Annotated in this window: 55 protein-coding genes, 4 tRNA genes and 1 riboswitch (1 of these 60 only partly in view); of the genes, 17 read left to right on the top strand and 42 right to left on the bottom strand. The window is 48.1% G+C overall.

The genetic code is table 11. The features are described 5' to 3' along the window. Nucleotides 1-311: the 5' portion of a hypothetical protein gene (locus ACOMG9_RS02045; RefSeq protein WP_448215581.1), read on the bottom strand. It extends 226 nt beyond the left edge of the window; 311 of the gene's 537 nt are visible here — the first part of the coding sequence; its start codon is at nucleotides 309-311; its stop codon lies off the left edge, out of view. A 207-nt stretch (nucleotides 312-518) separates the two neighbouring features. On the opposite strand from ACOMG9_RS02045, the gene tnpA reads away from it, so the two are divergent. From tnpA to tnpC, 3 genes are read left to right on the top strand one after another with little or no spacing between them, the layout of a single operon-like run. Then, nucleotides 519-827 (top strand): IS66 family insertion sequence element accessory protein TnpA, encoded by a 309-nt coding sequence (gene tnpA / locus ACOMG9_RS02040; RefSeq protein WP_448215511.1) that lies wholly within the window; start codon nucleotides 519-521, stop codon nucleotides 825-827. Nucleotides 828-829: 2 nt separating this feature from the next. Further along, entirely contained in the window at nucleotides 830-1,213 is a 384-nt protein-coding gene (gene tnpB / locus ACOMG9_RS02035; protein ID WP_422452200.1) for an IS66 family insertion sequence element accessory protein TnpB, read from the top strand. Between the two features lie 5 nt (nucleotides 1,214-1,218). Next, the gene (gene tnpC, locus ACOMG9_RS02030) at nucleotides 1,219-2,769 is read left to right on the top strand and encodes an IS66 family transposase (RefSeq protein WP_448215580.1); all 1,551 of its coding nucleotides are present in this window, start codon (nucleotides 1,219-1,221) and stop codon (nucleotides 2,767-2,769) included. A 243-nt stretch (nucleotides 2,770-3,012) separates the two neighbouring features. Here the strand turns inward: tnpC and ACOMG9_RS02025 are convergent, their stop codons facing one another. From ACOMG9_RS02025 to rpsL, 9 genes are all read right to left on the bottom strand, one after another. Continuing rightward, nucleotides 3,013-3,549 (bottom strand): hypothetical protein, encoded by a 537-nt coding sequence (locus ACOMG9_RS02025; RefSeq protein WP_448215579.1) that lies wholly within the window; start codon nucleotides 3,547-3,549, stop codon nucleotides 3,013-3,015. A gap of 592 nt (nucleotides 3,550-4,141) precedes the next feature. Then, complete coding sequence (locus ACOMG9_RS02020; RefSeq protein WP_448215578.1) at nucleotides 4,142-4,720, bottom strand: HD domain-containing protein; 579 nt, start codon at nucleotides 4,718-4,720, stop codon at nucleotides 4,142-4,144. Nucleotides 4,721-4,742: 22 nt separating this feature from the next. Beyond that, nucleotides 4,743-5,060 carry a Fe(II)-2OG oxygenase family protein gene (locus tag ACOMG9_RS02015; RefSeq protein ID WP_448215577.1) on the bottom strand — a complete coding sequence of 106 codons (318 nt, stop codon included), beginning with the start codon at nucleotides 5,058-5,060 and terminating at the stop codon, nucleotides 4,743-4,745. A gap of 250 nt (nucleotides 5,061-5,310) precedes the next feature. Continuing rightward, nucleotides 5,311-5,601 carry a helix-turn-helix domain-containing protein gene (locus ACOMG9_RS02010; RefSeq protein ID WP_448215576.1) on the bottom strand — a complete coding sequence of 97 codons (291 nt, stop codon included), beginning with the start codon at nucleotides 5,599-5,601 and terminating at the stop codon, nucleotides 5,311-5,313. Next, nucleotides 5,582-5,929, bottom strand: coding sequence for a type II toxin-antitoxin system RelE/ParE family toxin (locus ACOMG9_RS02005; protein WP_448215575.1), 348 nt, complete (start codon nucleotides 5,927-5,929; stop codon nucleotides 5,582-5,584). The genes ACOMG9_RS02010 and ACOMG9_RS02005 overlap by 20 nt, the downstream gene beginning before the upstream one ends. A gap of 241 nt (nucleotides 5,930-6,170) precedes the next feature. After that, nucleotides 6,171-7,364, bottom strand: coding sequence for an elongation factor Tu (gene tuf, locus ACOMG9_RS02000; protein WP_257254328.1), 1,194 nt, complete (start codon nucleotides 7,362-7,364; stop codon nucleotides 6,171-6,173). A 95-nt stretch (nucleotides 7,365-7,459) separates the two neighbouring features. Next, nucleotides 7,460-9,562 carry an elongation factor G gene (fusA, locus tag ACOMG9_RS01995; RefSeq protein WP_422136678.1) on the bottom strand — a complete coding sequence of 701 codons (2,103 nt, stop codon included), beginning with the start codon at nucleotides 9,560-9,562 and terminating at the stop codon, nucleotides 7,460-7,462. A gap of 18 nt (nucleotides 9,563-9,580) precedes the next feature. After that, on the bottom strand, nucleotides 9,581-10,051 hold the full coding sequence (gene rpsG / locus ACOMG9_RS01990; RefSeq protein WP_252177337.1) for a 30S ribosomal protein S7: 471 nt from the start codon (nucleotides 10,049-10,051) through the stop codon (nucleotides 9,581-9,583). A gap of 136 nt (nucleotides 10,052-10,187) precedes the next feature. Beyond that, complete coding sequence (gene rpsL / locus ACOMG9_RS01985; protein ID WP_034841716.1) at nucleotides 10,188-10,562, bottom strand: 30S ribosomal protein S12; 375 nt, start codon at nucleotides 10,560-10,562, stop codon at nucleotides 10,188-10,190. A 308-nt stretch (nucleotides 10,563-10,870) separates the two neighbouring features. Between rpsL and glpX the strand changes: the two genes are divergently transcribed. Beyond that, entirely contained in the window at nucleotides 10,871-11,881 is a 1,011-nt protein-coding gene (gene glpX, locus ACOMG9_RS01980; protein WP_448215574.1) for a class II fructose-bisphosphatase, read from the top strand. A 146-nt stretch (nucleotides 11,882-12,027) separates the two neighbouring features. Here glpX and ACOMG9_RS01975 read toward each other — a convergent pair whose 3' ends face one another. Continuing rightward, nucleotides 12,028-12,582 (bottom strand): RING finger domain-containing protein, encoded by a 555-nt coding sequence (locus tag ACOMG9_RS01975; RefSeq protein WP_448215573.1) that lies wholly within the window; start codon nucleotides 12,580-12,582, stop codon nucleotides 12,028-12,030. A 184-nt stretch (nucleotides 12,583-12,766) separates the two neighbouring features. Between ACOMG9_RS01975 and ACOMG9_RS01970 the strand changes: the two genes are divergently transcribed. Beyond that, nucleotides 12,767-12,952 (top strand): fructose-bisphosphatase class II, encoded by a 186-nt coding sequence (locus ACOMG9_RS01970; protein ID WP_448218602.1) that lies wholly within the window; start codon nucleotides 12,767-12,769, stop codon nucleotides 12,950-12,952. A gap of 146 nt (nucleotides 12,953-13,098) precedes the next feature. Here the strand turns inward: ACOMG9_RS01970 and ACOMG9_RS01965 are convergent, their stop codons facing one another. Next, complete coding sequence (locus ACOMG9_RS01965) at nucleotides 13,099-13,677, bottom strand: RING finger domain-containing protein (RefSeq protein WP_448215572.1); 579 nt, start codon at nucleotides 13,675-13,677, stop codon at nucleotides 13,099-13,101. A 183-nt stretch (nucleotides 13,678-13,860) separates the two neighbouring features. Between ACOMG9_RS01965 and ACOMG9_RS01960 the strand changes: the two genes are divergently transcribed. Beyond that, the gene (locus tag ACOMG9_RS01960; RefSeq protein WP_448218601.1) at nucleotides 13,861-14,046 is read left to right on the top strand and encodes a fructose-bisphosphatase class II; all 186 of its coding nucleotides are present in this window, start codon (nucleotides 13,861-13,863) and stop codon (nucleotides 14,044-14,046) included. 145 nt (nucleotides 14,047-14,191) lie between these two features. Here ACOMG9_RS01960 and ACOMG9_RS01955 read toward each other — a convergent pair whose 3' ends face one another. Next, nucleotides 14,192-14,758, bottom strand: coding sequence for an RING finger domain-containing protein (locus ACOMG9_RS01955; RefSeq protein WP_448215571.1), 567 nt, complete (start codon nucleotides 14,756-14,758; stop codon nucleotides 14,192-14,194). 100 nt (nucleotides 14,759-14,858) lie between these two features. Then, nucleotides 14,859-14,987, bottom strand: coding sequence for a hypothetical protein (locus ACOMG9_RS01950; RefSeq protein WP_448215570.1), 129 nt, complete (start codon nucleotides 14,985-14,987; stop codon nucleotides 14,859-14,861). Here ACOMG9_RS01950 and ACOMG9_RS01945 point away from each other — a divergent pair. Both ACOMG9_RS01945 and ACOMG9_RS01940 read left to right on the top strand, forming a co-directional pair. Continuing rightward, entirely contained in the window at nucleotides 14,975-15,346 is a 372-nt protein-coding gene (locus ACOMG9_RS01945) for a hypothetical protein (protein ID WP_448215569.1), read from the top strand. The genes ACOMG9_RS01950 and ACOMG9_RS01945 overlap by 13 nt on opposite strands. A gap of 129 nt (nucleotides 15,347-15,475) precedes the next feature. Beyond that, nucleotides 15,476-15,832 carry a YgiW/YdeI family stress tolerance OB fold protein gene (locus ACOMG9_RS01940; RefSeq protein WP_448215568.1) on the top strand — a complete coding sequence of 119 codons (357 nt, stop codon included), beginning with the start codon at nucleotides 15,476-15,478 and terminating at the stop codon, nucleotides 15,830-15,832. Between the two features lie 99 nt (nucleotides 15,833-15,931). Here the strand turns inward: ACOMG9_RS01940 and ACOMG9_RS01935 are convergent, their stop codons facing one another. After that, nucleotides 15,932-17,644, bottom strand: coding sequence for a choice-of-anchor I family protein (locus ACOMG9_RS01935; RefSeq protein WP_494529703.1), 1,713 nt, complete (start codon nucleotides 17,642-17,644; stop codon nucleotides 15,932-15,934). Between the two features lie 208 nt (nucleotides 17,645-17,852). On the opposite strand from ACOMG9_RS01935, the gene ACOMG9_RS01930 reads away from it, so the two are divergent. Then, entirely contained in the window at nucleotides 17,853-18,413 is a 561-nt protein-coding gene (locus ACOMG9_RS01930; RefSeq protein ID WP_494529702.1) for a hypothetical protein, read from the top strand. Between the two features lie 138 nt (nucleotides 18,414-18,551). On the opposite strand, the gene nhaA is transcribed toward ACOMG9_RS01930, so the two are convergent. After that, nucleotides 18,552-19,955, bottom strand: coding sequence for a Na+/H+ antiporter NhaA (gene nhaA / locus ACOMG9_RS01925; protein ID WP_448215565.1), 1,404 nt, complete (start codon nucleotides 19,953-19,955; stop codon nucleotides 18,552-18,554). Between the two features lie 423 nt (nucleotides 19,956-20,378). Here nhaA and ACOMG9_RS01920 point away from each other — a divergent pair, with 423 nt between their 5' ends. Next, nucleotides 20,379-20,906: a hypothetical protein gene (locus ACOMG9_RS01920; protein WP_448215564.1), complete on the top strand. Its 528-nt coding sequence runs from the start codon at nucleotides 20,379-20,381 to the stop codon at nucleotides 20,904-20,906. Nucleotides 20,907-21,019: 113 nt separating this feature from the next. Then, complete coding sequence (locus tag ACOMG9_RS01915; protein WP_494529701.1) at nucleotides 21,020-22,390, top strand: Fic family protein; 1,371 nt, start codon at nucleotides 21,020-21,022, stop codon at nucleotides 22,388-22,390. 228 nt (nucleotides 22,391-22,618) lie between these two features. Here ACOMG9_RS01915 and rpoC read toward each other — a convergent pair whose 3' ends face one another. The 16 genes from rpoC to birA all read right to left on the bottom strand — a co-directional run bounded on the left by rpoC (nucleotide 22,619) and on the right by birA (nucleotide 38,280). Further along, on the bottom strand, nucleotides 22,619-26,830 hold the full coding sequence (rpoC, locus tag ACOMG9_RS01910; protein WP_422136666.1) for a DNA-directed RNA polymerase subunit beta': 4,212 nt from the start codon (nucleotides 26,828-26,830) through the stop codon (nucleotides 22,619-22,621). A 64-nt stretch (nucleotides 26,831-26,894) separates the two neighbouring features. Further along, nucleotides 26,895-30,971: a DNA-directed RNA polymerase subunit beta gene (gene rpoB / locus ACOMG9_RS01905; protein WP_422136665.1), complete on the bottom strand. Its 4,077-nt coding sequence runs from the start codon at nucleotides 30,969-30,971 to the stop codon at nucleotides 26,895-26,897. A gap of 120 nt (nucleotides 30,972-31,091) precedes the next feature. Next, nucleotides 31,092-31,364, bottom strand: coding sequence for a hypothetical protein (locus ACOMG9_RS01900; protein WP_494529700.1), 273 nt, complete (start codon nucleotides 31,362-31,364; stop codon nucleotides 31,092-31,094). A gap of 84 nt (nucleotides 31,365-31,448) precedes the next feature. Continuing rightward, the gene (gene rplL, locus ACOMG9_RS01895) at nucleotides 31,449-31,826 is read right to left on the bottom strand and encodes a 50S ribosomal protein L7/L12 (RefSeq protein WP_422136664.1); all 378 of its coding nucleotides are present in this window, start codon (nucleotides 31,824-31,826) and stop codon (nucleotides 31,449-31,451) included. Nucleotides 31,827-31,958: 132 nt separating this feature from the next. Further along, nucleotides 31,959-32,489, bottom strand: coding sequence for a 50S ribosomal protein L10 (rplJ, locus tag ACOMG9_RS01890; RefSeq protein WP_317143700.1), 531 nt, complete (start codon nucleotides 32,487-32,489; stop codon nucleotides 31,959-31,961). Nucleotides 32,490-32,834: 345 nt separating this feature from the next. Beyond that, complete coding sequence (gene rplA / locus ACOMG9_RS01885; protein ID WP_422136663.1) at nucleotides 32,835-33,530, bottom strand: 50S ribosomal protein L1; 696 nt, start codon at nucleotides 33,528-33,530, stop codon at nucleotides 32,835-32,837. Continuing rightward, nucleotides 33,530-33,964, bottom strand: coding sequence for a 50S ribosomal protein L11 (rplK, locus tag ACOMG9_RS01880; RefSeq protein WP_252177357.1), 435 nt, complete (start codon nucleotides 33,962-33,964; stop codon nucleotides 33,530-33,532). The genes rplA and rplK overlap by 1 nt, the downstream gene beginning before the upstream one ends. 173 nt (nucleotides 33,965-34,137) lie before the next feature. Further along, on the bottom strand, nucleotides 34,138-34,671 hold the full coding sequence (gene nusG, locus ACOMG9_RS01875; protein ID WP_317143703.1) for a transcription termination/antitermination protein NusG: 534 nt from the start codon (nucleotides 34,669-34,671) through the stop codon (nucleotides 34,138-34,140). Between the two features lie 9 nt (nucleotides 34,672-34,680). Next, on the bottom strand, nucleotides 34,681-35,052 hold the full coding sequence (gene secE, locus ACOMG9_RS01870; RefSeq protein ID WP_448215561.1) for a preprotein translocase subunit SecE: 372 nt from the start codon (nucleotides 35,050-35,052) through the stop codon (nucleotides 34,681-34,683). A 60-nt stretch (nucleotides 35,053-35,112) separates the two neighbouring features. Then, nucleotides 35,113-35,188 (bottom strand) — tRNA-Trp (locus tag ACOMG9_RS01865). A 148-nt stretch (nucleotides 35,189-35,336) separates the two neighbouring features. Further along, a tRNA-Thr gene (locus tag ACOMG9_RS01860) sits at nucleotides 35,337-35,412 on the bottom strand. Between the two features lie 17 nt (nucleotides 35,413-35,429). Continuing rightward, a tRNA-Gly gene (locus tag ACOMG9_RS01855) sits at nucleotides 35,430-35,503 on the bottom strand. A 70-nt stretch (nucleotides 35,504-35,573) separates the two neighbouring features. Then, a tRNA-Tyr gene (locus tag ACOMG9_RS01850) sits at nucleotides 35,574-35,657 on the bottom strand. Between the two features lie 105 nt (nucleotides 35,658-35,762). Next, nucleotides 35,763-36,461 carry an SPOR domain-containing protein gene (locus ACOMG9_RS01845; RefSeq protein ID WP_448215560.1) on the bottom strand — a complete coding sequence of 233 codons (699 nt, stop codon included), beginning with the start codon at nucleotides 36,459-36,461 and terminating at the stop codon, nucleotides 35,763-35,765. Between the two features lie 107 nt (nucleotides 36,462-36,568). After that, nucleotides 36,569-37,321 (bottom strand): type III pantothenate kinase, encoded by a 753-nt coding sequence (locus ACOMG9_RS01840; RefSeq protein ID WP_494529699.1) that lies wholly within the window; start codon nucleotides 37,319-37,321, stop codon nucleotides 36,569-36,571. Beyond that, nucleotides 37,318-38,280, bottom strand: a complete 963-nt coding sequence (birA, locus tag ACOMG9_RS01835) for a bifunctional biotin--[acetyl-CoA-carboxylase] ligase/biotin operon repressor BirA (RefSeq protein WP_448215558.1) — start codon at nucleotides 38,278-38,280, stop codon at nucleotides 37,318-37,320. The genes ACOMG9_RS01840 and birA overlap by 4 nt, the downstream gene beginning before the upstream one ends. 531 nt (nucleotides 38,281-38,811) lie before the next feature. Between birA and ACOMG9_RS01830 the strand changes: the two genes are divergently transcribed. After that, nucleotides 38,812-39,909, top strand: coding sequence for a WD40 repeat domain-containing protein (locus tag ACOMG9_RS01830; protein WP_494529698.1), 1,098 nt, complete (start codon nucleotides 38,812-38,814; stop codon nucleotides 39,907-39,909). Nucleotides 39,910-40,102: 193 nt separating this feature from the next. Then, nucleotides 40,103-41,155, top strand: a complete 1,053-nt coding sequence (locus ACOMG9_RS01825; RefSeq protein ID WP_494529697.1) for a pyridoxal phosphate-dependent aminotransferase — start codon at nucleotides 40,103-40,105, stop codon at nucleotides 41,153-41,155. Here ACOMG9_RS01825 and ACOMG9_RS01820 read toward each other — a convergent pair whose 3' ends face one another. The 5 genes from ACOMG9_RS01820 to ACOMG9_RS01800 all read right to left on the bottom strand — a co-directional run bounded on the left by ACOMG9_RS01820 (nucleotide 41,156) and on the right by ACOMG9_RS01800 (nucleotide 49,856). Continuing rightward, nucleotides 41,156-45,679, bottom strand: a complete 4,524-nt coding sequence (locus ACOMG9_RS01820; protein ID WP_494529696.1) for an HAD family hydrolase — start codon at nucleotides 45,677-45,679, stop codon at nucleotides 41,156-41,158. It abuts the gene before it with no gap. Nucleotides 45,680-45,799: 120 nt separating this feature from the next. Continuing rightward, nucleotides 45,800-47,527 carry a phosphomethylpyrimidine synthase ThiC gene (gene thiC / locus ACOMG9_RS01815; protein ID WP_494529695.1) on the bottom strand — a complete coding sequence of 576 codons (1,728 nt, stop codon included), beginning with the start codon at nucleotides 47,525-47,527 and terminating at the stop codon, nucleotides 45,800-45,802. Nucleotides 47,528-47,577: 50 nt separating this feature from the next. Continuing rightward, nucleotides 47,578-47,682, bottom strand: a riboswitch (TPP riboswitch). Nucleotides 47,683-47,747: 65 nt separating this feature from the next. Further along, nucleotides 47,748-48,416: a phosphohydrolase gene (locus ACOMG9_RS01810; protein WP_422411806.1), complete on the bottom strand. Its 669-nt coding sequence runs from the start codon at nucleotides 48,414-48,416 to the stop codon at nucleotides 47,748-47,750. After that, entirely contained in the window at nucleotides 48,413-49,243 is an 831-nt protein-coding gene (locus ACOMG9_RS01805) for a phosphodiesterase (RefSeq protein WP_422136652.1), read from the bottom strand. Before ACOMG9_RS01805 ends, ACOMG9_RS01810 begins: the two co-directional genes overlap by 4 nt. A gap of 97 nt (nucleotides 49,244-49,340) precedes the next feature. Further along, nucleotides 49,341-49,856, bottom strand: a complete 516-nt coding sequence (locus ACOMG9_RS01800; RefSeq protein ID WP_448215553.1) for a GNAT family N-acetyltransferase — start codon at nucleotides 49,854-49,856, stop codon at nucleotides 49,341-49,343. 250 nt (nucleotides 49,857-50,106) lie between these two features. Between ACOMG9_RS01800 and ACOMG9_RS01795 the strand changes: the two genes are divergently transcribed. Continuing rightward, complete coding sequence (locus tag ACOMG9_RS01795) at nucleotides 50,107-51,453, top strand: PhoPQ-activated protein PqaA family protein (protein WP_494529694.1); 1,347 nt, start codon at nucleotides 50,107-50,109, stop codon at nucleotides 51,451-51,453. A 95-nt stretch (nucleotides 51,454-51,548) separates the two neighbouring features. Here ACOMG9_RS01795 and ACOMG9_RS01790 read toward each other — a convergent pair whose 3' ends face one another. Beyond that, on the bottom strand, nucleotides 51,549-51,974 hold the full coding sequence (locus ACOMG9_RS01790; protein WP_448215551.1) for a hypothetical protein: 426 nt from the start codon (nucleotides 51,972-51,974) through the stop codon (nucleotides 51,549-51,551). An 84-nt stretch (nucleotides 51,975-52,058) separates the two neighbouring features. Here ACOMG9_RS01790 and ACOMG9_RS01785 point away from each other — a divergent pair, with 84 nt between their 5' ends. Then, entirely contained in the window at nucleotides 52,059-52,478 is a 420-nt protein-coding gene (locus ACOMG9_RS01785) for a hotdog fold thioesterase (RefSeq protein ID WP_448215550.1), read from the top strand. Between the two features lie 78 nt (nucleotides 52,479-52,556). On the opposite strand, the gene tal is transcribed toward ACOMG9_RS01785, so the two are convergent. The 4 genes from tal to ACOMG9_RS01765 form a co-directional block, all read right to left on the bottom strand. Beyond that, nucleotides 52,557-53,507, bottom strand: coding sequence for a transaldolase (gene tal, locus ACOMG9_RS01780; protein ID WP_448215549.1), 951 nt, complete (start codon nucleotides 53,505-53,507; stop codon nucleotides 52,557-52,559). A gap of 221 nt (nucleotides 53,508-53,728) precedes the next feature. Then, nucleotides 53,729-54,301, bottom strand: coding sequence for a hypothetical protein (locus tag ACOMG9_RS01775; RefSeq protein ID WP_494529693.1), 573 nt, complete (start codon nucleotides 54,299-54,301; stop codon nucleotides 53,729-53,731). Nucleotides 54,302-54,423: 122 nt separating this feature from the next. Further along, nucleotides 54,424-54,867 (bottom strand): YbaN family protein, encoded by a 444-nt coding sequence (locus ACOMG9_RS01770; RefSeq protein WP_494529692.1) that lies wholly within the window; start codon nucleotides 54,865-54,867, stop codon nucleotides 54,424-54,426. Continuing rightward, complete coding sequence (locus ACOMG9_RS01765) at nucleotides 54,860-55,240, bottom strand: hypothetical protein (RefSeq protein ID WP_494529691.1); 381 nt, start codon at nucleotides 55,238-55,240, stop codon at nucleotides 54,860-54,862. The genes ACOMG9_RS01770 and ACOMG9_RS01765 overlap by 8 nt, the downstream gene beginning before the upstream one ends. A 172-nt stretch (nucleotides 55,241-55,412) precedes the next feature. Between ACOMG9_RS01765 and ACOMG9_RS01760 the strand changes: the two genes are divergently transcribed. Both ACOMG9_RS01760 and ACOMG9_RS01755 read left to right on the top strand, forming a co-directional pair. Beyond that, nucleotides 55,413-57,071 (top strand): hypothetical protein, encoded by a 1,659-nt coding sequence (locus ACOMG9_RS01760; protein ID WP_448215545.1) that lies wholly within the window; start codon nucleotides 55,413-55,415, stop codon nucleotides 57,069-57,071. Between the two features lie 60 nt (nucleotides 57,072-57,131). Continuing rightward, a complete protein-coding gene (locus ACOMG9_RS01755; protein WP_494529690.1) occupies nucleotides 57,132-57,653 on the top strand; it encodes a hypothetical protein in 522 nt (173 codons plus the stop codon). Nucleotides 57,654-57,671: the final 18 nt, after the last annotated feature.

The raw sequence follows: 57,671 nt of genomic DNA, 5'->3' as shown, positions 1-57,671 counted from the left end.
AGCCCGGCACCAATGCTACCCAAAGTGAAAGCCCCAACGGAAGCGGCAGTCGGCATTTTGTATAACACTGATGCAACGCCCATCGCGATCGCTGATAATGCGGCCAGAGCTCGATTGGTTTTTCTGGCTTGCAATGGCTGACCCTCATATCCCTTACCCCCTAAAGGCATATGTGAGCCCTCATTAGACGGTGCAGCGACAGCTACTTTTTTACCAGAAAGACTTGCTTCATTTTTTTCTGTTAAAGTGGCTTGAAATGGCGCTTGATACTGCCCCGCTACATCAGAATAATCGATTGTACCTAAATGCATATACACCTCCATTTGTACAGATTTATGAGTATTTATTCCGTAATAGTTCTTTCCTCAATGAACTTGTACTGAATGATATTGATCTATAACAATCTACTCAATTACACAAATGTTAGAATTAATGTAACCGCTCATTTGAGGACGTCTTCAAAAATCACAACCTGACTGCCAGCCTTTCCCCTGCAAACAACGCAGGAGATACCTAACGTGAAGCAACTGACAAAACCCTTTACCCGTCTCAACCCTGAGCAGTGGCAACAGATCATTGATCAGCAAATAGCCAGTGGCTTGAGCCAGAAAGCTTTTTGCCAAACTCAAAACATAAGCCTGGCAACATTCACAAACTGGAAACGCAAACTCAGGAATTACAACAACACTGACTCCTTTGATATCGCTCAGGCTTCTGCCCCGGAATGGGTTGAAGTCCCAAACGGGCTGACTGAGCCTCCAGCCAGCTTAAACTGGCAGTTGGAACTTGAGCTGCCCGGTGGCGTTATTCTTCGTATGCGTCGCTGATCATGTTTTTTCCAGAATCTCAGGTTCGGATCTGGCTCTACAACCGGCCCACCGACATGCGTAAATCCTACGACGGCCTGTCTGCCCTGGTGAGAAACAAACTTGAAGAAGACCCACTCAGCGGCCAGCTGTTTGTCTTCATCAACCGCAAACAAACCCAGTGCAAGGTGCTGTATTTTGATCGCAGTGGATACTGTATCTGGAGCAAACGACTGGAACAGGGTCAGTTTCATACTCATGCAGGCAAATCCATCAAGCAAACAATGGCGTGGACAGATCTGAAGCTCATCCTTGAAGGCATTGATACCCGCTGCGTTCAGCAATATAAACGCTACAAACATCAACCGTCCCGTTACACAAAAGGAGAGTCAAAGGTCTATCTTTAACCGCCATGAAATTACCTGTTTCGACCCCCGGCACCACTGACCAGGACCTGCTCCAGCAGATCCTGGTCTTGCTGTCGGAGCGTGATCAGGAAATAGCTTCTCTTAAACATCAGCTGGCCTGGTTTAAACAACAGCTATTTGGTGAAAAATCCGAAAAGCGCCTGATTGAGAATCCGGACCAGCTGGCGCTGGGAGAAATCCTTCAGGACAAGCCTGAAGAGCAGGAAACTCCCACAGAAACCATCACTTACGAACGGCGGAAAAAGAATCGCCCTGAAGACTGTGTGACCGATCAGGGACTGCGCTTTACTGAAGATGTACCGATTGAACTCATCCCGATGCCTGCTGCAGAAATGAAGGGTGAAGACGCAGACCAGTACGAAATCATTGACTACAAGTACACCTATCGGCTGGCGCAGCGCCCTGCCAGCTATGTCATCCTGAAATATCAGCGCGAAGTCGTTCGCCATAAGCCCAGCCAGACGCTAACAACGGTAGCCGCACCATCAGGATTATTTGATCGCAGCTTTGCCGATGTCAGCTTTATCGCAGGTCTGCTGGTAGAGAAGTACCGCTTTCACGCACCGCTTTACCGCCAGCATCAGAAACTTGAGTCCAGTGGTATTACCATCAGCCGTGGAACCCTGACACATCTTGAGCAGCGTGCCGGGCACTTACTCAAACCCATCGCTGACGAAGTGCTCAACAGCTGTCTGGAAAGTCGTGTCCTCACTCTGGATGAAACGCCCGGAAAAGCGGGCCGTAAAAGCAAGGGCAAGATGCAAAGAGGCTACTTCTGGTGTTTTTACGGAGACCAGAATGAGATAGCTTTTACCTTCTCCACCAATCGTTCTGGCAGGGTCGTAGAACCTTATCTGAAAGAGTATAAGGGGGTCTTGCTGACCGATGGTTATTCGGAATACGACCGCCTGTGCATGAAATATCCCAAAATCATCCATGCCCAGTGCTGGACACATAGCAGGAGGTACTTCGTCAAGTCACAAGAGGTCGAGCCAGAAGCCGCAAAAGAGGCGCTGGACTGCATAGGTGCGATCTATCAAGTCGAAGACGAAATCCGCAAAGCTGGGCTGCAAGGCGAAGCAAAGCAGGAATACCGCCAACAGAATGCCAAGCCACTGGTTGATCAGTTCTTTAACTGGCATAAAGAACAACTTCGTCGCCTGAATCTGGTGAAAAGCAACCCATTGAGCAAGGCTCTTGGCTACGTGAACAAACGGGAAAAAGAGCTACGGCTTTATCTGGATAATCCGGATGTCGCCATTGATACGAATCACCTGGAGCGAAGTCTCAGGTGTATCCCGATGGGGAGAAAGAACTGGCTTTTTTGCTGGACAGAAGAAGGGGCAGTCAATGTAGCCGTGTTTCAGACGTTAATCGTCAGTTGTCTTCTTGCAGGCATTGATCCATACAAGTACTTCGTCGATGTGCTTCAGCGCATCAGTTACCATCCGGCTCGAGATATCCGGGAGCTAATCCCACGAATCTGGAAAGAGAAATTCGGGGCCAATCCGTTAAAATCCGATCTCGATAAGTAGGGGGAGTCTATACCCTGCTTGAACGCTTACGAATTAATAACATCTCAAGGGTGCAATATGGAATCCAGCAAGATTCCTTTGCAGTCTGGGTTCAACCCATCAGTGTTTCGGAATCAGACTAAAACTAATCTGCTTCAGTTAATTGAGTGTGCCCGACAAAAGAAAACTGGAAAAACGGCAGACAAAAAAAATCACTGCGGTGATCACAGTGATTTTTGGTTTATGGTTTAGGTCGCATCAGGCTTATGCCTTTGATGTTGAAGCTTCCCCCTCATAATAAGCCACAACCCTGTCAGCAAGCTTTGATCGTTCAAAGCCATTGCCATTCGTTACATCCAGGACCGCATTGTAAACCTTTGCCATCAAATAGGGGGTAAAGTAGGCTGTAACGCTTAATCCTATAAAAGATCCAACAGTGACACCAGCAACAGCACCAGCAAACAGACCTTGTGGCCCCGCTAACGCTCCAACCGCCGCACCAATGGAACCCGCTGTGAAAGCCCCAACGGACGTGGCGGTTGGCATAACGTATAACACTGATGCAACGCCCAGCGCGAGCGCTGACAATGCGGCCAGAGCACGATTGGTTTTTCTGGCTTGCAATGGCTGACCCTCATATCCCTTATCCCCTACAGGCACATGAGAACCCTCATTAAAGGGTGCTACGATAGCTACTTTTTTACCAGAAAGACTTGCTTCATTTTTGTCTGTTAAAGTGGCTTGATATGGCGCTTGATACTGACCCGCTACATCAGAATAATCGATTTTATCTAAATGCATATTACACCTCCATTTGTATAGATTTATGAGTATTTATTCTGTAATAGTTCTTTCCTCAATGAACTTGTACTGAATCATATTGATCTATAGCAATCTACTCAATTACATAAATGTTAGGATTACTAACATCTTAAGGGTGCAATATGGAATTAGGCTGAAACAAAACCGCTTTAGTTAATAAAGAGTACCAAGTAAAAGAGAATCAGAAGAATGAGGCAAAAAAAGCAACCGTTAAAGCCAAGAGCATTCACCCCAACTTGTCGAGATCGAATTTTAACGGACTCAACTCGAATTTCTCTTTCCAAAATCACGGGATCAGCTCTCGAATATCTCGAGCTGATTGAAAACTGATGCGCTGAAGCACATCGATGAAGTACTGAGATGAATCTATACCTGCAAGAAGAAAACTGACAATTACGTCTAGAACACAGTGACATTATCCCCTTCCCTCTTCTATCCAGCAAAAAAACCAGTTCTTTCTCCCCGCTGGTACACAGCGAAGGCTACACGCCAGATGTTTGGCCTTCCGTTGGCGGTATTCCTTTTTTCTTCACCTTGCAGCTCGGCTTTACGAATTTCGTCTTCGACTTTATTATACGGTCAATGTGTTATCGGGAGCAGGCATCTCAGTCATCATCAAACACTCTTCAGTCAGCTTCAGGTAGTAATCCAGATCAGGATGCTCCAGCTCGGCTTGCTTGCCCATATCATCATAAACCCGAACTCGCATAGCTTCCTTGTAATAAGGCTCCGCTTCAAAAGCCGCAACTTCCTGATCGCTCATCAAACCACCTTGTATTGCAAGAGACTCCCGCGAAGCCTCGGTAAGTTTGTCGTAATAGGCAGGCTTAAGTGTGCACATGTATCGCTTCGCCTGAACATGAAGACGAATACAATCTGTGACCAGTGTTGGCAGATAACCTTTCAAACAACGCTCACCAATATCTTCATGAAAACCATCAATGCCATGATCGGAAATATCTTCCGGGAGACCATGCAACAAATGACCAATATCATGAAGGAAAGCAGCAACGACTACTTCCTTTGAGCTGCCACTCTGTTCAGCGTAAAAGGCTGACTGCAACATATGATTGGTCATTGAGATATGCTCACCATAAGCAACATGACCATTCTCGATATATTGTGTGCGGATAAAGTCAATAACTCTCATTTCAATAATCTTTTCTTCTGGATCAATTCATTCGCTTAAGTTCACTGCGTAGGGAATCAATATCCGCATAGGCCCCCTGAAGATGTCGTTTACCCCGGGCTGGCATTGGCAGGCGCATCGGCTGGACCGAACGGTTGTTAATACGAATACCGATGATTTCACCCTCGCAGCCCAACTCAATCACCGGGCCAGTGCTCGACAAACTGGCGCTATCACTACTGAAGTTGTATTGCAGGGTGGTTGTCGAAAGCAGAGCGAAGTATTCAGGATGCTGCTGTCTAAGCAACTGTGCCGCATAAAAACCATCCGCCAGAGCCAGACCAGTCATCCATTTTTTCATAAGGTCATCTCCAAATAGAATCGACCTGAACCAACGACATATACTGGCATCACCTTACTCCGGCTATGTTTCAACCAAATGAAACCTTTTTATCCATGCCTTAGTTATTGCTCTCGGGGCTGGAAAAGCGCAAGAAAGGAAGATCACAAGGAATACCTGCGACTGAAGACGGCAAAAAACCAAATAAATGGACACTTGAAAACCAGTTGGCTGTCATTATTAAAACGGCAGCATTAAATCAAGGGAAGTGTCACACAGGAGAAAAAGTGATGTTGAGCTTATGCCCGGTGGCTTCCGCATATTTTTTCAACATACCCAGACTCGGGAGCGTTTTACTGTTGGCACTCTCAAGTCGGCAGATACTGGTTTTCTGTGTACCTATTGCCTGGGCAATATCCTCTTGGGTCATTCCTGCTTCCTGCCGCATTCGAATCAGTTCACGACGGAGTGCAAAGAACTCTGCTTTTTCTTCCATCGCAGCTTGAACATCTTCGCGCTCAAGCGCCTTCTTGCGAAATGCTTTATAACTTAAGTTTGCCATGCTGCACCTCCTTCATCCGCTTATATCCAAGATCTAAGTCTCTTTTAGATGTTTTTTGAGTTTTTTTCTGAAACACATGCAAAATAACAACATGGTTTCCTTTCACACTGCAAAAAAGACCCCTGCCTATTCCTTCAGGCCCATTAGCCCTAAGTTCATATAACCCACGCCCCATTGGTTTGGTATGAGGTTCACCAAGGTTTGGACCGTGAACTTCAACCTGATCAAGAAGATCAATGAAATCAGCCAGTATCCCGGCTGGCAGCTTGCCCATGTCCTTGGCGACTCGATCACTGTAGAAATGGATGTGCCAAGTTAATTTTTTCATAAAGTGAGGTTAGCAATATTGTTAACCTTGTCAAGTTCAGCCATTGACAGGACCGGTCGGCAAAATCGAGATAAACTAGAGTCCGGGTTGAACGTTTTCTTCGAACAGGTGGGTCATGGTTTCGAAATTCGTTGAGATGGTTTTCATCTATCCACCAGGAAAGCCAGCGGCTTAAAGACAAAAAAACCCCGGAGAAATCCGGGGTTTTTATAGGGTGATCTAGATTACCAGCGATTCAATATCACTCGATGATCTTGGCAACAACACCAGCACCTACAGTACGACCACCTTCACGGATAGCGAAGCGCAGACCGTCTTCCATCGCTACTGGAGCGATCAGGGTAGCTACGAAGTTAATGTTGTCACCAGGCATTACCATTTCAACGCCTTCTGGCAGTTCTACAGCACCGGTCACGTCAGTGGTACGGAAGTAAAACTGAGGACGGTAGCCCTTGAAGAATGGAGTGTGACGACCACCTTCGTCCTTGGACAGAATGTAAACTTCTGCTTCGAACTTGGTGTGAGGCGTTACAGTTCCTGGCTTGATCAGACACTGACCACGCTCAACTTCTTCACGCTTGGTACCACGCAGCAGCGCACCAATGTTCTCACCTGCACGACCTTCGTCCAGCAGCTTACGGAACATTTCAACACCGGTAACAGTAGTCTTGGTAGTCTCTTTGATACCAATGATTTCTACTTCTTCACCAACAGTGATGATACCACGCTCAACACGGCCAGTTACTACGGTACCACGACCAGCGATGGAGAATACGTCCTCGATAGGCATCAGGAACGGCTGATCGATAGCACGCTCTGGCTCAGGGATGTACTCGTCCAGGGTTTCAACCAGCTTCTTAACAGCGGAAGTACCCATTTCGTTGTCGTCTTTACCTTCCAGAGCCATCAGGGCAGAACCAGTGATGATTGGCGTGTCGTCACCCGGGAACTCGTAAGTGTCCAGCAGTTCACGAACTTCCATTTCAACCAGTTCCAGCAGCTCTTCGTCGTCTACCATGTCAGCTTTGTTCAGGAATACCACGATGTAAGGTACGCCAACCTGACGAGACAGCAGGATGTGCTCACGAGTCTGAGGCATGGGGCCGTCAGCAGCGGAACATACCAGAATAGCGCCGTCCATCTGGGCAGCACCGGTGATCATGTTCTTAACGTAGTCGGCGTGTCCTGGGCAGTCTACGTGAGCGTAGTGACGGCTAGGAGAGTCGTACTCTACGTGAGCAGTAGAGATGGTGATACCACGCTCACGCTCTTCAGGAGCGTTATCGATCTGAGAGAAGTCTTTAGCTTCGCCACCCCATACTTCTGCACATACGCGAGTCAGTGCAGCCGTCAGAGTAGTTTTACCGTGGTCAACGTGACCGATGGTGCCGACGTTTACGTGCGGCTTCGAACGTTCAAATTTTTCCTTAGCCATTTCTCTTGACCCTTAGATAAATATCAATGGTTCGGGGTAGTGATTGCAGCATTCTAACAGCCCTTTATGCCTGTTAGAACACCGCAGATACACTATTAACCCTGATTTTTAATGACCGCTTCAGCAATGCTGGCGGGAGCTTCGGCATACTCGCTGAATTCCATCGAGTATGTAGCACGCCCCTGAGTTGCTGAACGCAGATCTGTGGCGTAGCCGAACATTTCACCCAGTGGCACCTGAGCGTTAATAACCTTACCGGAAGGTGTATCTTCCATGCCCTGAACAATACCACGACGACGATTCAGGTCACCCATAACGTCACCCATGTAGTCTTCAGGTGTTACCACCTCGACCTTCATCATGGGCTCCATCAGAACAGGGTTAGCCTGTGGCGCGTATTTCTTCAGACATTGAGAAGCAGCGATTTTAAACGCCATTTCGTTGGAGTCAACATCGTGGTAAGAACCATCGTACAGACGAGCTTTCAGACCCAGCAGAGGGTAGCCGGCAATAACACCGTTCTGCATCTGCTCTTCCAGACCCTTCTGAACAGCCGGGATGTATTCTTTCGGAATAACACCACCAACAATCTCGTTGACGAACTGAAGACCTTCTTCACCTTCTTCAGCCGGAGAGAACTCAATCACAACGTGACCGTACTGACCACGACCACCAGACTGCTTGGCAAACTTGTGGTTAGCATCAACGGTAGCTTTCAGCTTCTCACGATAAGCAACCTGTGGTTTACCAATGTTCGCTTCAACCTTGAACTCGCGACGCATACGGTCAACGATGATGTCCAGATGCAGCTCACCCATACCGGAGATGATGGTCTGACCGCTCTCTTCGTCGGTATGAACACGGAAAGAAGGATCTTCCTGGGCCAGTTTACCCAGAGCGATACCCATCTTCTCCTGGTCAGCCTTGGTCTTTGGCTCAACCGCAACAGAGATTACAGGCTCCGGGAATTCCATACGCTCAAGAGTAATAACGCTGTTCATGGCGCACAGAGTGTCGCCAGTGGTCACGTCCTTCATACCGATCAGAGCAACGATATCACCCGCCAGACACTCTTTGAGTTCTTCACGGTTGTTAGAGTGCATCTGAACCATACGACCTACACGCTCACGCTTGCCCTTAACAGGGTTGTAAACGGTGTCGCCGGAATTCAGGGTACCGGAGTAACTACGGATGAAGGTCAGGGTACCCACGAATGGGTCGGTAGCAATTTTGAACGCCAGCGCAGCAAACGGAGCATTGTCGTCAGCTTCACGGGTTTCTACCGTGTCTTTACCGTCGTCCAGAATACCTTCAATGGCCTTAACTTCTTTCGGAGAAGGCATGTATTCGATAACAGCATCCAGAACGGCCTGAACACCCTTGTTTTTGAATGCAGAGCCGCCGAATACCGGAATAATTTCGTTAGCCAGGGTGCGAGCACGGATACCGGCCTTGATTTCTTCCTCGGAGAGTTCACCTTCTTCAAGGTACTTCTCCATCAGCTCTTCAGTGGACTCGGCAGCTGCTTCAACCATGTATTCGTGCATTTCTGCACAGACATCAGCCATCTCGGCAGGAATGTCTTCATAGTTGAAGGTCATGCCCTGGTCAGCTTCGTTCCAGATGATCGCCTTCATCTTAACCAGATCGACAACACCTTTGAACTCGTCTTCAGAGCCAATTGTCATCTGCATCGGAACAGCATTTGCGTTCAGACGATCGCGCAGCTGATCTACTACCATCTGGTAATTAGCACCGGTACGGTCCATCTTGTTGACGAAGACCATACGAGGTACTTCATACTTGTCAGCCTGACGCCATACGGTCTCAGTCTGAGGCTGAACACCAGAGGAACCACACAGAACAACGACAGCTCCGTCCAGTACACGCAGGGAACGCTCAACCTCAATGGTGAAGTCAACGTGTCCGGGAGTATCGATAATGTTTACACGATGCTCATCAAACTGAGCATCCATACCACGCCAGAAACATGTAGTAGCAGCAGAAGTAATGGTAATACCACGCTCCTGCTCCTGCTCCATCCAGTCCATAGTAGCTGCACCGTCGTGCACCTCACCAATTTTGTGGCTCAGACCGGTGTAGAACAATACACGTTCAGTGGTCGTTGTCTTACCCGCGTCAACATGGGCACAAATACCAATATTGCGATAGCGGTCAATAGGGGTTTTACGGGCCACGACTCAATCCTCTGATACTTAGAAACGGTAGTGAGAGAACGCTTTGTTAGCTTCAGCCATGCGATGCACGTCTTCACGCTTCTTGACAGCGGCACCCTTGTTCTCGGCAGCATCCATCAGTTCGCCGGCCAGACGAAGATCCATAGACTTCTCGCCACGCTTACGCGCAGCGTCAACCAGCCAGCGCATAGCCAGTGCTGTGCGACGGCTTGGACGAACTTCTACAGGTACCTGGTAGGTAGCACCACCGACGCGGCGGGACTTTACCTCTACCACAGGAGCGATGGACTCGAGCGCTTTTTCAAACTGCTCCAGAGGGTCCTTGCTGGTACGCTCCTGAACTTTGTCCAGTGCGCCATAGACGATTTTCTCGGCAACAGATTTTTTACCGGAAACCATCACATGGTTAATGAATTTTGCCAGAGTCTTGTTATGAAACTTTGGATCTGGCAGTACTTCGCGCTTGGCGACTACGCGTCTTCTTGGCATTGATAAGCCCTCTTTTCGGCCTTCAGGTAGCTCAGGAAAAAACTCCTGACCTTACTCTTATCAACCTACTGTTAAATTCTTGCTCTACTGAGCGTTCTCAAGTCTAGTCTCTGGACACTGGTTTCAAGCAACCAGTTCAAGACTTAGGCTTTTTGGTACCGTACTTGGAACGGCCCTGCTTACGGTCGTTAACACCCTGAGTATCCAGGCTACCGCGAACGGTGTGGTAACGAACACCGGGCAAGTCTTTTACACGACCGCCACGGATCAGAACAACACTGTGCTCCTGCAGGTTGTGACCTTCACCACCAATGTAGGAAGTCACTTCGAAGCCGTTGGTCAGACGCACACGACAAACTTTACGCAGCGCAGAGTTTGGCTTCTTGGGGGTAGTAGTGTAAACACGGGTGCATACACCGCGACGCTGTGGGCAGGCCTGCAGCGCAGGAACGTCGGTCTTTTTGACCTTACGCTTGCGAGGCTTGCGAACCAGCTGGTTAATTGTTGCCATTGGCGAACTCCAGTCGTTTCTAAGTAAGTAAGAATCAGCTGCGTCAGAGGAGTGCGCAGAAGATTCTTTGCTTCAACGGCAAAAGCCGGCGTAAAAACCGGCATCTACCAACCCCTTTCAAATACAGCTAGGGGCAATATAAAGCGGCGAAATTTTACGGAATGCTGGGAATTGCGTCAAGTCTGTGGATAACACAAATCGTGTAAAAGTGAAGCTCGCGGAGTAAAATCCCGATTATTGCGATTCACTCCGGATGTCAGAGTTGTGATAAAGTCCCGCCCATACCCTAGATCACCCTCAGGATTACCATGAAACGCGAACTGGCGATTGAATTCTCACGTGTGACCGAAGCGGCAGCCCTGGCTGGTTATAAGTGGCTTGGCAGAGGCGATAAGAATGCGGCTGACGGTGCAGCAGTTGAAGCCATGAGAGCCATGCTCAACAAAGTTCAGATGGATGGCGAGATTGTCATTGGTGAAGGCGAAATCGACGAAGCCCCCATGCTCTACATCGGAGAAAAAGTCGGCAAGGGTCAGGGCGAGAGTATTGATATTGCCGTTGATCCTATTGAAGGTACCCGCATGACTGCAATGGGTCAGAACAATGCTGTGGCCGTTCTGGCTGCAGGCGATAAAGGTTCCTTCCTGAAAGCGCCCGACATGTATATGGAAAAGCTGGTTGCCGGTCCTGGCGCGAAAAACGCCATCGACCTGAACCTTAGCCTTGAAGAGAACATCCATAATGTCGCCAAAGCACTGCACAAGCCCATAGAAAATCTGACCGTTATCACACTGGCCAAGCCTCGTCACGACAGCGCCATTGAGATGATGCAAAAAATGGGCGTAAAGGTTTTTGCCCTTCCTGATGGTGATGTAGCCGCCTCTATTCTGACCTGTATGCCCGACAGCGAAGTCGACATGATGTACTGCATCGGCGGTGCACCCGAAGGCGTAGTATCGGCAGCTGTGATTCGTGCATTGGGTGGCGATATGCAAGGTCGTCTGATGACCCGCGATCAAGCCAAAGGCGATACGCCTGAAAACAGGGCTGCCGGTGATGTTGAACGCAGCCGCTGTAAAGAAATGGGTATTGAGCCCGGCGTTCTCTTGCGTCTGGATGATATGGCCAGTTCTGATAACGTGGTGTTCTCGGCCACCGGTATTACCAAGGGCGACCTGCTGGAAGGTGTTTCCCGCCAGGGTAATATCGCAGAAACTGAAACACTGGTGATTCGTGGTAAATCCCGTACGATCCGTCGTATCAAGTCTATCCACTATCTGGACCGTAAAGACGACGACATCAAGGGCGTCATCCTTTAACTTTGTTTTCCTCCGAGCCATTGTCTATTGAAAACAGAAATGGCTCCCCCTTCTTTCTATTCGCAACTGTTGTCAATTAAATCTGAGCAGCGGTGCTTGAGGGATGAGCCAGGAGAATATGCTTCAAAATTGCTCAGCAAATCATTTTAATGATTTCTTACGAGATAATTGGCAGCAACCTTGACAACAGACACGGTAGCTAAACAGAAAGCTGCGGGCTTTCCCATAAAGACAGAAGTAGCAACACCAGTAGCAAGTTCGACAGTCACTCCACGCTCCCGTTCATGAATACTCACGAAAACGCCGGTAGTACAAATAATAAAATTAGAAGCGACATTCCCAACATGGTTCTCATCTGCAACTATTGCAGCTGCAGCTGCGGTGGCCCCGCCAGCAATCCCAACAAGAAGCGAGGGATTTGGGTGAGCAAACATGTCAACAGTCTCGCGAATAAATTTAATAGTTCTTTCCAAAATAACTACCATGCGTTCCTGCAATGGAATTTTCCCTATCTTTTTTAAATCAATATCAGTTAATTCTTTTCGACAGAAGTGGCAGTTTTTTTTGTCATTCCTTGCCAACCATTTCTGCATGCATGATTTACCAAAAGTATGCCCGCATTTTAGTTTGATGCTTTTGCAATTTGCTGTGTCAAAACATATTGCGCACTTAATATTATCAACTCTGCAATCACCATTCATAGCAAAACCCCCTATTATACTTTTTCGCTTATTACATTATTAGATACTTATTTTTGGTTTTAGTTCCTTATAAATACTTGGATTTTTAACTCGTTCTGTCATCAAGGTGTTTTTTCTCTCCCGAAATGCGATAGATAATCCCCTTTAGAGCGATGAGGCAGGACATCAACAGGATCTTGCTTTACTGGCTGACGCCACCCCGGCCACTGGTATTACCAAGGACGACCTGCTGGAAGGTATTTCCCGCCAGAGTAACATCGCAGAAACCCAAACACTGGTGATTCGTGGTAAATCCCGTACGATCCGTCGTATCAAGTCTATCCACTATCTGGACCGTAAAGACGACGACATCAAGGGCGTCATCCTTTAACTTTGTTTTCCTCCGAGCCATTGTCTATTGAAAACAGAAATGGCTCCCCCTTCTTTCTATTCGCAACTGTTGTCAATTAAATCTGAGCAGCGGTGCTTGAGGGATCAGCCAGGAGAATATGCCTCAAAATTGCTCAGCAAATCATTTTAATGATTTCTTACGAGATAATTGGCAGCAACCTTGACAACAGACACGGCAGCTAAACAGAAAGCTGCGGGCTTTCCCATATAGACAGAAGTAGCAATACCAGTAGCAATACCAGTAGCAATACCAGTAGCAAGTTCGACAGTCAATTGACGCTCCCATTCAAGAATACTCACGGAAACGCCGGTAGTACAACTAATAAACATACAAGCGCCAATCCCACCATTGTTCTCATCTACAACCAATCCAGCTACAGCTGCGGTAGCCCCGCCAGCAATCCCAACAAGAAGCGAGGGATTTGGGTGAGCAAACATGTCAACAGTCTCGCGAATAAATTTAATAGTTCTTTCCAAAATAACTACCATGCGTTCATGCAATGGAATTTTCCCTATCTTTTTTAAATCAATATCAGTTAATTCTTTTCGACAGAAGTGGCATTTTTTTTGGTCATTCCTTGCCAACCATTTCTGCATGCATGATTTACCAAAAGCATGCCCGCATTTTAGTTCGATGCTGTCGCATTTTGCTGTGTCAAAACATATTGCGCACTTAATATCATCAACTCTGCAATCACCATCCATAGCAAACCCCCCTATTATACTTTTGGCTTATTACATTATTAGATACTTATTTTTGGTTTTAGTTCCTTATAAATACTTGGATTTTTAACTCGTTCTGTCATCAAGGTGTTTTTTCTCTCCCGGAAGGCGATAGATAATCCCCTTTAGGGCGATGAGGCAGGACATCAACAGGATCTTGCTTTACTGGCTGACGACACCCCGGCCACCGGTATTACCAGGGGCGACCTGCTGGAAGGTGTTTCCCGCCAGGGTAACATCGCAGAAACCCAAACACTGGTGATTCGTGGTAAATCCCGTACGATCCGTCGTATCAAGTCTATCCACTATCTGGATCTTAAAGATGACGACATCAAGGGTGTCATCCTTTAACCTTGTTTTCCTCCGAGACATTGTCTATTGAAAACAGAAATGGCTCCTTCCTTCTTTTGTTCATGGCTCTTGTCAATTAAATCTGGCACCAGTGACTGAGGGATCAGCCAGGAGAATATGCTTCAAAATTGCTCAGCAAATCATTTTAATGATTTCTTACGAGATAATTGGCAGCAACCTTGACAACAGACACGGCAGCTAAACAGAAAGCTGCGGGCTTTCCCACAAAGACAGAAGTAGCAACACCAGTAGCAAAACCAGTAGCAAGTTCGACAGTCAATTGACGCTCCCATTCATGAATACTCACGAAACCGCCGATAGTACAACTAATAAACATAGAAGCGCCAATCCCACCATTGTTCTCATCTACAACCAATCCAGCTACAGCTGCGGTAGCCCCGCCAGCAATCCCAACAAGAAGCGAGGGATTTGGGTGAACAAGCATGTCAACAGTCTTGCGAATAAATTTAATAGTTCTTTCCAAAATAACTACCATGCGTTCATGCAATGGAATTTTCCCTATCTTTTTTAAATCAATATCAGTTAATTCTTTTCGACAGAAGTGGCAGTTTTTTTGGTCATTCCTTGCCAACCATTTCTGCATGCATGATTTACCAAAAGCATGCCCGCATTTTAGTTCGATGCTGTCGCAATTTGCTGTGTCATAACATATTGCGCACTTAATATTATCAACTCTGCAATCACCATCCATAGCAAAACCCCCTATTATACTTTTGGCTTATTACATTATTAGATACTTATTTTTGGTTTTAGTTCCTTATAAATACTTGGATTTTTAACTCGTTCTGTCATCAAGGTGTTTTTTCTCTCCCTGAAGGCGATAGATAATCCCCTTTGGGGCGATGAGGCATTGCACTGAGCAGTCGTGACAGGTAGCGTTGAATCATTGACTCAATGGATTGAGCACATGTTAACGACACTACCGCGTCTCCTTACGATTTTTTTATCGCTTCTGCTTGTCAATCTGGCCTGGGCATCGGAACCCGAGCTCTGGTATCAAAAGGTCTGGTGTGAAGGCAGAGGTGGAGAAGTTGAAGCCAGACTCGACGACGGTAGACGTGTCGATTGCATCACTGACCGTTACGCCATCGAAATGGATTTTGCCAACAAATGGCCTGAAGCCATCGGCCAGTCTCTTGCCTATGGAATGCTGACCAAAAAACAGGCTGGGATTGTGTTGATTCTGAGAAAACCATCCGACCATGAATATTGGGAACGCTTACAACAGGTTCTGGAGCACTATAAACTGCCGGTTACTACCTGGAAGCTTGGCCCCTGAAGCCACAGTTTTTTCTTTTATGAAAAAAGTTTAATGATTCACTCATCTTCCGGTTAACTGCTTTCGATTAATCTAAGCCCACCTTTTACACAGATACCCATTTCGAAAGAAAAACCGGAGATTGAAACCATGAATAAGACACTATCTGCTTTCCTCGCTGCTTCAACGATCGCACTGACCACTGGCAACGCATTTGCTGAATACACCGGCCCCAGCAGCACACCCAGGATCAATGATGTTACTTCCATCATCGAAAACCCGGTTGATGACTCCCAGGTGGAACTTACCGGTTACCTGACCAACAAAATCGACGATGAAACCTACACCTTTTCAGATGGCAACGACAGCATTCAGGTAGAGATTGAATCCAGAGACATGCCTCAGGTGCAGATCAATGAAAAGACCAAAGTTAAGATTTTGGGCGAAGTAGAAAGCGGTGCTTTTGAAACAACCGAGATAGAAGTCGAAAAAATCACCGTCATCTGAACAGAGCTTCACTTTAAACAAGGGTTGCCGGAAATTCTCTGACAACCCTCAACCCTTTGAAGACAAAAACGATAATAATCTACCGAAAGGCACGTCTAATCAATCTACCTGATATACCAGTGTAGAACCAGAGACTTCATGACCGATTATCAATAAAGGCTTTCCAGTTGGACTGTCAGTGGCTTCTACAAACTTCATACCCTCCGGAGAAACATCCCCCGCTTTTTCTAGTTCTTTCTCAGTATCAACTGAAAAATCACGGTTGTAGACATAGCTGACAAACTTGGCTTTTTCAGGATGAGTCACGTCGTACATCAGGACACCGCCGGTTCGTTCCAGACCAATAAACGCATATTGACGTCCATCAATCTCACCCACAGCCAATGCCTCTGGCTCAGGGCCTTTGTCGTCACTGCGGTTATCACCTTTGGTTTCTTCGTCATTATTGTTGAAGTGTTTACCCAGCACAGCGGCCGTCACTTCTTCAAAGTCGCTGCCTGAGTCATAGACCAGCTCACCTGTTTCGTTCCAGATAGAAAATGAGCGTGCTCCGTAGGAGTAAAGTTCTTCAAACTTGCCGTCGTTATCCGAATCACCCAGAGTGTTGGTAATTTTCAGACGAGCCAGCTTTTTCTGGTCTTTGGCTGCTTCAGCGTTAGGGTGCTCCAGGGCCACCTTAACCTTTTTGGTACGAACTTCTTCTGTGAACCCCAGGCAACCGTCTTCATCATCGTATTTCAGACCACCAGAAGCCAGACATTGAGCTTCAGAAGCAGCTTTGTACCAATAATCTCTGGCATCACCTTCGTTGGCTGTTACAACATAGGTTTTACCTTTCACGGAATAGGTAGCAATGGTATCTGGCTGATACATACCATAGACACCACTCCATTTTTGCAGATTCACACCACCGTCTTTATTACTGGCATCCATCGCAAACTGACCATAATCCTTGTAACCAAGGGGAACAATAGAATCAATGCGAGCATTGGCAATATCAACCAATGCCAGGGCATTGTTTTCCTGCAGAGAGACGTACGCTGTTCTGGAATCATCAGAAACGGCTATGTACTCGGGCTCAAGATCCTGAGCCACAGAAGCATCACGACCAAAAACCCTGACATCCTCTGGCAGCTCACTGTTTCTGGAGTACCCCTTGTTGAAAGCAGTGAAAGTAGCATGACGTGGTTCTTCCAGTTTGCCTTCAGAGGTAACCTTGACGACACTGACTGAACCTTCCGGGTCAATTTTGTAATCCGATGAGGGTTCACCTTCGTTCGCTGTCAGCAGGTATTTTCCATCGGGCGTAAAGGTCACCATATCAGGCAGTGCACCTACAACCTTATAGTCACTGAATACAGCGCCACCTTCAGAATCGAGCTTATAAACTATGACAACGCCTTTCTTTTGTTTGTCACTGTTTTCAACAGCAACAGCCAGCAGATCGCCATGAACAGAAACGCTGTTGGCGGTGCCCAGCTTCATGCCGTCAATACTGGATTCAAGATTGATCTTGCCAATTTTGAGTATATTGGAATCCATGGTCGGATTAGCCAGAGGCTGCCCCTTGAGTGATTTACCGCTGAGAATATCTACGGTTTTATCCAGGGCGTTGACAACATAGATAGATTGACTGGCTTTATGCCAGGCCACAATCTCTGCAGCCCCTTTATGGTAACTGCCAGAAGCATATCGAGCGATCGGCTCCATGGTGGGATGGGAAACTTCAACGTTTTCCTGAACCATTGAACAGCCAGCCAAAATGAAGGGAGCTGCCAGAGTGATAGCGTTGCGAGCGAGTTTCAGTTCCATTGAGATTCCTGATTTTATTCAATTTGATCAGGGCTTTTTATAACGGTTACAAATGACTATTTAATGACATTGTTGACACAAAGACGACAAAAACTGGCTTTTCTCGTCCCACCACTGGAGAGGCTATAGCATAAAGGAATACCCCGCTGTCATATTTCTCAAAAAAAATGCTACCTTGAAACAGTCTGACCATCGATAAAGGCAGTTTATGATGAGAAAATTATTAACATTACTTTTTTTTTACTTCATAGCATCCGCATCAGCGGCAAATGCAAATCCTAAAATATTTCAAGCAGCTGAGAAATTTATACTTTTGTGTAACGTGTTATCATTAAAAATTATGCCTCCGGGAAGTCAAAACTATGAAATATATAAGTCTATTAGTTTTAACAGTGGTTTGAATATAATGATTGACGATATCAGGATATTGCTTTCTGAATTGCAACACAGATCTACCAGAAAAGATTTGAGTGTAAAATCTTTGTTTGTTATGAACATGCCTAAGTTGCCTTTTCCTGTTTTTCCACCAGCCTTCTATGAGGCTACAGCTGATCTTAATTTGCAACAAACACGAGCAGTTTCGCTCGATCAATTTTGTTTGCAAAATTTTGAAAAACCAGAGAGTCAACTATATGAAAAGTTAAACAATCTACTATCAAGAGTTAAAGAAATAATTGTAGGCAACGAGCAGTTTAAGAGCTTATGTGAAAACTTAAGTTTACACACACCACTATCAGAAGTTGTAGAATCTCTCCATAGGATAAGGTAATGAGTTTTAGGTAATCGAGAACGACAAACCAGAGCTCTGGGCAGCCTCTGCAACATGAAAACAATTAGAATAGTCCCCTGAAAAAACAAACCCGGAGCCAACTCCGGGTTTGATTCGTACTTAGACAATAGTCTGACTTCAAGCCTGCTCAGCAGTAGCCTTTTCATCAGCCTTTGGAGAAGCTTTAGTCAAACAGATAAAGCCTGCAATACCCGCGATCAGGGAGGCAATCAGAACCCCTGCTTTTGCCAGTATCAGATCATTGGGGCTGCCAGCAAATGCCAGCTCTGATATGAAGATAGACATGGTGAAACCAATTCCGCCCAGGAAGGCAACACCGACAATATGCAGGAAGTTACATTCATGAGGCAAATCACCCCATCCCAGTTTCCAGCCTACCCAGGTAGCACCGGCAATACCAATTAACTTCCCTAACACCAGACCCAGAGTAACACCCAGAGTGACGTTATTGAAAATCTCGGTATCCCCGGAGAATACATTAAAGGGTATACCGGCGTTAGCCAGGGCAAAAATAGGAATGACGATATAGGTAACAGGCAGGTGCAGACCCGTTTCGATTTTCTGCAGTGGCGCTTCTGCCAGGCGGGCACCATTACCCAAAGCCCGAACGTAAGCCCGCACTTTTTCATTTCGCAGAACATCTTCACCGGGGCGGTAACTGCGATCAAATCGCCGAATCAGATTTTTTACCTGAGTGCTGAAAGCAACTGGATCGTATTTCGGTTTTGCCGGTATGGCAAAAGCAGTAATAACACCAGCCAATGTCGCATGAATACCTGCTTCGTAGAGCTGAAACCAAAGGCCGGCACCTATTAGCAGATAGGGCAGTGGACTACGAATACCGGAAGCATTGAGAACCCACAATAATGCAGTAAATCCTGCAGCCCATAGCAAAGCAAGCTGATTGATTTCGTTGGTATAGAAGACGGCAATGATCATGATAGCGCCCAGGTCATCCACAATGGCCAGGGCCACCAGGAAGGTAATCAGGCTTTTAGGAACACGACCACCCAGCAGTGCACAAGTACCAACAGCAAAAGCAATATCTGTTGCCATCGGAATGCCCCAGCCGTCTGCAGCAACACCGCTCGGGTTGATACCGGCGTAGATCAGTGCGGGCACCACCATACCACCAATCGCTGCCATGATAGGCAATACGGCATGCTTGAGGTCAGAAAGCTCACCGACAAGGAATTCACGCTTGAGTTCGAGACCAACATGAAAAAAGAAAAAAGCCATCAAGCCATCATTGACCCAATGATGAATAGACATCTTCAGACCACCGTCGCCGAAAGAAACTCCGGCGTAGGTTTTCAGGATCTGTTCATAGAGAGGGTACAGACTACTGTTCGCGATCACCAGAGCGATGACAGCGCAGATCATCAGAAGGATACCGCTGGTCGTTTGACGATGAATAAATTCTTCAAAAGGCGTGAGGATGCGGTCAAATGCCACCTCCCAGCGAGCGTTATGAACCTTGCCTTTTCGACCTATAAATTTTGTGAAATTATTTCCCGCCACAGCAACTCCTCAAGAGCATCAAGCTTGACACCGTAGACTACATCATGAGGTTGTTGATGTCTCGTGAATGTTCAGTGAGTCTTTTATTTGCCTGTAGTCAGTCGTCTGTTGAAGGTTTTATCTCTAAACCTCTCAAGTTTAAAAAAGAGGGCTTTTCTCCTGAGCCGGTTGCTGTTTAACACAGACATAGCAAGCTGTTTCCATCAACTCGTTCCTCAAAAAAGCATTTCTTCATATTATTACCTTTCTCGATAATTGGTAGAAAAATATAATGCCTGCTTCAGCCGCCTTATACTATCGGCTGGGCGCAGCGAACGAGCAGATAGCACTTACTATGTGACTGCTTGAATAGTGTATTTGTGCTAATGTTGATTAACTGTGATCGAGGCCGAATCAAAGTAAAATTTTCAAGAGAGAATCACAGTGAAAAGATCAATGATAATATTTTTATTTATCTCGTTTATTTCTACTGCTGCTGAAATAAAAAAGATTTCTAACAATCAATTTGAATACAAAAACAATCAAGGTGAAATAAGAAAAATTCTAATAGATAAGCCAATAGGAATGGTGAACTATATAGCTGTCATCAGGCAGGCTATATTCACAAGGTTTCTGATACGAACAAACGATGGGAACCACTATCTACACCATGAAGCCTTCGAAGTACCAGACTCTCCATTAGCTGCATATTATAAGCAGCTCAGTGACAATCAACGAACACCATTTGTTACCACGGAGGGATTATATAACCTCGCAAGTGCAGGAACATTTCTTAACTCACAACAGCCTGCAACAGAGCCCAGGCACGTAATGATCACAACCGCTCTTAGCGATGTGCAAAGAAGCAGTTCTGGCGATGAGTTATACATTCGTCCAATGCATGAAAATGACGCATTTGTCAGAGTGACGGGAGGCGTTTATTCCATTGTCTTTCAGGCTCATTTCAAATGAAATTTGCGGTCTAAGGTCAGTCTGCCTTTAAACGTCCCATAATCTCCTTTATTTGTCCTTTACATGTCCTATAATTGTCCGAATAGGATTTTAAGGGACACATTTAAGAGACAATGATGACGTTAAGTATTGGCGATCAACTTCATGAAATCATTAAAGTTATAGAGCTGAATTCAAGAGGTCTGGCTCGAAAGGAGATCTCAGATCTACTTTCTTTTTCTATAAATAACAAGACATTACAGAGACGGTTAAACAGCCTTTGTGCTAACGGAGTTATTGCAAAAGAAGGAAACAAAAGAACAACAAAGTACTATCCGACTCATCTTTCCCGAACCGATAGTAAGAGACAAAATAAGGACAAATCGAGCTTAATTTTCAGCCCCAATAGCCAGAATGCTCTTTATTTGCTGGAAACACCGCTCCATGCCCGGACGAGAGTGTCCTATAACAGGGAATTTATCGAAGCTTATGTCCCTAACGAAACAAGTTATGTCCCTTATGACATTCGCAGACAACTATTCCTGAAAGGTAAACGCTTTGATCAACAGTTAGCCGCTGGCACCTATGCCCGTCAGATATGTCAGAGACTTCTGATTGACCTGTCTTACAACTCAAGTCGACTTGAGGGAAATACTTACTCAAAACTTGACACTCAGAAGCTGATTGAAAATGGCATTACGGCTGATGGAAAAATTCATGAAGAAACCGTGATGATTATGAATCACAAAGAAGCAATTCTGTTTCTCATTGAAAATGCAGAATTGATCAAACTCGACAGTTTTACTCTATTCAACCTGCACAACCTCCTCTCCCAGGACTTACTGGTAAATCCACAGAGTTGCGGTAACATCCGAACAGTAACCGTCGAAATAGGAAAATCAAGTTACACGCCTCTCGAAAACCCTCATATCCTTAGAGAAATGCTGGAACTGATAATGGTCAAAGCCAATAAAATAGAAGACCCATTCGAACAGAGCTTCTTTCTTCTGGTGCATCTTTCATACTTGCAGGCATTTGAAGATGTCAATAAGCGCACCTCTCGCCTGACTTGTAATATCCCATTTATCAAGCAGAATCTATGCCCTCTAAGCTTTACCGATGTCCCCCGCGATGACTATATTGCCGCACTGCTGGCAATTTATGAATTTAATGACATCAGCCCTATGCTGGATCTATTTGCCTGGGCTTATCTTCGCTCCTGCAATCAGTACGAAGTTGTCAAAAAGTCACTGGGAGAGATCGATGCCTTCCGAGTCCAACACCGACATTTGAGAAAACAGGTCATGGGTCAGGTCATCCGTGATAATTTACACCGTCAAGATGCGGCTCAACTTATCGAACAATTCTGCCTGAACAATGGCATCGGAGATGTTGAGAGGTTTATGGCTATGACAATGACCGACCTTAACAATCTCCACGCTGGCGCTATCATTGGCCTTGGAATATCAGAAAGCCAATTTTATATCTGGCTGGCTGGGAAATAAGCAGCAGCACTCGTTCAACCAACCTGCCCTTGCTATTGGTTGTCACGAAATTGCGTTACATAGAAATAGCTTACCGTGTCTGCGTCAGAGCGTACCAAACTACAGGTAAATAAAAGCCATCGTTGAACATTTACGAGACAGCAACTGGCTCTGTGAAAATAAGAAAGGCCACCCGAAGGCAGCCTCTCTCATTTAGCTCACTGTATAAAAACAGGCGTCAGCCTATTTTTACACCTCGCCGAAGTTAAGAGCTTCAGACAGAGCCGCTTCAACTTCAGAAGCAGATACCTTGCTCGGTACTTCAAACTCAGGCTCTTCACGACCCTTACGACGTTCTTCGTGGTAAGTCAGACCTGTACCTGCAGGAATCAGACGACCCACGACTACGTTCTCCTTCAGACCACGCAGGTAGTCACGCTTACCGGTAACAGCTGCTTCGGTCAGAACTCTTGTGGTTTCCTGGAAGGAAGCCGCAGAGATGAAGGACTCAGTGGCCAGAGATGCCTTGGTGATACCTAGCAGAACCCTGTCGTACTTGGCAAGAATCTGATCCTGATCGCCCAGCTTCTCGTTTTCTTCCAGAACAGTGGTCAGTTCTAACTGGTCACCGCGGATCAGAGAAGAATCACCGGTGTCGGTCACTTCAACTTTACGCAGCATCTGACGCAGAATGGTTTCGATGTGCTTGTCGTTAATCTTAACGCCCTGCAGACGGTATACATCCTGGATTTCGTTAACGATGTAACGGGCCAGCTCACCAACGCCAAGTAGACGCAGAATGTCGTGGGGGTTCGTAGGACCGTCAGAAATAACTTCACCCTTGGTCACCTGTTCACCTTCGAACACGTTCAGGTGACGCCACTTCGGAATCAGCTCCTCATAAGGATCGCTGCCATCGTTCGGGGTGATGACCAGACGCTTCTTGCCCTTGGTCTCTTTACCAAAACCGATGGTACCAGTGATTTCCGCAAGGATAGAGTGCTCTTTGGGCTTACGGGCTTCAAACAGGTCGGCCACTCGTGGCAGACCACCGGTGATGTCCTTGTTACCGCCGGACTGCTGCGGAATACGGGCAACTACGTCACCAATTTCTACCGTCGCGCCGTCGGCCAGGTTCACCAGAGCGTTCGCAGGCAGGAAGTACTGAGCTGTTACATCAGTATTTGGCAGCTTCAGTTCTTTGCCATTAGCATCCAGCAACTGGATAGCAGGACGGATATCCTTTCCAGCAGAAGGACGATCCTTAGGATCCAGAACTTCGATGTTGGACAAACCGGTCAACTCATCCGTCTGAGTCTTGACGGTAATGCCTTCTTCCATGCCCAGAAACTTAACGGTACCGGACAGTTCGGTCACGATGGGGTGGGTGTGTGGGTCCCACTTGGCCACTATCTGACCGGCTTCTACTTCAATACCGTCCTTGACAGACAGAACCGCACCGTATGGCAGCTTGTAACGCTCACGCTCACGTCCGAATTCATCTGCGATAGCGAGCTGACCAGAACGGCTTACAGCAACTAGCGCACCGTCTTTACGCTCAACGTGCTTCAGGTTCAGCAGACGGGCGGTACCCTTGTTCTTAACAGAGATGTTGTCCTGTGCAGATGCACGGGATGCAGCACCACCGATGTGGAAGGTACGCATGGTCAGCTGGGTACCGGGCTCACCGATTGACTGGGCAGCGATAACGCCGACCGCTTCCCCTTTGTTAACCAGGTGTCCACGACCCAGGTCACGGCCATAACACTTGGAACAGATGCCGTAGCGGGTTTCACAGGTAATTGGAGAACGAACCCTGACTTCGTCAACGTTCATCAGCTCCAGGCGCTTAACCCAGGCCTCATCGATCAGGGTACCGGCAGGTACAGCGATTTCATTCTCTGCACCCGGCTTGAGTACGTCTTCAGCAACCACACGACCCAGGATACGTTCACCCAGAGGTTCTACGACTTCACCACCTTCGATGTGCGGAGTCATCTGCAGACCACGGACAGTGCCACAGTCATCTTCAGTCACTACCAAATCCTGGGCAACGTCTACCAGACGACGGGTCAGGTAACCGGAGTTCGCTGTTTTCAGAGCGGTGTCTGCCAGACCTTTACGAGCACCGTGAGTAGAGATGAAGTACTGCAGTACGTTCAGACCTTCACGGAAGTTTGCGGTAATCGGCGTTTCGATGATGGAGCCATCCGGCTTGGCCATCAGACCACGCATACCGGCCAGCTGACGAATCTGTGCAGCACTACCACGAGCACCGGAGTCGGCCATCATGTAAACACTGTTGAAGGATTCCTGTTCTTCCTCTTCACCCTGACGGTTGATCACGGTGTCGGACTTCAGGTTGTCCATCATGCGCTTGGCCAGCAATTCGTTGGCACGGGACCAGATGTCGATCACCTTGTTGTACTTCTCACCCTGTGTCACCAGACCGGAAGCAAACTGGTTTTCAATCTCACGCACTTCTTCGTTAGCGTCATCAATGATACGGCTCTTGTCGCCCGGGATAACAAAGTCGTTAACACCGATTGAGGAACCGGAAATCGTCGCATAATGGAACCCCATATACAGCATCTGGTCAGCGAAGATAACGGTTTCCTTGAGACCCACGTTGCGATAACAGGTATTCAGCAGACGGGAGATCGCCTTCTTCTTCATGGTCTGGTTGACCAGTTCGAAAGGCAGACCTTCAGGTACGATTTCCCATAGCAGGATACGACCAATGGTAGTATCTGCCAGGAAAGCGTTGCTGTGCTCTACGCCGTCGTCGTCTTTGTACTTTTCAGCAACACGTACCTTGATACGGGCATGGAGATCAGCATGACCGGTACGGTAGGCACGCAGGGCTTCGTTTACGTCAACGAAGGCCATGCCTTCACCCCTGGCGTTAATACGGTCACGGGTGATGTAGTAAAGACCCAGTACTACGTCCTGGGAAGGTACAATAATAGGTTCGCCACTTGCTGGTGCCAGAATGTTGTTGGTAGACATCATCAGGGCACGGGCTTCCAGTTGAGCTTCCAGAGTCAGAGGTACGTGTACCGCCATCTGGTCACCATCAAAGTCAGCGTTATAAGCCGCACACACCAGCGGATGCAGTTGAATCGCCTTACCTTCGATCAGAACCGGTTCGAACGCCTGGATACCGAGACGGTGCAGTGTAGGTGCACGGTTCAGCATCACCGGGTGTTCTCGGATTACATCAGCCAGAACGTCCCAAACCTCAGGGGTTTCACGCTCTACCATCTTCTTGGCAGCTTTGATGGTGGTCGCCAGACCTTTGGCTTCCAACTTGCCGAAAATGAATGGCTTGAACAGCTCCAGAGCCATTTTCTTGGGCAGACCACACTGATGCAGACGCAGGGTAGGACCTACGGTAATTACAGAACGGCCAGAGTAGTCAACACGCTTACCGAGCAGGTTCTGACGGAAACGGCCCTGTTTACCCTTGATCATGTCAGCCAGGGATTTCAGGGGACGCTTATTGGAACCGGTGATAGCACGACCGCGACGACCATTATCCAGCAGCGCGTCTACAGATTCCTGCAGCATACGCTTTTCATTGCGGACAATGATGTCTGGAGCATTAAGATCGAGCAGACGCTTCAGACGGTTGTTACGGTTGATTACACGACGGTAAAGGTCATTCAGGTCAGACGTCGCAAAGCGACCACCATCCAACGGCACCAGAGGGCGCAGATCGGGTGGCAGAACCGGCAGAACAGTCAGAATCATCCACTCAGGGTTGTTACCTGATTTGTGGAAAGCTTCCAGCAGTTTCAGACGTTTGCTCAGTTTCTTCAGTTTGGTTTCGGAATTGGTCTGCGGAATTTCTTCACGCAGCATGTCAACTTCTTCACCCAGCTCGATGTCAGCCAACAGAGCTTTGATGGCTTCAGCACCCATACGGGCATCAAAGTCGTCACCAAACTCTTCCAGAGCCTCGTAGTACTGCTCATCGTTCAGCAGCTGGTTTTTCTCCAGGGTCGTCATACCCGGATCAATCACTACGTAAGACTCAAAGTACAGTACCCGCTCGATATCACGCAGGGTCATGTCCAATAACAGACCGATACGGGATGGCAGAGACTTCAGGAACCAGATGTGAGCAACAGGGCTGGCCAGTTCGATGTGACCCATGCGGTCACGACGCACTTTCGCCAGCGCGACTTCTACACCACATTTTTCACAGATGACACCACGGTGCTTAAGACGCTTGTATTTACCGCACAAGCACTCGTAGTCCTTGACCGGACCAAAGATCTTGGCACAGAAAAGGCCGTCACGCTCAGGCTTGAACGTACGGTAGTTGATTGTTTCCGGCTTTTTAACTTCACCGTAAGACCAGGAACGTACCATTTCTGGGGAAGCCAGACCGATACGAATCGAGTCAAACTCTTCGGTTTGACCCTGGGTCTTGAGTAGATTCAGTAGGTCTTTCAAGATCGCATCTCCTCGATCCACCTGCTGGCCAGACTATGCCTGACCGGCGGATTTCACGTATTCGTTATTCGGTGTCCAGCTCAATGTCGATACCCAGAGAGCGAATCTCTTTCAACAGTACGTTGAAGGATTCGGGCATCCCGGCTTCCATTCGATGATCACCATCGACAATGTTTTTATACATCTTGGTACGCCCGGTCACATCATCAGACTTAACAGTCAGCATTTCCTGCAGGGTGTAGGCAGCACCGTAGGCTTCCAGTGCCCATACCTCCATCTCACCGAAACGCTGACCACCGAACTGGGCCTTACCACCCAGCGGTTGCTGGGTAACCAGAGAGTAGGAGCCTGTAGAACGTGCGTGCATTTTATCATCAACCAAGTGGTTGAGCTTCAGCATGTACATGTAGCCCACAGTGACAGGACGGTCAAAGGCATCGCCAGTACGGCCGTCGTGCAATTTTACCTGTCCCGTGTCGCTCAGGTCTGCCAGACGCAGCAGTTCCTTAACTTCAGACTCTTTGGCTCCATCAAATACTGAAGTAGCCATCGGTACACCGCCGCGCAGGTTGTTGGCCAGTTCCATGACTTCTTCGTCAGTGAACTTGTCCAACTCCTCAACACGTCCGCCACCCACTCCGTTATAGACCTGATCCAGGAATTCACGGATTTCAGCGACTTTCTTCTGAGACTCGATCATGCGGTTGATCTTGTGACCCAGACCACGAGCCGCAGCTCCCAAGTGAGTTTCCAGAACCTGCCCTACGTTCATCCGAGACGGTACACCCAGCGGGTTAAGTACGATATCAACCGGATTACCTTCTTCATCATAGGGCATGTCCTCGACAGGCATGATGATGGAGATAACCCCCTTGTTACCGTGACGACCCGCCATTTTGTCACCTGGCTGAATGCGACGCTTGATAGCCAGATAAACCTTGACAATTTTCAGGACGCCAGGCGCCATGTCATCACCGGTCTGCAGCTTTTTCTTCTTGTCTTCGAAGCGCTCGTCGAGCTGTGCACGACGTTCTTTCAGCTGTTCTTTAGCCAGATCCAGCTGTTCGTTCAGGGCCTCGTCAGACATGGACAGACGGAACCACTGTTCGTGTTCCAGATCATTCAGGAATTCGTCAGTGATGGTGTTGCCCTTGCTCAGGCCAGGACCACGGTCGACAGGCTGACCACGCAGAGCTTCACGCAGACGATCGAAGGTATCTTCTTCAACGATACGGAACTCTTCGTTCAAGTCCTTGCGGTATTCGTCCAGAGCCGCCTTTTCGATGCCCTGGGCACGACTGTCTTTTTCAACGCCGTCACGGGTGAATACCTGTACGTCGATGACGGTACCCTTAACAGAAGTTGGCACACGCAAGGAAGTATCTTTAACGTCGGAAGCCTTCTCACCGAAGATCGCACGCAGCAGTTTTTCTTCCGGAGTCAGCTGGGTTTCGCCTTTAGGAGTTACCTTACCGACCAGAATGTCACCGGCACCCACTTCAGCACCAACATGAACAATACCAGCTTCATCCAGTTTGTTCAGTGCAGACTCACCGACATTAGGAATATCAGAAGTAATTTCTTCCGGTCCCAGCTTGGTGTCACGAGCCACACAGGTCAGTTCCTGAATATGGATCGTGGTGAAGCGGTCTTCCTGTACAACGCGCTCGGAAATAAGGATCGAGTCCTCAAAGTTGTAACCGTTCCATGGCATGAAGGCTACGCGCATGTTCTGACCCAGAGCCAGCTCACCCATGTCTACAGATGGGCCGTCAGCCAGAATATCACCACGAGCGATGGTTTCACCGGCACGAACCAGAGAACGCTGGTTAATACAGGTATTCTGGTTAGAACGGGTATACTTGGTCAGGTTGTAGATATCGACACCGGCCTCACCTGGTTGCAACTCGTCGTTGTTGACACGAACAACGATCTTGGCAGCGTCAACGGTATCAATCACACCGCCACGCTGGGCAACAACGCAAACACCGGAGTCAGAAGCCACGTTACGCTCCATGCCAGTACCTACCAGAGGCTTGTCGGCACGCAGGGTTGGAACGGCCTGACGTTGCATGTTCGATCCCATCAAAGCACGGTTAGCATCGTCGTGCTCGAGGAATGGAATAAGGGATGCCGCAACGGATACCACCTGCTTGGTCGAAACGTCCATGTACTGGACTTTTTCAGGACCCATCAGAGTAAATTCGTTACGGTGACGAACGTTAACCAGCTCTTCAGTCAGGTTATTACTGTCGTCCATTTTCGCAGAAGCCTGAGCAATAACATACTCACCTTCTTCGATGGCAGAGAGGTAATCAATATCATCAGTTACCTTGCCATCTACTACCTTGCGGTAAGGAGACTCCAGGAAACCATAATCGTTAGTACGGGCATAGGTCGCCAGAGAGTTGATCAGACCGATGTTCGGACCTTCAGGCGTTTCAATAGGGCATACACGACCGTAGTGAGTCGGGTGTACGTCCCGAACTTCAAAGCCGGCACGCTCACGGGTCAAACCACCCGGGCCGAGTGCTGATACACGACGCTTGTGAGTCACCTCGGACAGCGGGTTGTTCTGATCCATAAACTGGGACAGCTGGCTGGAGCCGAAGAATTCCTTGATAGCCGCTGCAACAGGCTTGGCGTTAATCAGATCCTGAGGCATCAGGCCTTCAGACTCTGCCAGACTCAGACGTTCCTTAACGGCACGCTCAACACGAACCAGGCCGACACGGAACTGGTTTTCAGCCATTTCACCCACAGAACGGACGCGACGGTTACCCAGATGGTCAATATCGTCACAGATACCCTGACCATTTCGGATGTCTACCAACGTCTTCAGAACATCAACAATGTCGGTGTTGTCCAGAACACCGGAACCGATGTCTTCTTCACGACCCAGACGACGATTGAATTTCATACGACCTACAGCTGAGAGGTCATAACGCTCTGCAGAGAAGAACAGGTTACCAAACAGGGTTTCTGCTGCTTCTTGAGTGGGTGGCTCGCCAGGACGCATCATGCGGTAGATTTCTACCAGAGCTTCCAGACGGTTTGTAGTAGTGTCACTGCGCAGCGTATCGGAAATATATGAACCGCAATCCAGTTCATTGATGTACAGGGTTTCAACCTGCTTGATACCAGCTGCCAGCAGCTTTTCGTATACTTCCAGGGTAATTTCAGTGTTGCAATCAACAATGATCTCACCGGTCGCGGAATCTATAACGGTTTTGGCCAGGACTTTTCCGTAAATGTACTCAACGGGAGCTTCCAGCTGTTCAATATTGGCTTTTTTCAGCTGACGGATGTGACGTGCAGTAACACGACGCCCCTGTTCAACCAGAACATTGCCTTCACCGTCTTTAATATCAAAGCTTGCAGCTTCACCACGCAGACGCTCGGCGGCAAACTCGGTACTGACACTTTCAGCACCGATGCTGAAATCTACAGTATCGAAGAAGTAGTTCAGGATCTCTTCATTACTCATGCCCAGAGCACGCAGAAGGATCGTAGCAGGCAGCTTGCGACGACGGTCGATACGCACGTAAAGCATGTCCTTGGGATCGAACTCGAAGTCCAGCCATGAGCCACGGTAAGGAATAACACGGGCGGAGTATAGCAGCTTGCCTGAAGAGTGTGTTTTACCACGATCGTGGTCAAAGAATACACCAGGAGAACGATGAAGCTGAGATACGATAACACGCTCAGTACCATTGATTACAAAGGTACCGTTCTCAGTCATGAGCGGAATTTCGCCCATGTAAACTTCCTGTTCCTTGATATCTTTGATTGCCTTGTTGGCAGAGTCTTTGTCATAAATGATAAGGCGCACTTTCACCCGCAGAGGTACTGCGTAAGTTACACCTCGAAGTTGACATTCCTTGACATCAAACGCAGGAGTACCGAGCCTGTAGCTCACGTATTCCAGCGCCGCATTTCCAGAGTAGCTTACGATTGGAAATACGGATTTGAATGCAGCATGAAGACCAATGTCTTCACGTGCGGTCGGCTCTTTTCCGGACTGCAGCAGCTTGTGATAAGAATCAAGCTGAATAGCCAGAAGATAGGGCACATTCATGACATGCGGCAGTTTGCCGAAGTCTTTGCGGATGCGTTTTTTCTCTGTATACGAGTATGCCATCAGCGTTCCCCAGCTTGGTCACCTGGTTCTGGCTTCAGACCGTCTGGCCTGGCCATCTAGGTTTATTGAGGGCGGGTGGCCCCCTTTTGATACCCAATTAAAAAACGGTGATTTCAACCGTTACCGTTGCATGAGCTTTAGCGTCCAGAATGAAAGCAGGGCTTTCATTCTGAGAATCTGACCGGAAATTGCGCTCCAACGGATCATGATCCGAGCTGTCGATTTCCGGTAAGGCTCCCACTCTGCCAATGACACTGCAACTTTCTCAGATTGATGGAGGTTCACTTCGGCGGTAACACACAGTTCAGCCTGTGCCAATACCGATCTGAATCCCATCAATTTAATAAGCCATCGAACACTGCCATCCAGCATGGAACGATATAGCTCATACAACGGAAAAAGGCCGGTGCCATAAAGGCACCAGCCACCTGAGTCTATTATGCAATAGGCTCTGGATATTTCAACGCTGTCGTAGAATTACTTAACTTCTACGGAAGCGCCAGCTTCTTCCAGCTGCTTCTTCAGGTCTTCAGCTTCTTCCTTGCTCACGCCTTCTTTCAGAGGAGCAGGAGCGCCATCTACAACAGCTTTAGCTTCTTTCAGACCCAAGCCAGTCGCGCCGCGAACAACCTTAATTACGTTTACTTTCTTGTCGCCAGCAGCAGTCAGAATTACGTCGAATTCAGTCTGTTCGGCAGCCGCAGCGCCAGCGTCGCCAGCAGCAGCAGGGGCAGCAGCAACTGCAGCAGCAGCAGAAACGCCGAACTTCTCTTCCATAGCTTCAACCAGCTCAACAACGTCCATTACGGACATTTCAGCGATTGCATTCAGGATATCTTCTTTAGACAGAGCCATTGTATGTCTCCAAAAATCTTTTTTGGGGTAAAACCCCGGAATTCATTAAATAAGAGAAAAAATCAGCCACATGGAGAGCACCCGGATTAAAGGCCTCCCACGCACTAAGGGCTTTAATGCCTGCCAAGAGGCTTAGGCGGCTTTCTTTTTCTCGTCGGCAACAGCTGCCATTACACGTGTAATGCTGCTTGGGAACTCGTTCAGAGTTCTGGCCAGCTTGGTTACAGGTGCAATCATTACACTCATCAGCATCGCGCGAGCCTGATCCAGAGTAGGCATCTTGGCCAGAACATCAATCTGTTCTGCTCCCAGAAGCTGTCCAGAGATGGACAGAGCCTTAACTTCCAGAGCATCGTTCTCTTTAGCGAAGTCCTTAATCAGACGCGCAGCAGCGCCCGGATCTTCCTGAGAGAAGGCCAGCACAGTTGGACCAACCAGAGAGTCTTGCAGGCACTCAAAATCAGTACCTTCAACAGCGCGCCTGGCCAAGGTATTACGTACAACCTTCAGGTATACGTTACCTTCACGAGCCTGCTTACGCAGTTGAGTCATCTGGTCAACCGTGAGACCACGGTAGTCCGCGATTACAGCCGACAGAGCGCTTTGTGCAGCCTCGCTGACTTCGGCGACAATCGCCTTCTTGTCTTCGAGTCCTAACGCCATTGGCTTTACTCCAAATTATGAAGTTAACACCCGGCTATTCAGCCACTGAGTAACCGGGCAGTTACAATACGGTGAAGGGTTAATAACAAAATACTGAAACAGTCTTTTGTATTGCTCACCGTCTACGCAGGAAATTAAGCGTCGATCTTTTTGTCAGGCCTCCTGGCCCAACCCTGATTTAACAGGCACAGATCTTCACACCTACGATCTTTGACGGCCTCCGAAAACCGGAGACCCCAAAGTCTTTCGGATACTGCAGATATCCTGCCTGCAGCTTTCCACTATTCGTTAACCAGCTCAGGGCCGAGTCTCAGCTCCGGGCTGTTTTCAGCAAAGCTGTGAATATTAGATATTCAGGGAGCTCATGTCGATAGTCAGACCCGGGCCCATGGTAGAGGACAGAGTGACTTTCTTCATGTAAACACCCTTACTGGAAGAAGGCTTCAGCTTCTTCAATTCAGCCAGCAGTGCTTCAGCGTTCTCTTGAAGGGAGCCCGCTTCAAAATCGATCTTACCGATGCCCGCATGGATAATACCGTTCTTGTCAGTACGGAAACGTACCTGACCGGCCTTGGCGTTTTTAACCGCTTCAGCAACATTTGGAGTAACAGTACCCACTTTCGGGTTAGGCATCAGGCCGCGCGGACCCAGAATCTGGCCAAGCTGACCTACAACGCGCATCGCATCCGGAGAAGCAATAACTACGTCAAAGTTCATTTCGCCCGCTTTGACCTGAGCAGCCAGATCATCCATACCAACGATGTCAGCACCGGCTTCTTTAGCTGCTTCAGCGTTAGCGCCCTGTGTGAATACAGCAACACGAACGTCTTTACCAGTTCCTGCAGGCAGAACGGTAGAACCACGAACTACCTGATCGGATTTACGAGGATCCACACCCAGATTTACAGAAATCTCAACGGATTCTTTGAACTTAACGCTGGATACTTCCTTCAGGACGTTAGCAGCTTCTTCGAAGGAGTATGCCTTTTCAGCTACAACCTTCTCAGCTATCATCTTGGCGCGCTTGGTCATCTTAGCCATTATTCCACACCCTCCACGTTGACACCCATGGAACGAGCAGAACCAGCAATGGTGCGAATTGCCGCGTCCTCGTCTGCTGCAGTCAGATCAGGCTCTTTGATCTTGGCCACTTCCAGAAGCTGCTCACGAGTAGCAGTACCCACTTTTTCAGTGTTAGGGCGACCGGAGCCTTTCTTCAATTTCAGAACTTTCTTCAGCAGGACAGATGCAGGCGGAGTCTTGGTCTCAAAGGTGAAGCTTCGATCGCCGTATACGGTAATTATTACCGGAATCGGCATACCAGCATCCATCTCTTGAGTCTTTGCGTTGAACGCCTTACAAAACTCCATGATGTTCACGCCGTGTTGACCCAGAGCAGGACCTACAGGTGGTGAAGGATTAGCTTTACCTGCAGGCACCTGCAGTTTGATGTAAGCTTCGACTTTTTTAGCCATATCAACCTCAATAGTGGGTCTTCGCTTTAACAGTCACTTTCGGCTTCCACCAGACTGCCTCAGCTACCCGTTCAGGGCTTGCGCCCTTCAGATAAAAACCCTGCACTACTTACGCAGCACAGGGTCTTGAATTTTTTAAAGTCTGTTATGCCTCAAGACCCGCTCAAGGCTGATCAAACTTTTTCAACCTGGACAAACTCCAGCTCAACCGGTGTAGAGCGACCAAAGATCATTACCGCAACATGCAGACGGCTCTTCTCGTAGTTCACTTCTTCCACCACACCATTGAAGTCCGCAAACGGCCCATCAATGACTCTAACCATCTCACCAGGTTCAAACAGCGTCTTGGGACGTGGTTTCTCAACACCTTCCTGAACACGCTGCAGTATGGCATCCGCCTCTTTTTCGGTGATTGGTGCAGGCTTGTCCGCCGTACCACCAATAAAACCCATGACCCGAGGGGTATCTTTAATAAGATGCCAGCTATCTTCGTTCATTTCCATCTGGACTAATACATATCCAGGGAAGAATTTACGCTCACTTTTACGCTTCTGACCGTTTCTGATTTCAACCACTTCTTCGGTAGGCACCAAAATCTCACCAAAGAGATCCTCCATACCGTGAAGCTTTACGCGCTCAATCAGCGAACGCATCACCTGCTTTTCGTAGCCGGAGTAGGCATGAACCACATACCAACGTTTCGCCATTATTTATCCCTATCCAATCAGGCTGCTGATAATCCAGCCTAGCAGAGAATCAAGCGCCCACAAAATGAGCCCCATAATTACAACCACAGCTACAACAATCAGCGTGGTCTGAACAGTTTCCTGACGAGTCGGCCAGACTACTTTGCGAATCTCAACCTTAGCTTCCTTGACCAGCGTCCAAAAAGCATCACCTTTTACAGTTTGAAGCGCAACAAACCCGGCCACTGCAGCCAAGGCCACCAAAGCCAGCGCCCTGTAGAGAACAGAATACTCACCAAAGTAAACATTCCCACCAACACCAGCGGCCAGCAGAACCGCAACAAGGGCCCACATGAGGCCATCCAGTCGTCCTTTAGGTGCTACTTCAGGTTTTCCACTCATCGGTTGACTATCTCTATTCGGAAAAGCTTTGCCAGAAATTATACTGACATAATATAGAAATGGCAGGCCAGGAGGGAATCGAACCCCCAACCCCCGGTTTTGGAGACCGGTGCTCTACCAATTGAACTACTGGCCTGTATCTTTGAGCAGTCTTGTGATACCTACCCCGATACAAGGACCGATCAATTATAATCGACCCCAATCAAGCTGAAAAGTCTTATTCTTTTTTAAACCTCATAAACAGAGGCAACCAACAGGAGGAATCCACCCCCCTTTACACCATATGGAGCTCTTGAGCAGATTTGAACTGCCGACCTCACCCTTACCAAGGGTGCGCTCTACCAACTGAGCTACAAGAGCACTTAAATCAGAATTAATGGAGCGGGTAGCGGGGATCGAACCCGCATCATCAGCTTGGAAGGCTGAGGTTCTACCATTGAACTATACCCGCAAAGCAGGACCTACATCATGCAGTATGCCCACTTATCAAGCCAACTTACAAGAAAGAAGACTTAGAAATCTGGTGGTGGGGGCTGGATTCGAACCAGCGAAGCTTTCGCGTCAGATTTACAGTCTGATCCCTTTGGCCGCTCGGGAACCCCACCAAGTGCTGCGCCATTCTATTCAGGAGCATTTCAATGTCAAGCCCGTTCCCTGCCAACTATGCAGAAAGCTTGTCTTGTCTAGCCGCCCTGAAGCGCAGGCGTATATTAGTGAATCGAATCGTCGGATGCAACGCTTTTGCAGTTTTTTTCCAGCATTTTCAGATCATTGTATTCGTCAGCCTGCCTCTCCCAGAAACCGACGCTTAACTTCTTTGCTTCTGAATCTGTCATCTCCAGCCAGAATGTTTCAGGCTCACGGGGTAGCTTTTTAATAGCGGGTTCATAACCCGCCTCTTGTACACGACGACTGACTTCATTCGCCGAAACTTCCTTGCTGAATAACCCCAGAGATATGCCATTAGCCAGCTCACCCTGGGTAATCACAAAACTGTCTATTCCCTGCCCCTGCAACTCTCTTAACAACCTTATTGCCGACTGCCGATTACTTCGGGGAGGAATATGCACCCAGTAGTCAGCAAGTACTGCCTCGTTGTCAGAACGCTCCCTGCTCGAAATACCCAGAGAAAAGAGTTTCTGCTGCAGATGGTCTGCTTTTGCAGAGGATTCAAAAGGCCCCACTACAAGACACTGGGCTTCAGCGACTTTCTTTGTCGTTTTTTTCTCCCGCGTTTGCACAGGGAGTTCTGATGCTACCTCGGAGAGCAGCATCAATCTTTTACCTGCCTGCACAGAAACTTCGTCACCTACGTTTACAGCCCGGTAGGGCTTATGGGACTGATGATAATAGCCCCAGACAAAATAGCCGGCATTGGCAAAGAGAAGTACCAGGACGATCCAGCGCATACTAAAAACCGAATTTTGGAAGTTAAACTCTATAAATAGCTTCTATAAACAGCTTTTATAAACAGTATGACTTCCCATTAATTTTAAATCTGGGTGATTAAAAAACATTATTGTCTTTCAAAGGCAATCGAGAGTCCATCCAGAACCAGCTCTTCAATCAGCACCTGCTCTATTTCTTCCTTTATGTGAGTTTGCAACAAAGAAGCATCGCCGCCGGTCAGAAACAAACGGGCGCCCGGCCATTTAAGACAGGTCTCATGAATGAAAGATACTGCCATAGCCAGAACACCATGGTTAATACATTCTGAAGTGACGGTTCCCAATGCTGTTGCTTCTGCAGGATGCTCAATGTTATCGAGATTGGCCGTATTGACGGCCAGAGCTTTTTTCATCAAGCGGATACCCGGAACAATGAATCCTCCCTGATGGTTTCCGTGACCATCAATCACATCCACTGTAATAGCTGTACCACAACTGACAACGATTTTAGTATTGTGCAGAGAATGAGCATGTGCCGCCAGCATGGCCAGCCACCGATCTACACCCAACCTTTCTACTTCTTTATAGATAACTGTAAGACCAGCAAAGCTTTTTCGGGTTTTAGCAATAAATGGCTCCACGCCGGTAGCTTCTGACAAAATGCGCACTAACTGCTCTAATCTTGCGTTCCCTGAGACTATTGAAATAGCAATGGAGTCAAGAGTTCCCAACTCTTCCAGAAGCAGGGACAAGATAATCTGCCAGTCAGCATCATTATGAATGAAGCCCGATTGAACGGAAGCACCACCGGCCATCAGACGCCATTTAAGTCGGGTATTTCCGGCATCCAGCTGCAACTGTCTATCGATGATCTCATTCATGATTGACGAAATGACACTTCTCCACCATTAAAAACATGAAGACCAGAAACTGTCTCGAGCAGCAGCCCGCCCTGATCATCCACTCCCATATAACGCCCTGTTACGGATCGGTTCGAAGCCATTAATGCAACTTCCTTGCCACGATAGGCATCGTATTCGCACCATTGCTCTCTGAACAGCCTGAAGCCACCTTGTCCAAATCCATCGAGCAAATGAGTCAGGGTATTGATTAACTGTCCTGCGACCGCATTTCGGCTCACCGTCTTGCCACACACCCGGAAAAGATCAACAGCCGGCTGACCCACTGACTCCAGCTGCTCATCACTTAAACGGACATTAATGCCTATTCCGATCACCACTTCACACTCACCCGTGGGATCTCCATGGACTTCCAGTAACACACCACAGAGTTTTTTACCCTGCCAGAGAACGTCGTTGGGCCATTTAAGCTTTAATTCTCCGGCTCCCAATGTTTCCAGTGCTTTCACAACGGCCAGACCTACCGCAAGACTGAGCCCCTCCAGCGAAGCCGTTCCCTCACCATTCTGCCAAAGGGCAGACAAGCTTATTGTTGACCCAAAAGGACTGCTCCATACTCGACCCCGTCGCCCCCGCCCTTTTGCTTGATACTCTGCCAGACAAAAACGAGTGACTCCGGCAGGAACCGGCCCCAGGTTACGAACAAGGTCATTGGTTGATTCCGCAATAAAGCAGGTATGGACTTCAGATTTATTTCGAACACCTATATCTATAGTGCTCTCAATCTTTTTCTTATCAAGAAGCTCAATACCACTGCCGAGGCGGTAACCTTTACCTCGCACAGAATCCACTGCCAGGCCAAGCTCTTCAATCGCTTTCAGTTTTTTCCAGACAGCGGCCCGACTGATCCCAAGCTGCTCACCCAGATCTTCACCAGAATGAAACTGCCCGTCCGCCAACAAGCCCAGTAATTTATCCATCAACCACTCCCAACAACTGAGAACAAATAATATGCGCTTCATTCCTGCTGCTCAAATCATCCAGACATTCAAGGAATGATATTGCCGAGATGTTTCTGGTGTTCTTTCACCAAGACCCGGCTTATACTCAATCCTGAACGATCAACCCATATACTCTTTTTTCCAATTCTGGATGAGCAGCGGATTTTTCTTCCAGAAGCCCGGAAGCGCTGCCCGGTTCTGAAGCAGTCTCATCTCGCTATTTTCAGTGTTTTTTATCATGGCCACACCGGCTCAGGAAACGGTCCGAATTATTCAAAGCCGGAACTCTGGAGAAAGGTAATGAACTTTTGGAAGCATCTGGCTATTACAAGTCTGATTATCTCACTGCCGCTAAGCTGTATACAGGCTCAAACGTCGCGCTTGATTGGGCCAACAGAAATACCTCCTCAATTATTCCATGTAATTGACATAGATCCGAACCAACCACAGGCAATACCTACTTCAACGCCCACTGCCATCCCACCGACACCTTGTGGACCCAACAGGGCTTTGAGTATTGCATGGAATAAAAACAGTACGCTCATAGCTGTAGGGATAGGTAGCGGCCATAGCTACTGCGGTGTTACAGGAACCCTGCTCATCTTTGATATAAGTTCAGGAAACCCCAGACTCCTGCGTTCCGTGCCAGCAACAGAATGGGTAGAAAGCGTTACTTTCAGTCCCGACGGCACTCGGCTGGTCACCGGAGGGGATGATAATACGGTCAAAGTTTTTGAAGGGCTGAGCCCGTTCACACTCCTGGATACCCTGACCGAAGGGCAAAACGATATAGAAGTTGTTACCTTTAACTCCAACGGCACCCTGCTGGCAGCGGGGGGGAAAGATACAAATGTGAGGCTTTATCTTAAAAACAGCACAAATCTGTTCAACTTCGTGAAAATCTTCCCCCAGGCAAGAAGCTATATACAAGACGCTCACTTCCACCCCGTCAACGACCCGCTGGCAGTCGTCGACCGCAACAATTGGCTAAGAATTTACAGCGGGATCAGCCCGTATATCCACCTGAAAAACGTCTTTATTTCGGGCGCCAGGATACTGGCTTTTGCCTACAACCCCGACGGCACCCTGCTGGCAACCGCGGATGATCTAAAAAAGATCACGCTTTTAAACGGGACGCACCCTGACAACCCTCTGCAAACCTTTACCGCACCGACGCGGGTAGCTAGCATTGCCTTCAACCGAAAGGGTACCCAACTGCTGGTTGGGGATATAAATGGATATGTGAATATTTATAGAATCACACCGTTATCCTACCGGTTAATTGACAGACTGCCGAAAGTAAAGTCACCGTTGCCAGCAAACGCTCTTGCATTCAGCCCCGACGGTAAATGGCTGTCAGTCGGTAGAACAGAGATCGCGATGTACAGGGTCGATGGTGTAAGAGCACCTACAACTCAAACCAGCACAACTGAAGCGGTTACAACAGCAGTCAATACGACAGAGGCCGCTACAACTGAAAACTGTACAGAACCCAACCCGGTAACCAGAATAAAAAGTGGCACCGAAATGGGTAATTCTTCGACGCTTACAGCCCTTTCGCTAATCGCATTACTAGCTGCGGTTCTTCAGGGCATGTTAGTGCAATGATGTTTTTGGAAAACCATCTGGCCAATTCAGCCTCTGTCATGGTTTGTCTTTTGGCTTGATCCGACCTTCCAGAAAACAAACAGCAGACTCATGTTATTCGGCCTGCCGCCGACTGCTCCTGTTATTTTCCTTGGCTTGCCCGACACACTCTGAATATACTTGCGCTCTGGAAGAACAAGCAGGACCGTTTGTCATGAGTATTTTCAAATCCCACATTGTCCAAATGGGAGCCTACACCCCCCCTCTGGAAGGCCGGGACCCTCATGACCACCTGCTGCTGGACTTTAATGAACGTACCCTGCCCGTCTGCCCTTCAGTAAAAGAGGCCATGATTGATTTCATTCAGGCTGATCGCCTGCAGTGCTATCCATCTTATGGGAACATTGCTGCAAAGATTGCCCGATACTGCCATGTTGATACTGATCAGCTGATGATCACCAACGGCTCCGACCAGGGTATCGAACTGATCATCCGCTCAGCCTGCCGTGAAGGTGAAGAAGCCATTATTCCCCGCCCCTCATTCGCCATGTATCAGCAGGTGGCCAGGGTAGAAAACCTCAATATTATTGAGCCTGCGTATTCCAAAGACAGTGGCTTTCCCAAACAGGCTGTGCTTGATGCTATTTCCGATAAAACCCGGCTTATAGTGATTTCCAATCCCAACAACCCAAGCGGCACTATTGTGGCCAGGGAAGACATTCTTGAAATTGCAGCCGCTGCCCCCAACGCCGCCATTCTTGTGGATGAATGCTATTTTGAATACACGCAGAAAACAGTGGCAGATGTCGTTGAACAGTACCCCAATCTGCTGATTACCCGCACCTTCTCAAAAACCTGGGGCTTACCTTCTGTTCGACTTGGTTATGTCATCAGTAATAGTGAGAATATACGAGCACTGCTGAATGTTCGCGGCCCGTACGACGTTAATCAGCTGGCAGTGGTTGCGATAGATGCAGCGCTTTCCAAACCTGGCTATACCGAACAGTATGTTAAAGAAGTGATGGAAGTCTCCAAACCCATGTTTGAAGATTTTCTGAACAGTAAAGGGATTGATTACTGGCCCAGTGTCGCCAACTTTATCTGGACATTCCCAAACAACCCGGATGAGATCGAAAGACATCTCCGGGCTCACCATATACTGGTTCGACCAAAGGCCGATGAAAGTGGCAAAGCAGGCTTGAGAATTAATCTGGGCAACAAGGCCCAGACTGAGTCTCTTATCCAAACCTGGTCCCGGATAATCTGATTATTGATAGTTAATCACAGGTTTCCCCAAATGCGCAGGAGGCTGATAGCCTCTTGGTAATTTATAGTCTCGCCAATTAAAATCAGGGTTGAACTCTCTCTCCGCATCAATCATATCTCTCATTGAAGGCGATTCGTTGATATAGATCGCTGTCAAATCACCAGAATTCCAACCGTTATCATCAGCTAGCTCCTGCAGCTCGATAAATCGCTCAAAACTGATATCAGGACCTCTTCCATCTCCAGACGTGAACATTTCCCGGATGGCAGCAAAGTCCACCCTGTAAATCATCGGTTTAGCGCCATAGAAGTGGAATGTCGTATAGGGTATGCCTCGGTCATCAGCGGCTTTTTCAACAGACTTCAGCATGTCCTGCAAGTCGTCCACCATGACGATGTGTTGTGCCGGATGCCCGGATTTGTCGAGGTAGTGATGCAAGCCCTGCTCCTTGGTTTTCAGTGGCCCCGTTTGGATTTTGACCGTGATTGCATCATCAAACAGATTTCTGTCGAGTTGTGTTTTCTCAAGTTTTTCTCTCAAAGAGTCTTCGTCATTGGCAGTAAGCAGAATAATTCTGGCATTGCCCGGACCCGCCTTTGTTCGGATATCCTGAATGATTGTGGCCGTATCAGGATTGACCAGACGTCTCTCTTTACGACCCTCGGCCACTAAATCTTTGGCGATGAGCGTCTCATCCAAATCGAAACAGACCAGGACCGGTTCACCGGGCTTGATATGTGCCAGCACTTCCCTAATGTCTTGTGATTTCGGCACTCTAACTGACTCACGGACTTTCAGAGCTTCTGGTAAAGCACTCGCTGCTTCAGATACTGTGACCTCCGCAGGTGGAACCGTGACTGCCTGAGCAGCTGGCAGCTCATTCTGCCCCCAGGTCATGACCTGACGTCCCCGGCCCATCAAATTCAGCTTGATATCATCTTTGACTTCTTTAGCCCTCCCCCTGAGAGCGCGGTTTTCTGTTTTCCAGTCATTATTCGGGAATGCCTGTTTCAGGTTTCTTTCAATCTCCAGAGGATCAAGACCTAAATCGGGTCGTATCTGGGCCAGTTCCTGCGAAGCAAGCTCTATGTTATTGGCAGCAGGATCAGAAAGCCTCAACATCTCATGCATCAATGCTTTCATGTCTTCTGCTCTGGAAACTTGCGCCTGGTCCATTTTCATCTGCAGAGAGACCAGCTGGCTGCGTTTGAGGTTCAATCCCCCCCAGAGGAAATCCCAACCCGCTTCAGAGAAACATCTGGATAGATTCGCTTCTACCTCCGCTGGACTCAATTGGAGTTCAGGTCGAATCTGTACCAATTCTCTGGCAGCCTGCTTTCGACTTTGTGATGCAGCGGGAGATAACTTGCATAAGTCGTCCATTAGTTGTTTCATTGCAGCCGACTTACTTATCGGTTGAGCATTAATCACCTGTTGCTCAGCCTTGTCGATATTAGTCTCTAGCCTCATATCGACATCGGGACCACAATACTCATTCCACTCCCGTTCTGTTGGAAAAGCTGCATTAAAGTTGGTTTCCTGAACATCCCTCATTGCCTGATCAATCTGTATATATCTGCCTCTGAGCTGTTGAAATGCCTCATAAGCCGTACGACGACTGCTTCTTTGCTCAGGTGACAGAAGCACCAGATTCTTTATCAGATCACGGCACGACTCTCGCCCTTTGTTTGGATCGAAGGCATCAAAACGATGCTTCAAAGGTTCGACTTCAGCGGGTCTTCTCAGCTGGTAGGTGCCATCCCACAAAGAAGGCCACAGCTCACGTCCCGGAGCTCTCTCCAGACCTTTGATAATTTCAGTCCTGGCAGGCGCCCCATTGACATGGCTGGATAACCAGTCAGCAGCTGCTTCAATACTGACCTGCCACTGTTCAGGCACCTTATCCAGCTGCTCAAATACGCCTATCAGATGGCCATAATTTCGATCACTGGCCAGACAAAGGTTGGTGCTGTCAATCTCCCTGTCATATTGCTCATCACTCACAAACTCTGGAGAGTAGGCCTGGACGGAGACACTTTTGAAGTAATTCCTGGCTTCATCCGTCAGTGTTCCATCGGGATTAAACACAGGGAACATCTGGCGGTTTTGTGCGTCCACTACGATAAATCGCCCGGATGACTTCAGTCTTTGCAGAAAGGTGTAATGACCGGCACCACCGCTTTCGCCTGATTTCAGGACAACATACCGGTCACTATCAAACGCCTCGGCTAATGGCCTTTTGGCGGCACCGGGCTGTCTCTGCTGACCTTTTTTGATGGCTTCGAAAAACTCACCGACATGATTCTGAAATTGATGGTGATGCTGTTTTTCTTCAATACCGTCGATCTGGGCCCAACCCACAATAGGCGTCGTCTCACTGTTATCAAAAGGAATCTCTATTGGCGTTGAAATGGCATGGACCTGGTTATACCCCTTGCCTCTGGCAAAATGCTCCAGAGAGTTGGCAAAGCCCTGACAGTTTGAATCACCCGCTGCCTGTCTTTTATAGAGTTCGGATACAACGTTATTGAGGAGTTCAAATTCAACTTCTTCATCGGCTGAAATCAGGGTCTGCCTGTGGATCGTCATTTTATCCAGCTCGGTGAGGCGATTGACTCTATCAGCGCCAAAAGTTCCAGCCTCTATCTGTCGTATGGCTTCATCCTTATCAATCCGTCCATACTGGTATTCAAGACCAATTTTGGAACGGTTATAACCACGGTCCAGGTCTTCCTTAATCTGGTTAAATGCTTCTGCCTCCATATGTTGCACATCAATGAGCATCTTTCGACGTTCTGCTTCCAGATTGCGCACAGCATCCTCAAAAGAAACTGCATGAACCCTATGCTGATTAAACCGGCCACTGACAACCCGGTCGGGTTGCTGGCCGGATGGCTGTATACGATCCCACTGAGCTTTCATGGTCAGGAATTGTTGTTGAGCGTCGTCCATTTCCGGCAACTGCCATGAAGACTGCTCAGAGGGCATAGCATTCGCGGCAGAAGCTTCTGGCTGTTTTTCAGGAACAGGAGGCGGTGTCGTGACTGTCTGCGGAACAACAGACGCTCCATCCGTTGTTGCAATCACCTTTTTGGCTGTTACCACAATTTTCCCGGAAAACTCACGGATGTAGTCCTGCTGACGAGGGCTTCTGTTCAAAACTCCCCGGGCCAGCCTCTCATCGGTATTTAAAAGATGAATAGCCACTGCAAGGTCTGCATCCTTTATATCCGGGTTGAATGCCCTGGCTTTTTTAAAGGCTTCCAGCTGTTCCCTGGTTGCTGGTTGCTGAGGGCCAACAAACTCCTCACCCAATGGGCTAAAACCCATTTGCCTATAATCGTCGTCCAGCTCGTCACTGATGTCATGGGGCTTTGCAGAAGACTGTCTCAGGTAGCTATAGAATTTCTCAAGGCTGGTAAACACAGGTATTGCGTTGTCGTCCTCTACGGTCTTTGAAGCAGCCTCTGAAGCTGCCTGAACATCTTCTGCGGGGAGAACGCCGTACAGGAACTTACCCTCATTGACCGTGCGCCCCAATTCGTTGAGCAGAGGATCATTAAATTTCATATTATCCAGGCAGGCATTGACCATTTCATCGGTCATCACTTTATCCCGATAAGCCTGTTTCATATCCTGAACGGTCAAACTGTATTGTCTGTCTCCGAGAATATCCACAAATATCTGACATGCCCTGTGAACCAGCTTCTCTCTGATTTGCGGCGGAGTAATCGCAGACAGGCGCTGAGTATCAAGTGCATCACTACGGCGGGCATTCGCCCGCTCCCGTCTGGTAAACCGAAGCTCTCTGGGAGGGTTTGTCTTGAAATAATCAATAGCCTGATCCATGACGTAAAAATATTGGTCCAGATCGCCAGTATGCCGGGAAGTGAACACATTTTTGCGAGTTGTATCCGTTGTTGATTGAAGTAATGTAACCCTATAAGGCTTCTCTTCATCAGGAGCCCGATGTTTCGCACATTGAATCCGGATATCGACTTTCTCGGATTCCATAAAGTCCTTTAAATGAGATTCCCAGTCATCTTTGTCTCGGGCTTTAGTGGTCAAACAGAACTTTGAGATCAGGTTTTCGACGGCTGCCACTATTTCATTGTCTGGTGCTTTTTTCAGGAGTAGCTGAACCAGCTCAACCTCAGCCTCATGCAGAACGGTCAGACTGGCCTGGTTTAAGGCTACACATTCATCATTCCAGACACTGGCCTTTCTTGGCGTAGCCGGATCTGTGATGGATACATCTCTTTTTAACAGCGGGGTTCTGGCCCCGGTGGCCGTCCGTACTTCACGACTAACGCCCACCAGCTCTGGCTTATCCATGAGTTCATTGTGTCGCTGGTAATAAATGCTTACGGAGCGACAAAAGGCATTGTACTTATCAGACGGCCCCAGAACCCAGCCGACTTTTTCCGATGACAAGCGACCATTATCAAGAATGGGATATTTGCCTTGAACGTCTTTATTGGATTTATAGAAATCAAGAAATGATAGAGGAGAAAAAGGAACCACTATGACCTCCTTGTCATTGGCACAGCTAAACATTCCCAAAAGCTTAGCAAGCTGTGGTTACGTCACTTATTCGACAGGCGACAGAGAGTCAGCCAGAGGACTGACTCCCGAAGTTTATTTTCAGGCAGTTTCTTCCAGTTCACGCACGTCCTGGGTCATGCGCATAGGGCAGAAATCGGGTCCGCACATGGAGCAAAACTCAGACTCTTTCGCACCTTCCTGAGGTAATGTCTGATCGTGATAGGCTTTGGCCGTATCAGGGTCCAGAGCCAGGTTAAACTGATCCAGCCAGCGGAATTCGAAGCGCGCCTTGGACAGGGCATTATCCCGAACCTGGGCACCGGGATGACCTTTGGCCAAATCAGCAGCATGAGCGGCAATTTTATAAGCAATCAGACCGGCTTTTACATCATCTCTGTCAGGCAGACCCAGATGCTCTTTGGGTGTGACATAACAGAGCATGGCGCAGCCATACCAGCCAATCATGGCAGCACCAATGCCTGAAGTAATATGGTCATAGCCGGGTGCCACATCGGTAGTCAGAGGTCCAAGGGTATAGAAAGGCGCTTCATGACAATGCTTCAGTTGCATCTCCATGTTTTCCTTAATGAGGTGCATGGGTACATGACCCGGTCCTTCTATCATGACCTGAACATCGTATTCCCAGGCAATCTTTGTCAGTTCCCCAAGGGTTTTCAGTTCGCCAAATTGCGCTTCATCGTTGGCATCGGCGATAGAACCGGGGCGCAATCCATCCCCCAGAGACAGGCTGATATCATAGGCCTGACAGATCTGACACAGCTCCCGAAAATTGTCGTAGAGAAAATTCTCGGCATCATGCATCTCTGCCCACTGGCCCAGAATACCTCCGCCCCGGGAAACAATGCCTGTCACCCTGTTTCTGGTTTTAGCGACATGTTCCCTGAGGACACCGGCATGGATCGTCATGTAATCCACACCCTGCTCTGCCTGCTCAATAATGGTGTCTTTCATGACTTCCCAGCTCAGGTCTTTCACCTTGCCCCTGACCTTTTCCAGAGCCTGATAGATAGGCACAGTGCCGATAGGCACGGGCGAGTTCCTGATTATCCACTCACGGGTTTCATGGATGTTCTTGCCTGTGGATAAGTCCATCACCGTATCGCCACCCCAGCGAACCGACCAGAGCATCTTTTCAACTTCTTCTTCAATGGAAGAGGTCACCGCAGAATTGCCAATATTGGCATTGATCTTCACCAGAAAGTTGCGCCCGATAATCATGGGCTCGGACTCAGGGTGATTAATGTTGGCGGGAATAATGGCGCGCCCTTCAGCGACTTCTTTTCTGACAAACTCCGGGGTGATATGGGAGCCATCAGTGCGCCCCATACTCTCGCGAATCGCAATAAACTCCATTTCCGGAGTAATTATCCCCTTTCTGGCGTAATGCAGCTGGGAGACATTTTGGCCAGCCCTGGCCCTGCGTGGCGTTCTCAGTGCTTTGAAGCGAATATCTTGCAAGCGCAGGTCGAACTGACGGGAGCGGGCAAATTCCGAGGAGCGATCGTCGAGCAGCTCAGTATCCGCTCTCTCTTCAATCCACTGTGAGCGCAAACCAGGCAGGCCCTGATTCAAATCATGAGGAACGCCGGTCTCTGTGTAACTGCCCGAAGTGTCATAAATACGCACCGGTTCATTCTTGCCGCCACCAAAACGTTCGGGGGTATCGTGCAGGCGAACTTCCCTCATACCCACACGAATGTCTTCGCGACTGCCTGTTACATAGGTTTTTTGAGAGTTGGGAAAAGGGCGACAGGCGTCCATTAGCAACTGCCGGTCAAACCCGGACGCATTTTTCTCGCAAGCCATCGTTTCTGTATCCTTCACGTTGGGTTCATGACGGTTTCGATATAGCTTGCCGGATAGGCCATCTTGTTCCCTTCGCAGGTGTTAACCTGAGCAGGTTCTACGGATTCCGAAAAACAGCAATTCGGTCTCAGCCTGTGGCGCTCCGACAAGATTGCCGGAAAGTATAAGTAGATTTCTAAAAGGTTAATAGTATAAAGACACAAAAAAACCAAGGGTTTATTCAGCTGTAGTCGCCTGAAAGCTCCTTACACAGCTGGGTTCTGAAGGTCTGCAAAAAATCACTGTGACGTGCCGCCATTTTACGCCCGGGCTCTGTTTTCATGGTCTTTTGAATCTGTAAAAGCTTGATTTCAAAATGGTCCAGCGAGTATTGACGATCGTTCAGCGCCCTGTTTTTCCCCATGGGATCTTCGGGATCGAACAGTTTCTGGCCCAGCTTGCCGCCCGTATAAAAACAGCGGGCAATACCAATCGCGCCCAAAGCTTCCATCCTGTCGGCATCCTGAACCACTTCAGCTTCCAGAGTTTCAGGAGTGATATTAGCGGAATAACTGTGAGTTTTTACTGCATGACACACGGCAGCCGTCAGCTCTTCTGGAAAGGCCAGAGATTTCAGGCAGACTTGGGTCTTTTCAGCCGCCAGGGTGGAAGCCCTGGAGCGCTCCGGATGGTTTTTTGGCAACACCACAATGTCGTGAAAATAACAGGCAGCAAGAACCACCAGCCGGTTAATGTCAAAACGCCCCTCATCCATCAATTGTTGAGCGGTTTTCCAGACCCGCTGAAAATGGGAAATGTCGTGCGAGGCATCATCGCAGTCCCTGTCTTGCAGGTATTCGACAAAACGTTCTTCCCAGCTTTTCAGCAGTGCAGGTTCATTAAAGTTCATGATTCGGGATCCACAGGCCTTTGGTAACGTTGACAGGTTCTGCTGTTAATAGCCGGAAAATCATGCAAAAAATTGTGAGTGTGGACAACCACTCTGTCCGGGTGAATATCCACCAGATTATAAACCGGAGGCTCCGGCGAAACAGAGTCTGGCCTGGGGTTATCAAAATCAAAAGGTGTCTGGTGTACCAGTGAAGGTGGGCATGAAAAGCTGATCCCCTGCCAACTGCCTGAAACAGAGCGGTGCAAATGCCCCAGGAACAAATGCCTGATCCGTTCCTTATGGGGCTTGATCGCTGACCAGAGTGCTGCTGAGTTGATCAGATTGTCCCTGTCCATACTCGCCAACCCCGTTTCAAAAGGAGGATGGTGCATAAACAGGCAAACCGGTTTGTCTGATGCCTTCAGTTCATCTCTAAGCCATGCCAGTCTTTGCTCACAAAGAATCCCGCTGCGCTTTCTGTCATCCAGAGTATCCAAACAGATCAGGTTGACCCCTTCTGTTTCGAGCTTAAACTGGATAAAACCTTCCTGCTGCCTTGGGTGACTCGAAAAAACATCCAGAAAATTCTGCCTGTGATCATGATTGCCCATCAGGCAGTAAACCGGAAAAGGCAACCTGTCCAACTCTTCTTTCAGGGCTCTATAAGCCTCTTTCTCGCCCCAGTGTGTCAGGTCACCGGTAATAATGCAGGCGCTGGATTCCGGCACTTGCTGCACAAGTGTATCGACACAGTTTTTCAACCTTGCCTGTGGGTCAATGTCGTAATTCAACATGCCCGCCGGAACCAACTGGGGATCAGAAAAGTGTACAAATCGATAGACCATAAAATGCAATCCCGTCATTATTCTCAAGTTAAATGATCGCACGGAAAAGGTATCGCTTTAGAGGAAGTTTGTTTACTTTTTTGATGGTCTATTCAGACTAATGAGAGTGACTGAGAGCTTCTGCCGAACTCAGAGAAAACCGGGCAACCGTTAAATTACACCATCCCTCATAACCGGCCAGACTCATACCCAGTGACTCGATCACATCAAGGGCAAACTCGTTTTGGGGTGAAGCAAAAGAGATGATTTCCTTGAAGCCCAATCTTTTGAACCCCAGATCGGTCACAGCTTCAGCCGCTTCGATGACCAGCCCACGACCGCGATACTCCTGACTGAATCGCCAGCTCATTTCTATGGTATCGCCATAGGCTGAAAATCCACAGTTGCCAATCAGCCTGTTACTCTCTTTTAGTACAACTGCCCAACGAGACCAGCCTTTATGGTCAAGTTCGATCTGAAAGCGCCAGAGATCGGTTTCTGCTTCGCTGGCCGGGGAGTGAATACTGTAATGCAGTTCTTTGTGAGCTGCTCCAATGATATCGGCATACGGCTTTAAGTCAGCTTCTTGCCAGGTTCGCAGGATCAGTCGGGGTGTTTCGGCAACAATCAGCACATGAGACTCCAGAAACTTAATGACCAGGCAAGATAAGGTTTAGTCGATTTTTTCGCTTTAACCAGAATCTGTACCCAATTAATAAAAAGAGTACTGCTCTCTTCGACCCTGAACCGATAAAAAAAGTTCGCCAGATCGAACGTTTTTTTCCCAGACACGATAGACTGACTGCAAAGTGACTCCCGGCTGTTATTCACTCCAGAACCGCCGATGAAACTTTAAGGAACTTGAGTAACTATGAGGTCTGGCATTGAACCCTATATTTCTGGACTACCTGAATAGAAAAGACGAAAGCTTCAGCTGGCGCTGCCTTGAAACTTCTCATTGCGAAGAGTTTCCGGTCGTCTCCGTTAGCCATTTAGAACTGATTTCCCAGACTTGGCAGGAAGGCTCAGGGTTTGGCCTCCGTCAGCCGGAATGGCAACACCGCCTCACACTTTACTGGCCTGAAGGAGGTTCAGAGAGTCCCTGTCTGTTAATGATTAATAGTGGATCAAGGCACGATCCATCCCTTGAACTCACTCCCTCGCATAATGTCGATGGCGCACATTTATGCCAACTCACCAAAGCCCCGGTAGCCGTTCTCAAAGATGTTCCCAACCAGCCTTTGACCTTTCGGGATGGTGTTCCTAGGTCGGAAGATGATCTTGTTGCTTTTTCCTGGCAAGCCTTTCTGGAAGATCCTGAACACAATGGTCTTATGCCCATTCAATGGCCCATGGTGAAAAGTGTTATCCGGGCCATGGATGCTTTGTGCGAGTTCAGTGAAGAGATCAGTGAAAAAAAATGCTCCCGAATAAATGACTTCATTATCGCCGGGGCTTCCAAACGGGGCTGGATTTCATGGTTGACGGCAGCCGCTGACCAAAGGGTCATGGCTCTTATTCCAATGGTGATCGATACATTGAACGTACAAGCCTGCATGAATCATCATCTGAATGTTTATGGCGGCTTTGCCAGCGCTATCAGCGATTATGCAGACAGTGATCATGACATTCTGTCAAGCCTGGAATCCAAGGGTATGCAGCAATTGCTCAATGATATTGACCCCTTTGTCTACAGAAGTCAGCTTCATCTGCCTGCATTTATTGTCAACGCCAGTTGCGACGAGTTCTTTCCACCAGACTCTGCCCGTTTCTATTACCCGAAGTTATCCGAATTAACCTGGCTGAGGTATTTACCGAATGCCAGCCATTACCTGGGCCGGGACAGTGACGTAAACACCGATGAGATCATGGCTTCTGTCTTTGGTGCGCTGATCTCGGAGCAGGATATGCCCGCCATGAACTGGCAACTGCTGGATGAAGGTGGTTTGGAAATCAGAACCAGCCTTGAACCTAAATTAGCCCGTGCCTGGGTTTGCCATAACCCTGAGGCCAGAGACTTCCGAAAAGATGTACTGCAACAGGCAGGTATCCGCTATCAGGCAACCCGGATAGAACCTGTCGTCTCAATGCCCTGGACTTATCAGTTTTGCCCTGCAACGCCTGAGAATGGGTGGACTGCCTTCTTTATCGAGCTGGTCTTCAACAATGCGCCTTATCCAGATCTGATCCTGACATCAGGCGTTCGGGTGACTCCTGACGTTTATCCTTAGAGCAGCCCTGACTGTTTATCCACTCGACAAAAAAGGATAACCGGACAGCCCATCAGAGATCATATATCGGAATAGCACTGAGCGATATCAGGGGGCTACTCAGACTTTTTCATATCCCGATATTCTTTCAGTTTATCCCGTAGTTCCTTGCGTGACTCTCGATAGGTTTGCATCTGCTGATCGTTGAGTACCGTCGCCAGTCTCTTATTGGTTTCATCCCTGTTTGCCTTGAGAGCCCTGGCTTTTGCAAGCCGGTCCTGATCGGTGACCTGAATCTTTTTCACATTCTCCCTACTCTCCTTCAGGATGGCCTTTACATTGGGCTTTTGTTCATCCGTGAGATTGAGTTTTTGCTCCAGCTGACTGTATGCTTCTTCCATATTCACGGGCGCTTTGTTCGGAGCCGCTTCTACTTCGACAGAGCAAAACACCAGCAGAATGGAAACCACCGATAGACAGAAGATTATGCTTCCTGGTATCGAATGATTGTCCAGAGAATAAAAAGATGCCCCGGGTTTCATAGCAATTCCTCCAGTGAAATTGACTGCTCATACACCTTGAAGAGTAAAAAAGGTGTCTCATACATAACATGAAAGGTGCCTGCCATGTCGATATGGAAGACCCAAGCTACTCCAGAAAGCCTGAATCAGAGATGTGAAGGCAGTATGTGCAGTCATGTGGGTATCAATATAGTAGAAATAGGCGACGACTTTCTTCGTGGCACCATGCCGGTAGACGAGAGAACCAAACAGCCCCTTGGATTTTTACACGGTGGCGCATCGATGGTTCTGGCTGAGACCCTTGGCAGCATTGCAGCCAACCTCTGCTGCGCAAAAGATCAATACTGTGTCGGCCTTGAGATCAATGCCAATCATCTTAAGTCAGTCACTTGCGGACGGGTGACTGGTACCGCCAGAGCCGTTCACATTGGCAAAAGCACACAGGTCTGGGAAATCAGGATCGAAAATGAACAGGGGCGGCTCACCTGTATTTCGAGAATTACCATGGCCGCAGTCGGCAGATAAAAGTTCTGATGAAAAGCAGATACCGGGTCTTTCTGTATCTGCTTCAGGGTCTGATGTCGTGTTATTTTGGGAAAAAAATCACAGTCTGGATTCGATCAGGCTCTCCAACTTCACCTGATCTCTGGCAAAATTACGAATGCCTTCGGCGAGTTTTTCTGTGGCCATCGCATCTTCATTCATTGCCCAGCGGAAAGCCTGTTCGTTCAGTACCACTTTTTCATGACTGGATGTGGCACTCTCCGGAGACAGCTTCCGAACAACTGTCGCTTCTGTCTTCTCCAGATCATCCAGCAGACCCGGGCCGATCGTCAGACAATCACAACCCGCCAACTCAATAATCTCAGCTGTGTTACGGAAGCTGGCACCCATGACCACAGTATTGTAGCCATGCTGCTTGTAGTAGTTGTATATGCGGGTCACAGAAACCACACCCGGATCCTCAGCCGCTTCAAAGTCACGACCTTCAGCTTTTTTGTACCAGTCAAGAATACGGCCAACGAATGGAGAAATCAGGAATACACCAGCTTCAGCACAAGCCTGAGCCTGGACAAAATTGAACAACAGGGTCAAATTGCAACGGATGCCTTCCTGCTCCAGAACCTTCGCAGCTTCAATGCCTTCCCAGGTAGAAGCAATCTTGATGAGCAGACGTTCAGGGTCCGCGCCCTGCTCGCGGTAAAGGGCAACCAGCTCCCGAGCCTTGCCAATGGTGGCATCCTTATCAAATGATAAACGAGCATCGACTTCTGTTGAGACAACACCCGGTACGACCTGCTGGACTTCCTTACCAATCGCTACGGCCAGCCAATCACAGGCATGCCTGACCTGCGCCACTCCATCATCAGTTTTGGATTTGCCATACTCCAGAGCACTATTGAAAAGTGGCTCATAAGCAGGAAGTTCAGCCGCTTTCAGAATGAGGGATGGATTGGTTGTAGCATCTACAGGCTGATATCGACGAATGGCTTCGATATCGCCGGTGTCTGCCACTACTTTCGTCATACCCTTGAGTTGCTCTAACTGATTCATTGGACTCTCAATCCTCACTTTTTTTTATGGCAATCGATTTCGTTAAAATAGTCAAGAACTACTCAGGACCGTATCTGCATTCAAGAAAAGTTCATAACAATAACGATAGGCACTCTAACAAAGCCCAATGGCCAGAGCTGATAACGCTGCCTTCCGGGCTTCCACAACTTCCTCATTGCATCCTGCGTGATGAAATGAATCCGGCACCCGGAATTTATAAATCAATTATTCTGTGAGGTGTTCTGGTGCATCATCTGGTTAACCCTGAACTCCTGCAGCAACAGTTCAATTTGAAACTGCTCCGCTTCAATCAGAGTTTTATAACGGGCTACCACCGCATTCATCTGAGCAGACAAGGTTCCTTTGGTATTCTGATCAACACTGTTTGCAATAGACTTCGATTGAGTATTGATGTCTTTTTCCTTAACACTGTTTCGGGGCTGGCTTTTATTCTGAGGGGTCTTTTTATTGATTTTGGCCTGCAGCTGTTTCAGCTCGCTCTGCATGCGATTACGGTAGGTCCGAATGCGCTTTTGTCTCAGAGCAATACGATCTTCGATCATCCGGGCGCGGACCTTTTCGTCCATTCCCCGCAGTTTATCCATATCAAATGGCTCAAGGGGTGCCGCCAATCCCTTAAGTTCAATGGGCTTGGCATTGCTGTCGCACTTTTCTTCTGTAAAAACCACAGCGCCATTTACCTGACATTTGTAAATTGGCTTCGCGTATCCTGTAACCGGAATCAATAAAATACCGGCGCCCAGTAATAGTTTTAATAATTTTCTCAACTCCATGATGATGCCCTGACCTAATACCTTTTCTTTACTATAGCCAGAGCCTGGAAAATGAATATCAAAACGACCCGCTCCCTTCTTCTTGCCCGCAGCATGATTAAAAAGATCAGTGTGCTATTGACTCACTGTTTTTGGTATCTGCGCATTAATACCCAAAGATAAATGCTCACCGCCAGTGCAATCAGTCCCAGCAATACTTTCAGAACAACCTGGGGAACCAGCCAGGCTGAAATCCCTATGCCCAGCCATAATAATGCCAGAGCCCGATACCCTATTTTGGGTGAGAGTGCCCTGTCGTGCAGGTACTCTTTCAGGACCGGACCGAACCTTGGATGCCCCAACAGCCACTGATTCAATTTTGGTGAAGAGCGAACACTGAGCCACAATGCCATCAACAGAAACACCGTCGTTGGCATCAGAGGCAACACAGCACCTATAATGCCGAGCACAATGCAAAGTACTGCCAACCCCTGATACAAGAGTCGCAACAATGGATTTCTGACCAGAAGGTTGCCTTTTTCTGTTGCTACCTGATCAGCCAAACGGGGCTCTTTACACTTACTCAAATGTCGCTTCCTGAATACGCTTTACGTACTCCAGCTCTGTGAGTTTTCTCAGAACTTCATAGTAATCCTGCTGATGGGTGTCACCGACGGCCAGATACTCGCCTGAGCGACACTGTATTTTTCCCGGCGAAACCCGGTAAACAACCAGTGTTGGATCAATCGCCATAACCTGATCAACATACTCGATATTGTCCGGAATACAGAATTCATAGGACACCGCCGTCAAGCTGTCATCTTTACCACGCAGACCCTCCCTGTTGAGTTCATTGAGATCAAACTGGATCTTGGCCATATCCCCCGCTTTCCAGCCCAGCGTGGAGCAACCAGTCATAAACAGAGCCAGCAGGAGTAAAGCAGGAGCTTTCAATGACATAAGCAAAACCTTTAAAGATTGACTGCGTGTCTATAGTAACCCTTTTCTCTGCTTCATGGTGGTTAATCACGAAAGGGATGCAAATACGACCGAAAGCAGAAATAACCCAAATTAGAATGATCGCCCAAAATATATCTATACTGATATCCTCTGCACTCAATATCGATCAGTTATGCATTCCCATATTTTTGTTCGAGTCGCCCTGGTGATACTGATCCTGACGGCCAACAGCAGTTTTTCAGCCTCTGAGTTTGAGATTTCCGAGTTAACCAGAGGGCATCAGCGGAGCAGTGACTACCTGGAGAGTATTCGTAACAACCGTCCACTGCTCCAGATGTTTATGAATCAACTGCCAAAGGGCGGTAATCTCCGCCATCACCTCATGGGGGCCATCGAACCCAAAGAAATCATTGATATTGCGATAGAGCGTGAGTTCTGCATGTACAAAAACCATCGCATGGCTCCGTGTGACTGTTGCACCCAGTCCGTGAAGAAGTATGTCGATAATGAAGAAAACCATGCAGCTCTGATCAGGCAGCTATCGCTTCCTGACGTTCACGATCCTGTCGAAGTTCGTAACAAGCTTTTCTTCAACTACTTTCCCACCCTTAAAGCCCTGTTCGATGGGATAGATGCCCGTTTCATTTCATATATACGCAAAAAGGCCGCTGTTGATGGACTTTCCTACATTGAATCAACTGTCTACTTCGATGAAGCGAACGGGCCTGATGAGTTATTTTCCCTTATCACTCATCTTCCCACACCGAACCCTGACAGCACCCAAAGTCTGGAAGACTTTCGTGCCAGACTGAGTTCCCAGTCAGATTTTCAAACCCAGTTAAAGACCGCTGCCGGAAAGATAGCCAACGCCTTGAAAGCTTCTGAAGACCATTTGAACTGCTCTCACAGTCACTCTCACCCTGCCTGTTCTGTTAGCGTCCGGTTTCTGCACCAGGTTCACCGGACCGAACCCCTGCCCCAGGTTTACGCCCAGATGATCTTTGCCTTTGAACTAGCTCAATTGAGTCTCTCCGGCAGCGATCCTCAGGTGCTGGGCATTAACATAGGTGGATCTGAAAATAATGATACGGCACTGAATGATTACCCCAGTCACATGAAAATGCTGAGTTTTCTGAAAAACCACAAACAATACCCTCTGGTGAAAGAGCGTATCAGCCTTAATGCAGGAGAACTGGCCAGGGCCACGGTTGAGGATTTTTACTATCGAACCACCATGGCAGATGCTATTCAGATCGTTAAGCCCAAACGTGTAGGCCACGGAATAAGCCTCATGGCACAGAACTGTCTGAAGCAATCCGGCTCCGGTAACGAAGAATACACCAACTGCAGTGCCGAACTGCTCAAAACCATGCTGGCTAATGACATTGCTATTGAAATTCCACTCACCAGTAACCAGCGATTGAGCGGTACCGGACCCAACAGCGGTCACCCCTTTCCTGTTTATGTCAATGGTAATATTGCAGTGACGCTGGCTACTGACTATCCGGGTATTCTGAAAGTCGATTTGACCAGTCAGTTCGTTGAGGCCGTACACAGCTTTAGCCCTGATCAGACCGGCGAAAGTGTTCTCCTGTCCTTTGACCAGATTGTTGAGTTCGCACGCAACAGCCTGGAGTTCAGTTTTCTGCCTGGTCAGAGCCTCTGGTTAAAGAGTGAAGGCCAGTCTCGATATCAAAAAAGGGTTCCGGCCTGCCTGGACCTTGGATCAGAAGCCTGCAAGAAATTTGTTAGCAGTAATACCAAGGCGAGACTCCAAAGAGATCATGAATCAAGGCTGAAATACTTCATGTTAACAGCACCTTTAGAGTAGGAAGCCGTGACTTAACACCCTTGAGGACTACCAGGAAACTTACAAAACAAGAGTAACAAAATGGTAAAAGAATTCGTCTCCAGATCTTGGTTCGGTTTACTGACGCAACTGAAATTAATCACGACATTAGTGATCCTGCTGTTCAACGCAAACGCAGTAGCAAAACGTAGCTGGATAGCTTTTGTGACACCTGAAGACGGCGATCACAGACAAATCTACACCGTTTCTTACGATAGGAATGGTGAAACTCGATGTATGCTTTATCCTCCTATGATTGACGACGGTTTCACCTTCACATGGCAAGAAGGTCAGAATCCATCATCATCACAACCCCTGGCAATCATGAACCTAAACCCCTCGCCATTCAGTAAATGCGGTTGGTCGCAATCTTATCAAGACATCATCATACAGGATTCCCACAATCGCGTGGTAAAAGCCCGGTGGTACAAACAGATAGATAAAGCTCCTTATCTATGGGTACGAGAAGACTTGGGTGATTTAATATCCAGCACTAAGTGGAGAGAGTTTGATGAAGAACATAGTGACATCTACCCCGCGATAGTTGTTCAACTCCGTCATTGAAACACTACACGATCCTGT

This window comes from Endozoicomonas sp. PH6C, assembly GCF_059322965.1.
Note: the sequence above shows the minus strand (reverse complement) of the source record. Positions and strands in the feature narration are given on the sequence as shown.

Bases quoted from the DNA above. Each gene is read 5' to 3' on its own strand.
- tnpB (WP_422452200.1), top strand. From the start codon at position 830: ATGTTTTTTCCAGAATCTCAGGTTCGGATCTGGCTCTACAACCGGCCC.
- tnpC (WP_448215580.1), top strand. From the start codon at position 1,219: ATGAAATTACCTGTTTCGACCCCCGGCACCACTGACCAGGACCTGCTC.
- ACOMG9_RS02025 (WP_448215579.1), bottom strand. From the start codon at position 3,549: ATGCATTTAGATAAAATCGATTATTCTGATGTAGCGGGTCAGTATCAA.
- ACOMG9_RS02020 (WP_448215578.1), bottom strand. From the start codon at position 4,720: ATGAGAGTTATTGACTTTATCCGCACACAATATATCGAGAATGGTCAT.
- ACOMG9_RS02015 (WP_448215577.1), bottom strand. From the start codon at position 5,060: ATGAAAAAATGGATGACTGGTCTGGCTCTGGCGGATGGTTTTTATGCG.
- ACOMG9_RS02010 (WP_448215576.1), bottom strand. From the start codon at position 5,601: ATGGCAAACTTAAGTTATAAAGCATTTCGCAAGAAGGCGCTTGAGCGC.
- ACOMG9_RS02005 (WP_448215575.1), bottom strand. From the start codon at position 5,929: ATGAAAAAATTAACTTGGCACATCCATTTCTACAGTGATCGAGTCGCC.
- tuf (WP_257254328.1), bottom strand. From the start codon at position 7,364: ATGGCTAAGGAAAAATTTGAACGTTCGAAGCCGCACGTAAACGTCGGC.
- rpsG (WP_252177337.1), bottom strand. From the start codon at position 10,051: ATGCCAAGAAGACGCGTAGTCGCCAAGCGCGAAGTACTGCCAGATCCA.
- rpsL (WP_034841716.1), bottom strand. From the start codon at position 10,562: ATGGCAACAATTAACCAGCTGGTTCGCAAGCCTCGCAAGCGTAAGGTC.
- glpX (WP_448215574.1), top strand. From the start codon at position 10,871: ATGAAACGCGAACTGGCGATTGAATTCTCACGTGTGACCGAAGCGGCA.
- ACOMG9_RS01975 (WP_448215573.1), bottom strand. From the start codon at position 12,582: ATGAATGGTGATTGCAGAGTTGATAATATTAAGTGCGCAATATGTTTT.
- ACOMG9_RS01965 (WP_448215572.1), bottom strand. From the start codon at position 13,677: ATGGATGGTGATTGCAGAGTTGATGATATTAAGTGCGCAATATGTTTT.
- ACOMG9_RS01955 (WP_448215571.1), bottom strand. From the start codon at position 14,758: ATGGATGGTGATTGCAGAGTTGATAATATTAAGTGCGCAATATGTTAT.
- ACOMG9_RS01945 (WP_448215569.1), top strand. From the start codon at position 14,975: ATGTTAACGACACTACCGCGTCTCCTTACGATTTTTTTATCGCTTCTG.
- ACOMG9_RS01940 (WP_448215568.1), top strand. From the start codon at position 15,476: ATGAATAAGACACTATCTGCTTTCCTCGCTGCTTCAACGATCGCACTG.
- ACOMG9_RS01935 (WP_494529703.1), bottom strand. From the start codon at position 17,644: ATGGAACTGAAACTCGCTCGCAACGCTATCACTCTGGCAGCTCCCTTC.
- ACOMG9_RS01930 (WP_494529702.1), top strand. From the start codon at position 17,853: ATGATGAGAAAATTATTAACATTACTTTTTTTTTACTTCATAGCATCC.
- ACOMG9_RS01915 (WP_494529701.1), top strand. From the start codon at position 21,020: ATGATGACGTTAAGTATTGGCGATCAACTTCATGAAATCATTAAAGTT.
- rpoB (WP_422136665.1), bottom strand. From the start codon at position 30,971: ATGGCATACTCGTATACAGAGAAAAAACGCATCCGCAAAGACTTCGGC.
- rplL (WP_422136664.1), bottom strand. From the start codon at position 31,826: ATGGCTCTGTCTAAAGAAGATATCCTGAATGCAATCGCTGAAATGTCC.
- rplJ (WP_317143700.1), bottom strand. From the start codon at position 32,489: ATGGCGTTAGGACTCGAAGACAAGAAGGCGATTGTCGCCGAAGTCAGC.
- rplA (WP_422136663.1), bottom strand. From the start codon at position 33,530: ATGGCTAAGATGACCAAGCGCGCCAAGATGATAGCTGAGAAGGTTGTA.
- rplK (WP_252177357.1), bottom strand. From the start codon at position 33,964: ATGGCTAAAAAAGTCGAAGCTTACATCAAACTGCAGGTGCCTGCAGGT.
- nusG (WP_317143703.1), bottom strand. From the start codon at position 34,671: ATGGCGAAACGTTGGTATGTGGTTCATGCCTACTCCGGCTACGAAAAG.
- secE (WP_448215561.1), bottom strand. From the start codon at position 35,052: ATGAGTGGAAAACCTGAAGTAGCACCTAAAGGACGACTGGATGGCCTC.
- ACOMG9_RS01845 (WP_448215560.1), bottom strand. From the start codon at position 36,461: ATGCGCTGGATCGTCCTGGTACTTCTCTTTGCCAATGCCGGCTATTTT.
- ACOMG9_RS01840 (WP_494529699.1), bottom strand. From the start codon at position 37,321: ATGAATGAGATCATCGATAGACAGTTGCAGCTGGATGCCGGAAATACC.
- birA (WP_448215558.1), bottom strand. From the start codon at position 38,280: ATGGATAAATTACTGGGCTTGTTGGCGGACGGGCAGTTTCATTCTGGT.
- ACOMG9_RS01825 (WP_494529697.1), top strand. From the start codon at position 40,103: ATGAGTATTTTCAAATCCCACATTGTCCAAATGGGAGCCTACACCCCC.
- thiC (WP_494529695.1), bottom strand. From the start codon at position 47,527: ATGGCTTGCGAGAAAAATGCGTCCGGGTTTGACCGGCAGTTGCTAATG.
- ACOMG9_RS01810 (WP_422411806.1), bottom strand. From the start codon at position 48,416: ATGAACTTTAATGAACCTGCACTGCTGAAAAGCTGGGAAGAACGTTTT.
- ACOMG9_RS01805 (WP_422136652.1), bottom strand. From the start codon at position 49,243: ATGGTCTATCGATTTGTACACTTTTCTGATCCCCAGTTGGTTCCGGCG.
- ACOMG9_RS01790 (WP_448215551.1), bottom strand. From the start codon at position 51,974: ATGAAACCCGGGGCATCTTTTTATTCTCTGGACAATCATTCGATACCA.
- ACOMG9_RS01785 (WP_448215550.1), top strand. From the start codon at position 52,059: ATGTCGATATGGAAGACCCAAGCTACTCCAGAAAGCCTGAATCAGAGA.
- tal (WP_448215549.1), bottom strand. From the start codon at position 53,507: ATGAATCAGTTAGAGCAACTCAAGGGTATGACGAAAGTAGTGGCAGAC.
- ACOMG9_RS01775 (WP_494529693.1), bottom strand. From the start codon at position 54,301: ATGGAGTTGAGAAAATTATTAAAACTATTACTGGGCGCCGGTATTTTA.
- ACOMG9_RS01765 (WP_494529691.1), bottom strand. From the start codon at position 55,240: ATGTCATTGAAAGCTCCTGCTTTACTCCTGCTGGCTCTGTTTATGACT.
- ACOMG9_RS01760 (WP_448215545.1), top strand. From the start codon at position 55,413: ATGCATTCCCATATTTTTGTTCGAGTCGCCCTGGTGATACTGATCCTG.
- ACOMG9_RS01755 (WP_494529690.1), top strand. From the start codon at position 57,132: ATGGTAAAAGAATTCGTCTCCAGATCTTGGTTCGGTTTACTGACGCAA.